This window comes from Rhizobium cauense (assembly GCF_019511525.1).
Classification (GTDB): domain Bacteria; phylum Pseudomonadota; class Alphaproteobacteria; order Rhizobiales; family Rhizobiaceae; genus Rhizobium; species Rhizobium cauense.
In genome coordinates this window covers 1-56,944 of sequence record NZ_JAEUAT010000022.1, presented here as the reverse complement: position 1 = coordinate 56,944, position 56,944 = coordinate 1, and the positions used below count along the sequence as shown (strand labels likewise).

At 59.8% G+C, this 56,944-nt stretch carries 49 protein-coding genes and 1 riboswitch; of the genes, 27 read left to right on the top strand and 22 right to left on the bottom strand.

The annotated features are described in order from the left end of the window. Positions 1-59 precede the first annotated feature (59 nt). The 4 genes from JNB88_RS28590 to JNB88_RS28575 all read left to right on the top strand — a co-directional run bounded on the left by JNB88_RS28590 (position 60) and on the right by JNB88_RS28575 (position 3,650). Positions 60-407 carry a hypothetical protein gene (locus JNB88_RS28590; RefSeq protein ID WP_037136395.1) on the top strand — a complete coding sequence of 116 codons (348 nt, stop codon included), beginning with the start codon at positions 60-62 and terminating at the stop codon, positions 405-407. Between the two features lie 21 nt (positions 408-428). After that, a riboswitch (cobalamin riboswitch) is annotated at positions 429-653 on the top strand. A gap of 179 nt (positions 654-832) precedes the next feature. After that, complete coding sequence (locus JNB88_RS28585) at positions 833-1,849, top strand: ABC transporter substrate-binding protein (protein ID WP_220358405.1); 1,017 nt, start codon at positions 833-835, stop codon at positions 1,847-1,849. Beyond that, the gene (locus JNB88_RS28580; protein WP_420832227.1) at positions 1,846-2,886 is read left to right on the top strand and encodes a FecCD family ABC transporter permease; all 1,041 of its coding nucleotides are present in this window, start codon (positions 1,846-1,848) and stop codon (positions 2,884-2,886) included. Before JNB88_RS28585 ends, JNB88_RS28580 begins: the two co-directional genes overlap by 4 nt. Then, positions 2,883-3,650, top strand: a complete 768-nt coding sequence (locus JNB88_RS28575; protein WP_220358404.1) for an ABC transporter ATP-binding protein — start codon at positions 2,883-2,885, stop codon at positions 3,648-3,650. Before JNB88_RS28580 ends, JNB88_RS28575 begins: the two co-directional genes overlap by 4 nt. Positions 3,651-3,674: 24 nt before the next feature. Here JNB88_RS28575 and JNB88_RS28570 read toward each other — a convergent pair whose 3' ends face one another. Both JNB88_RS28570 and JNB88_RS28565 read right to left on the bottom strand, forming a co-directional pair. Continuing rightward, positions 3,675-4,607 (bottom strand): LysR substrate-binding domain-containing protein, encoded by a 933-nt coding sequence (locus tag JNB88_RS28570; RefSeq protein ID WP_220358403.1) that lies wholly within the window; start codon positions 4,605-4,607, stop codon positions 3,675-3,677. Positions 4,608-4,753: 146 nt separating this feature from the next. Beyond that, the gene (locus tag JNB88_RS28565) at positions 4,754-5,656 is read right to left on the bottom strand and encodes a universal stress protein (protein WP_220358402.1); all 903 of its coding nucleotides are present in this window, start codon (positions 5,654-5,656) and stop codon (positions 4,754-4,756) included. A 276-nt stretch (positions 5,657-5,932) separates the two neighbouring features. Here JNB88_RS28565 and JNB88_RS28560 point away from each other — a divergent pair, with 276 nt between their 5' ends. Then, a complete protein-coding gene (locus JNB88_RS28560) occupies positions 5,933-6,961 on the top strand; it encodes a CorA family divalent cation transporter (RefSeq protein WP_220358401.1) in 1,029 nt (342 codons plus the stop codon). Positions 6,962-6,993: 32 nt separating this feature from the next. Here JNB88_RS28560 and JNB88_RS28555 read toward each other — a convergent pair whose 3' ends face one another. Beyond that, the gene (locus JNB88_RS28555) at positions 6,994-7,620 is read right to left on the bottom strand and encodes a hypothetical protein (protein WP_220358400.1); all 627 of its coding nucleotides are present in this window, start codon (positions 7,618-7,620) and stop codon (positions 6,994-6,996) included. A gap of 208 nt (positions 7,621-7,828) precedes the next feature. Between JNB88_RS28555 and JNB88_RS28550 the strand changes: the two genes are divergently transcribed. Then, positions 7,829-8,314, top strand: a complete 486-nt coding sequence (locus JNB88_RS28550; protein WP_220358399.1) for an RrF2 family transcriptional regulator — start codon at positions 7,829-7,831, stop codon at positions 8,312-8,314. Between the two features lie 162 nt (positions 8,315-8,476). On the opposite strand, the gene JNB88_RS28545 is transcribed toward JNB88_RS28550, so the two are convergent. Then, positions 8,477-9,508 carry a porin gene (locus JNB88_RS28545; protein WP_037136479.1) on the bottom strand — a complete coding sequence of 344 codons (1,032 nt, stop codon included), beginning with the start codon at positions 9,506-9,508 and terminating at the stop codon, positions 8,477-8,479. 357 nt (positions 9,509-9,865) lie between these two features. Beyond that, positions 9,866-10,960 carry a Rossmann-fold NAD(P)-binding domain-containing protein gene (locus JNB88_RS28540; RefSeq protein ID WP_220358398.1) on the bottom strand — a complete coding sequence of 365 codons (1,095 nt, stop codon included), beginning with the start codon at positions 10,958-10,960 and terminating at the stop codon, positions 9,866-9,868. A gap of 272 nt (positions 10,961-11,232) precedes the next feature. Here JNB88_RS28540 and JNB88_RS28535 point away from each other — a divergent pair, with 272 nt between their 5' ends. The 4 genes from JNB88_RS28535 to JNB88_RS28520 all read left to right on the top strand — a co-directional run bounded on the left by JNB88_RS28535 (position 11,233) and on the right by JNB88_RS28520 (position 14,597). After that, positions 11,233-13,284 carry an NAD(+) synthase gene (locus tag JNB88_RS28535; protein WP_220358397.1) on the top strand — a complete coding sequence of 684 codons (2,052 nt, stop codon included), beginning with the start codon at positions 11,233-11,235 and terminating at the stop codon, positions 13,282-13,284. A 36-nt stretch (positions 13,285-13,320) separates the two neighbouring features. Continuing rightward, positions 13,321-13,524 carry a hypothetical protein gene (locus JNB88_RS28530; RefSeq protein ID WP_220358396.1) on the top strand — a complete coding sequence of 68 codons (204 nt, stop codon included), beginning with the start codon at positions 13,321-13,323 and terminating at the stop codon, positions 13,522-13,524. 49 nt (positions 13,525-13,573) lie between these two features. Next, positions 13,574-13,831, top strand: a complete 258-nt coding sequence (locus JNB88_RS28525) for a hypothetical protein (RefSeq protein ID WP_220358395.1) — start codon at positions 13,574-13,576, stop codon at positions 13,829-13,831. Between the two features lie 301 nt (positions 13,832-14,132). Then, a complete protein-coding gene (locus tag JNB88_RS28520; RefSeq protein WP_220358394.1) occupies positions 14,133-14,597 on the top strand; it encodes an RrF2 family transcriptional regulator in 465 nt (154 codons plus the stop codon). Positions 14,598-14,600: 3 nt separating this feature from the next. Here the strand turns inward: JNB88_RS28520 and JNB88_RS28515 are convergent, their stop codons facing one another. Then, positions 14,601-15,701: an acyl-CoA dehydrogenase family protein gene (locus tag JNB88_RS28515; RefSeq protein ID WP_220358393.1), complete on the bottom strand. Its 1,101-nt coding sequence runs from the start codon at positions 15,699-15,701 to the stop codon at positions 14,601-14,603. Positions 15,702-15,860: 159 nt separating this feature from the next. On the opposite strand from JNB88_RS28515, the gene JNB88_RS28510 reads away from it, so the two are divergent. After that, positions 15,861-16,598 (top strand): metallophosphoesterase, encoded by a 738-nt coding sequence (locus JNB88_RS28510; RefSeq protein WP_037136412.1) that lies wholly within the window; start codon positions 15,861-15,863, stop codon positions 16,596-16,598. Here JNB88_RS28510 and JNB88_RS28505 read toward each other — a convergent pair whose 3' ends face one another. The 6 genes from JNB88_RS28505 to JNB88_RS28475 all read right to left on the bottom strand — a co-directional run bounded on the left by JNB88_RS28505 (position 16,599) and on the right by JNB88_RS28475 (position 25,074). Continuing rightward, positions 16,599-18,956 (bottom strand): polysaccharide biosynthesis tyrosine autokinase, encoded by a 2,358-nt coding sequence (locus JNB88_RS28505; RefSeq protein ID WP_220358392.1) that lies wholly within the window; start codon positions 18,954-18,956, stop codon positions 16,599-16,601. A gap of 4 nt (positions 18,957-18,960) precedes the next feature. Further along, a complete protein-coding gene (locus tag JNB88_RS28500; RefSeq protein WP_220358391.1) occupies positions 18,961-19,968 on the bottom strand; it encodes a glycosyltransferase family 2 protein in 1,008 nt (335 codons plus the stop codon). Next, the gene (locus tag JNB88_RS28495; protein ID WP_220358390.1) at positions 19,965-20,891 is read right to left on the bottom strand and encodes a glycosyltransferase family 2 protein; all 927 of its coding nucleotides are present in this window, start codon (positions 20,889-20,891) and stop codon (positions 19,965-19,967) included. The genes JNB88_RS28500 and JNB88_RS28495 overlap by 4 nt, the downstream gene beginning before the upstream one ends. After that, positions 20,888-21,886 carry a glycosyltransferase family 2 protein gene (locus tag JNB88_RS28490; RefSeq protein WP_220358442.1) on the bottom strand — a complete coding sequence of 333 codons (999 nt, stop codon included), beginning with the start codon at positions 21,884-21,886 and terminating at the stop codon, positions 20,888-20,890. Before JNB88_RS28490 ends, JNB88_RS28495 begins: the two co-directional genes overlap by 4 nt. A gap of 1,268 nt (positions 21,887-23,154) precedes the next feature. Beyond that, complete coding sequence (gene exoK, locus JNB88_RS28480) at positions 23,155-23,952, bottom strand: endo-1,3-1,4-beta-glycanase ExoK (protein ID WP_220358389.1); 798 nt, start codon at positions 23,950-23,952, stop codon at positions 23,155-23,157. A 3-nt stretch (positions 23,953-23,955) separates the two neighbouring features. Then, the gene (locus JNB88_RS28475) at positions 23,956-25,074 is read right to left on the bottom strand and encodes an acyltransferase family protein (protein ID WP_338111056.1); all 1,119 of its coding nucleotides are present in this window, start codon (positions 25,072-25,074) and stop codon (positions 23,956-23,958) included. Positions 25,075-25,624: 550 nt separating this feature from the next. Here JNB88_RS28475 and JNB88_RS28470 point away from each other — a divergent pair. Next, positions 25,625-26,584 carry a glycosyltransferase family 2 protein gene (locus JNB88_RS28470; protein ID WP_220358387.1) on the top strand — a complete coding sequence of 320 codons (960 nt, stop codon included), beginning with the start codon at positions 25,625-25,627 and terminating at the stop codon, positions 26,582-26,584. 11 nt (positions 26,585-26,595) lie between these two features. Here the strand turns inward: JNB88_RS28470 and JNB88_RS28465 are convergent, their stop codons facing one another. Together JNB88_RS28465 and JNB88_RS28460 are read right to left on the bottom strand one after the other, a co-directional pair. Continuing rightward, the gene (locus JNB88_RS28465; protein WP_037136421.1) at positions 26,596-27,597 is read right to left on the bottom strand and encodes a glycosyltransferase; all 1,002 of its coding nucleotides are present in this window, start codon (positions 27,595-27,597) and stop codon (positions 26,596-26,598) included. A gap of 134 nt (positions 27,598-27,731) precedes the next feature. Next, positions 27,732-27,998: an exopolysaccharide production repressor protein gene (locus JNB88_RS28460; protein WP_037136422.1), complete on the bottom strand. Its 267-nt coding sequence runs from the start codon at positions 27,996-27,998 to the stop codon at positions 27,732-27,734. 775 nt (positions 27,999-28,773) lie between these two features. Here JNB88_RS28460 and JNB88_RS28455 point away from each other — a divergent pair. From JNB88_RS28455 to JNB88_RS28440, 4 genes are all read left to right on the top strand, one after another. After that, positions 28,774-29,454, top strand: coding sequence for a sugar transferase (locus tag JNB88_RS28455; protein ID WP_037136423.1), 681 nt, complete (start codon positions 28,774-28,776; stop codon positions 29,452-29,454). 76 nt (positions 29,455-29,530) lie between these two features. Continuing rightward, a complete protein-coding gene (locus tag JNB88_RS28450; protein WP_220358386.1) occupies positions 29,531-30,802 on the top strand; it encodes a polysaccharide biosynthesis/export family protein in 1,272 nt (423 codons plus the stop codon). 10 nt (positions 30,803-30,812) lie between these two features. After that, the gene (locus tag JNB88_RS28445; RefSeq protein ID WP_220358385.1) at positions 30,813-32,078 is read left to right on the top strand and encodes an O-antigen ligase family protein; all 1,266 of its coding nucleotides are present in this window, start codon (positions 30,813-30,815) and stop codon (positions 32,076-32,078) included. Between the two features lie 50 nt (positions 32,079-32,128). Then, positions 32,129-33,136 (top strand): acyltransferase family protein, encoded by a 1,008-nt coding sequence (locus JNB88_RS28440; RefSeq protein WP_220358384.1) that lies wholly within the window; start codon positions 32,129-32,131, stop codon positions 33,134-33,136. On the opposite strand, the gene JNB88_RS28435 is transcribed toward JNB88_RS28440, so the two are convergent. Together JNB88_RS28435 and JNB88_RS28430 are read right to left on the bottom strand one after the other, a co-directional pair. Continuing rightward, positions 33,131-36,325, bottom strand: coding sequence for an efflux RND transporter permease subunit (locus JNB88_RS28435; protein ID WP_220358383.1), 3,195 nt, complete (start codon positions 36,323-36,325; stop codon positions 33,131-33,133). The genes JNB88_RS28440 and JNB88_RS28435 overlap by 6 nt on opposite strands. Continuing rightward, positions 36,322-37,497, bottom strand: a complete 1,176-nt coding sequence (locus tag JNB88_RS28430) for an efflux RND transporter periplasmic adaptor subunit (protein ID WP_220358382.1) — start codon at positions 37,495-37,497, stop codon at positions 36,322-36,324. The genes JNB88_RS28435 and JNB88_RS28430 overlap by 4 nt, the downstream gene beginning before the upstream one ends. A 415-nt stretch (positions 37,498-37,912) precedes the next feature. On the opposite strand from JNB88_RS28430, the gene JNB88_RS28425 reads away from it, so the two are divergent. From JNB88_RS28425 to JNB88_RS28415, 3 genes are read left to right on the top strand one after another with little or no spacing between them, the layout of a single operon-like run. Then, entirely contained in the window at positions 37,913-38,377 is a 465-nt protein-coding gene (locus JNB88_RS28425) for a MarR family winged helix-turn-helix transcriptional regulator (RefSeq protein ID WP_220358381.1), read from the top strand. Further along, the gene (locus JNB88_RS28420) at positions 38,370-39,596 is read left to right on the top strand and encodes an HlyD family secretion protein (protein ID WP_220358380.1); all 1,227 of its coding nucleotides are present in this window, start codon (positions 38,370-38,372) and stop codon (positions 39,594-39,596) included. The genes JNB88_RS28425 and JNB88_RS28420 overlap by 8 nt, the downstream gene beginning before the upstream one ends. Then, entirely contained in the window at positions 39,589-41,130 is a 1,542-nt protein-coding gene (locus tag JNB88_RS28415) for a DHA2 family efflux MFS transporter permease subunit (protein WP_220358379.1), read from the top strand. Before JNB88_RS28420 ends, JNB88_RS28415 begins: the two co-directional genes overlap by 8 nt. Before the next feature lie 3 nt (positions 41,131-41,133). Here JNB88_RS28415 and JNB88_RS28410 read toward each other — a convergent pair whose 3' ends face one another. From JNB88_RS28410 to JNB88_RS28400, 3 genes are read right to left on the bottom strand one after another with little or no spacing between them, the layout of a single operon-like run. Continuing rightward, positions 41,134-41,724, bottom strand: coding sequence for a DNA-3-methyladenine glycosylase (locus JNB88_RS28410; RefSeq protein ID WP_220358378.1), 591 nt, complete (start codon positions 41,722-41,724; stop codon positions 41,134-41,136). Between the two features lie 29 nt (positions 41,725-41,753). After that, positions 41,754-42,074 carry a hypothetical protein gene (locus JNB88_RS28405; RefSeq protein ID WP_037136437.1) on the bottom strand — a complete coding sequence of 107 codons (321 nt, stop codon included), beginning with the start codon at positions 42,072-42,074 and terminating at the stop codon, positions 41,754-41,756. A 47-nt stretch (positions 42,075-42,121) separates the two neighbouring features. Further along, complete coding sequence (locus JNB88_RS28400; RefSeq protein ID WP_220358377.1) at positions 42,122-43,012, bottom strand: LysR family transcriptional regulator; 891 nt, start codon at positions 43,010-43,012, stop codon at positions 42,122-42,124. 122 nt (positions 43,013-43,134) lie between these two features. Between JNB88_RS28400 and JNB88_RS28395 the strand changes: the two genes are divergently transcribed. Both JNB88_RS28395 and JNB88_RS28390 read left to right on the top strand, forming a co-directional pair. Then, positions 43,135-43,875: an SDR family oxidoreductase gene (locus JNB88_RS28395; RefSeq protein ID WP_220358376.1), complete on the top strand. Its 741-nt coding sequence runs from the start codon at positions 43,135-43,137 to the stop codon at positions 43,873-43,875. A gap of 65 nt (positions 43,876-43,940) precedes the next feature. Next, positions 43,941-44,840 (top strand): SDR family oxidoreductase, encoded by a 900-nt coding sequence (locus tag JNB88_RS28390; RefSeq protein ID WP_220358375.1) that lies wholly within the window; start codon positions 43,941-43,943, stop codon positions 44,838-44,840. Between the two features lie 240 nt (positions 44,841-45,080). Here JNB88_RS28390 and JNB88_RS28385 read toward each other — a convergent pair whose 3' ends face one another. Next, positions 45,081-45,992: a LysR family transcriptional regulator gene (locus JNB88_RS28385; RefSeq protein WP_220358374.1), complete on the bottom strand. Its 912-nt coding sequence runs from the start codon at positions 45,990-45,992 to the stop codon at positions 45,081-45,083. 167 nt (positions 45,993-46,159) lie between these two features. On the opposite strand from JNB88_RS28385, the gene JNB88_RS28380 reads away from it, so the two are divergent. The 6 genes from JNB88_RS28380 (at position 46,160) to JNB88_RS28355 (ending at position 55,517) form a co-directional block, all read left to right on the top strand. Beyond that, positions 46,160-46,981 carry an alpha/beta hydrolase fold domain-containing protein gene (locus tag JNB88_RS28380; RefSeq protein WP_220358373.1) on the top strand — a complete coding sequence of 274 codons (822 nt, stop codon included), beginning with the start codon at positions 46,160-46,162 and terminating at the stop codon, positions 46,979-46,981. 41 nt (positions 46,982-47,022) lie between these two features. Further along, positions 47,023-48,213, top strand: coding sequence for an efflux RND transporter periplasmic adaptor subunit (locus JNB88_RS28375; protein ID WP_220358372.1), 1,191 nt, complete (start codon positions 47,023-47,025; stop codon positions 48,211-48,213). Between the two features lie 123 nt (positions 48,214-48,336). Continuing rightward, a complete protein-coding gene (locus JNB88_RS28370; RefSeq protein WP_220358371.1) occupies positions 48,337-51,537 on the top strand; it encodes an efflux RND transporter permease subunit in 3,201 nt (1,066 codons plus the stop codon). A gap of 140 nt (positions 51,538-51,677) precedes the next feature. Beyond that, positions 51,678-52,661, top strand: coding sequence for a D-erythronate dehydrogenase (denD, locus tag JNB88_RS28365; RefSeq protein ID WP_220358370.1), 984 nt, complete (start codon positions 51,678-51,680; stop codon positions 52,659-52,661). After that, on the top strand, positions 52,661-53,554 hold the full coding sequence (locus tag JNB88_RS28360) for an NAD(P)-dependent oxidoreductase (RefSeq protein ID WP_220358369.1): 894 nt from the start codon (positions 52,661-52,663) through the stop codon (positions 53,552-53,554). Before denD ends, JNB88_RS28360 begins: the two co-directional genes overlap by 1 nt. Before the next feature lie 181 nt (positions 53,555-53,735). Then, entirely contained in the window at positions 53,736-55,517 is a 1,782-nt protein-coding gene (locus JNB88_RS28355; RefSeq protein WP_220358368.1) for a putative bifunctional diguanylate cyclase/phosphodiesterase, read from the top strand. A gap of 6 nt (positions 55,518-55,523) precedes the next feature. Here the strand turns inward: JNB88_RS28355 and JNB88_RS28350 are convergent, their stop codons facing one another. Further along, positions 55,524-56,540: an NAD-dependent epimerase gene (locus tag JNB88_RS28350; protein WP_220358367.1), complete on the bottom strand. Its 1,017-nt coding sequence runs from the start codon at positions 56,538-56,540 to the stop codon at positions 55,524-55,526. A 2-nt stretch (positions 56,541-56,542) separates the two neighbouring features. Continuing rightward, the coding region (locus tag JNB88_RS28345) for a UDP binding domain-containing protein (protein WP_276572947.1) at positions 56,543-56,944 on the bottom strand (402 nt) is incomplete at its 5' end.

Genomic DNA, 56,944 nt, shown 5'->3' with positions numbered 1-56,944 from the left:
GTCGGTGCGCCGATTTGCCGGCGCCTGATGTTTTGTGAACCGGGGCCAAGATAAAGATCATGAAAGCCGCCTTCCAGACGACCTTGGCGATTCTCGTGGCCGCTCTGCCGACGGTGGCGTCAGGCCAATCCGGCGGCTGGCAACCCAATGGCAGCGGAACAAGCACCTGGCATGTGGCGCCTTCCGAGGGAACATGCAACGTCAGCATGGCGCAGAACCGCGCCCGCCGCGCCGGCATCTACCGTACCGATCTCGTCTATCGCGACGAGAATGTGCTGACGCTGCGAGGGCTGACAGAGTGGGGCGAACGCCGCGAGATCACCTTCGCCAACATCCGAGGGTGCCCTGAAGTCGGGTTTCAGGACATGCAGCAGAGCCAGCCCGGACGAGCGCCCCCTAATCAATGACTTGACCTTGTAGCGCTGGTCAGCGTAGTTGGCTGCGACGGTTCCCCAAGGACGACTCTACGGGGATTAATAGGGAACACGGTAAGGACGACCCAAAAGGGACCAAGACCGTGGCTGCCCCCGCAACTGTAGGCGGATTGTCGCTCATCCCCGGGCCTCTTTGGCCATGCCACTGCGATTTCGCGGGAAGGCAGATGAAGGCATATATCCGCAAGCCAGGAGACCTGCCGTCAATCACGATCCAATCACCCGGGCGGGGATGCCCGGAAAGGAACAGCTATGATTGACCTGAACCTTCGCCAATACCCGGCACACATCCGTCTCGATTGGGTTTTCCGTCGCTAGCACCCGTTTACCGGTGCCTTCGTGCTGCACGACTGCGCCTGGCTGTACGGCTAGCCCCTTCCTCCAGATCGAGATCTTCTATGCGCCAGTTTCTCACCAGAACTATGCTTGCCTTCGGGCTTGTCTGCCTTGCGGCTCCGAGCTTTGCCGCCACCCAGTATCCGTTGACCATCAACAATTGCGGCCGCGAGGTCACCTTCAACAAGGCGCCGGCCAGGATCGCCTCGATCGGCCAGGGCATGACCGAAATTCTCTTCTCGCTCGGGCTTGCAGACAGGATCGCCGGAACGGCCGTCTGGGTCGGCCCGGTTCTGCCGCAATATGCCCAGGTCAACAGCCGGATCAAACGGCTTGCCGACAACGATCCGAGCTTTGAATCGGTCGTTGGCCAGGAGCCGGATCTCGTTGCCGCGGAGTTTGAATGGCATGTCGGTCCGCAAGGGTCTGTCGGCACGCGCGAGCAGTTTTCTGAGCTCGGCATTAATACGTACATCGCACCTGCGGACTGCGTCGCCAAAATCAATGCCGACGGCGGCGACGGCGTGCGCAAGGAGCTGTTCACGATGAGCCTGATCTATCAGGAAATTGCCGAACTGGCCGAAATCTTCGACATCAGGGATCGTGGCGATGCACTGATTGCAGAGCTGAAGAACCGGGAAGCGCAGGCGGTAGCTTCCATCACCGCCGCGTCCGCGAAGGACCTCCCGATTGTCTTCTGGTTCTCCAGCAAGGAAGTCAGTGGCGACGCCTTCATTGCCGGAAAGAACAGTGCGCCTGCCTACATCCTGAAAACGCTCGGCGCCAGGAATGTCGTCACGACGGAAGAGGAGTGGCCTCTGGTCGGATGGGAGACGATTGCGGAGGCCAATCCGGCCATAATCGTCATCGCAACAATGGATCGCCGGCGCTATGCGGCTGATGATCCCGCGGTGAAAGTCGACTTTCTGGAAAAGGATCCGGTGACGAGCGAGCTCGACGCAGTCAAGGGCAAGCACTTCGTCATGATGGATGCTCAGGCGATGAATCCGACGATCCGGACGATTGACGGAATCGAGATACTGGCAAAGGGCATCAAGTCCTTTGACCTCGCGCAGTGATAGGCGCCGTTCTCAAGCAGCAGGGATGGTGGGCGTATTTTGCGCTCGCCATCGCAGCATTCGCTCTGCTGGCTCTTGTGATCAGCCTTGCCGTTTCGATCGGGGAAATATCGATCCCGCTCGAAACGACCGCGAAGGCAGTATCGAACCGACTTTTCGGCACGGCTTTCGAGCTCAGCCGCATCCAGCAGGGCATTGTCTGGGACTACAGACTAAGCCGGGCGCTGGTGGCCGCCAGTGCCGGTGCGTCGCTGGCGCTGAGCGGGGCAATCCTGCAGGCGCTGCTGCGCAACCCGTTGGCCGAGCCCTACGTGCTTGGAATTTCAGCCGGGGCCTCGACCGGCGCGGTAGGAGTGATGATCCTCGGCCTTGGCTATGGTGCCCTAACGCTTTCCGGCGGCGCGTTCATCGGCGCCGCGATCGCATTTGTGCTGATCGCGCTTCTTGCCGCCGGTGCCGGTGGCACGAGCGAGCGTATCATTCTGTGCGGCGTTGCCGTGTCCCAGCTCTTCAATGCGCTTACCTCCTATATTGTCACGACGTCAGCCAACGCCGAACAGGCGAGGGGCGTCATGTTCTGGTTGCTCGGTTCCCTCAGCGGCGTTCGCTGGCCGGATGTGTATCTGGTGATACCGGTCACGCTCCTTGGCCTTGTCATCAGCGTGCTACATGTGCGGGCGCTGGACGCGTTTGTCTTCGGCACCGATGCGGCTGCATCGCTCGGCATCTCGGTGCGGCGGGTGCAGATCGTCCTGCTTGGGACAACGGCTCTGATGACCGCAACGGTCGTCAGTATCGTTGGCGCCATCGGTTTCGTCGGGCTAGTGATACCGCATGCTGCACGGTTTATGATCGGCCCAGGCCATATCCGCTTGCTTCCGGCCACGGCCGTCGGCGGCGCGATCTTCATGGTCGGGGCGGATATCATCTCGCGGATCATCATCCCACAGCAAATCCTGCCGATCGGGGTCGTCACCGCCTTGTTCGGCGCTCCCGCTTTTGCGGTCATTCTATATCGTGCACGGAGGACCGCATGAGCATCACGGTCGACGACGTAAGCTATGCCGCCGGGAACACGCTGATCGTCAACGGTGTCAGCCTGACGGTGGAGAAGGGGAAGGTCCTTGGCCTGCTCGGGCCCAACGGATCGGGTAAATCAAGTCTGCTGCGCCTGATCTGCCGGCTGCGGAAGGTTCGCGGTGGTATCGTGCGCCTGGGAGACACTGACATCTCGGCCATGGCACGCAGCGAACTTGCGCGCAGGGTCGCCTTCGTCGAGCAACAGGCGACGACCGAGACACAGCTCACGGTGTTGGACGTCGTGAGCCTCGGACGGACACCGCATCGCGGCGTGCTCTCCCAATGGGGCGCTGGCGACGACGCTACCGTTCATGAAGCGCTTGCCCGTGTCGGCATGGCAAGCAGAGCATCGCAGCTCTGGCAGACGCTTTCAGGCGGCGAGCGCCAGCGCGTGCACGTCGCAAGAGCCCTGGCCCAGAGCCCGAGCGAGCTGCTCCTCGACGAGCCGACGAACCACCTCGACATCCAGCACCAGCTGGAAATTCTTGGCCTGATCTCCAGGCTGGGAACGACCTGCATCATCGCGTTGCACGATCTCAATCTGGCAGCCATGTTCTGCGATCATCTGGCCGTGCTTCAGCGGGGAGAGATCGTCGCGACAGGAACGCCGCAGGAGGTGCTGACGGAGTCTTTGATCGGCAGCGTGTTCGGCGTCCGGGCGCATGTCGAAACGTCTCCCATACACGGACGATGCAACATCCAATACATCCTGGGCGGATAAGCGCCACTAGCCCCTTTTGGTAGCTCAGGTGAGCATGCCGGCTTCCGCCGCTATGCGCGCGAGTTCAGCCCGTAGGCGAGGGGTCGCGAAGTCTGCGAAGGCGCGAACCTTCGGTACTGACATACGACCATGCGGTGCGAGAAGGTGAACCGAGAGCGGCGGGTGCTCGGCATCCGTCAACACGATCTTCAGCCGCCCGTCGTGGACGTAAGAGGCTACATGGTAGGAATAGAGCCTCGTCAGCCCGCGCCCGGCAGCGGCAGAGGCCGCAGCAGCGCGAACGCTGTTGACGATATACCGCGGCGCGAACTGGACGGTGCGCGGAATCGAAGAGCCCTTTGCAGGCGTGAAGCTCCAGGAATCCAGGCCGAAGTTGCTGAATGCAACAATCTGATGCTTTGCAAGGTCCGCAGGTTCCAGGATACGGGGGTTGGCGTCCAGGTAATGTGGCGAGGCGACGACGACACGTCTGACATCCCCACCAAGGCGGGTAGAGATATGAGAGGAGTCAGACTGGTGGCCAATACGCACGGCAAGATCGACGCCTTCATCGACCAGGTTAACGAACCGATCCACCATGAGAAGCCGTACCGACACCGCCGGGTGGAGCTCGAGGAACTCATCCAATATCGGGCGTAGAACTTCTTCTCCCAGGATCGGCGGCGCGGAAATGGTCAGCGTCCCGCGCGGTGCGGCGCGCTCGCCGCTGGCAAGCATGTCCGCTTCCTCGAGATCGATCAGCACCCGCCGGCAGGCGGCGGCATAGCGTTGGCCGGCCTCGCTGAGCTTTAGCGTGCGGGTTGTCCGGTGGAACAGCACGACGCCAACGTGCTCTTCCAGAAAGCTCAAAGCCCGGCTGACCGCCGTCGGTGATCGCTTGAGGCTTCGGGCGGCCCCGGCGAGGCTACCCTCGTCGATTGCCGTCACAAAGACTCTCATTGCGTCGATGCGATCCATTCCGCCGCCTCGCGGGATAGTGGTTATCTACCGGCGAGTATTCACCCGAAATCGGAAGGAAGTAAATATCTAGCGGAGCCGAGACACACAGCTCCGCTTTGCGCGATCCCGTGCACGGATGACGCAATGAGGGTCTTGGTGCGCCGTCAATGGCACATCAGCAGCGGAACAGTGGCATGGGACAGCAGACGATACGTAACGCGACCGAGGAGCAATTCCAGTAAATAGCCATGCTTGAAAGCGCCGATCAGCAGGCAGGTGGCATTCACCGATATTCCGAAATCGAGAATGGTGTTGCCCACGGAGCGGCCTGTCGAAGAGGTCACAACGATCTCGGCATCAAGTCCGAGCTGGTGGCAGATTTCCCGGGCTGTCGTCTCGTAGTGCCGGTTTGGCTTGTCGTCGACGCAGAGCACAGTGATGCGCTTGGCGGCGGTTAGCCAGGGCCTTGCGGCGACCATTGCCCTTCGCGCGTGGTCATGTGGCTTCCATCCGATCAGGACGTGGTCCAGCAGATGTCCGCGATAGCCGTTCGCCGGCGGAACGAGCACCAGCTTGCCTTCATGAAAGAGGACGTTGTGGAAGGTGTCACGAGCATCGATGTTGCCTCTGTAGGGGGTGACGACCAGCGACGCGCTCTGGCAGATCGTGCCAAGACAACGACGAAGATCACCCTGGCAATCACCGAGCGTCAGGTTCTGGCGGTGAGGCGCGCCGCGCTTCCATTCGTCGAACAGTTGCTTGACACGTTCGAACCGCTCATCTGGTGAGCCTTCCTCCAGGTCTTTGAGCATCTGCAATTCGATTTCTTCGGCGGAGGTGAGCATCGCCAGGGGATCGGCACAGATGTGCACGGCGGCAATGCTGTCCTCTACGGCATCGGCGGCGTCGTTGGCCAGCTCCAGGCAGGATCGTGCCGAAACCGGATCGGGCAGCAACACGACGATATCGGCATCCTTGGTGAGATCACGAATATTTCGAGGGGCGCCTGTGCCAGGCGCTTTCCAGGCTCTTGGCCATGTTTGGTCGTTGGTGGTTGTCGTGATCAAGCTGGCCTCCTGTCGGGATTAGCCTGCACTATCCGGGTGAAATAATACTCCGTTCCAACGAATGTTGAAATCGTATCGGCAGACGTTAGCGACCTATTTTTGAGCCATCCGCAAGTGGGCTGCGGCTCTTGTGCGGTGCTGGCACTGGCCGCCCGACGGCCTGCGAATGCCAATTTCTGCGGTCTTGCGCCTTGATCCCGAACTGTTAGAATCCGTCCCGCCAAGCTTTTGTGCTGGCTGCATTTTTAGGTTTCCTCTGATTGTGTGGCGGGCGCGATGGAGACACCAGTTACCTCCAAGGTGAGCTACGGCGCAGAACCGGGGTTACGCTTCGCCCTGCTTCTGGACGGGCGCGGGGGCTGCACGCAATTGGACCTTGCCGGGGCGCTGCGGTGGAAACCGGAAGACGGCGTTATCTGGCTGCACTTCGAGCGCGACCACGCGGCGGCAGTGGAGTGGATCAATAGAGAAAGTGGTCTCGATGCCTTCGTAACCGAAGCTCTGCTCGAAGAGGAAACTAGGCCACGTGTCGAGCCCGTCGAAGATGGCCTGCTGATCATCCTTCGAGGCGTGTGCGCAACTGCCCCGGACGAGGAGCCGGAGGAGCGGACAGACATCGATCTTGTGCCGCTCCACATGTGGGTGGACGTCAACAGACTCATTTCTCTGCGCGACAGCGGACACTACATCACCGCGCTTCGCGACATTCGCCTCGCGCTTGAGAAGGGCAAGGGACCGCAGCGCACCGGCGACTTGCTGGCGCTCATCGGCGACAAGCTCGTGCGCGACCTCGAACCCGTCCTCGACTCCATGGATGAGGAGGTCGACGAGCTCGACGAGATGATCTTTCAGGGAGAGGCGAGCGAGGTGCGTGAGCGCCTCAAGCTGTTGCGCCGTCGTTCAGTCCAGCTTCGGCGCTATCTGGCGCCGCAACGCGATGCCCTGAACCGCATCGAACATGATGACGCGCCATGGCTTCTGGAGCGCGACAAGCTGCGCATGCGCGAGGTGATCGACAAGCTAATGCGCTTTATCGAATACCTCGATGCCATCCGCGACCGCACCGGCATCCTGCACGACGACCTTTCGACTGTGATCAGCGAGCGCATCGCCCGCAATTCCAACCGGCTGGCCGCGCTGGCAGCGCTGCTGCTGCCGCCGAGCGTGGTCGCCGGCTTGTTCGGGATGAACGTCGGAGGCATTCCCGGCGTCGACGACACCTGGGCATTCGTCATCATCGTCGTGTTCGTGACTGTCACGTCAGTCGCGACGCTCTGGTTGCTTCGGCGGATCGGCTGGCTTTAGCCAGTGATCCGCCGAAACGTGATCCTTGTCGATCAATTCGATGCGAAGCAGTAGAACAGGCCGTCACCACCGGTCCCGTTGAAGGCCTTGATCGTGCAGCCGCCGCGTGTCGCATGCGAGGAGTTCCACGACTTGGCTTCCGCAGTATCGTTCAGGCCCATTCGATCGCTGTGGCCAACGATCGCGGCACCTTCTTCGCCGCTCATCGTCCAGTTGCCACATGTTTCGGGCGCGGCAGTGCCATCGGCTTTCGAGCCGGTCAGGATGTCGTGGCGGTTCGGCTTATCGCCGCGACCGCTGATGATCTCGCCTTTTTCGCTGAGTGCGGTTTGCTTGGTCAGATTGTTCTTGTCGCTATGCAGCGAGGCGACGTCGTCGGCGACCTTTTCACCCTTGGCGTTGTACCATGGCCCGGCGCCGATGCGATCCTTTGCATTTTCAGCGTCGGTGGACAGATACGCCTTCCAGGTCTTGCCGGTGGAACCTGCGGCTGTCGCAAGCGTGTTGCAGTAGGCATCGGCGCCCGTAAGGCCGCCAAGGTCACCACCCTTGCCGGGATTTACACTGGTTACGAAGAAACTCATCGCGGTGTCCTGAGCATGAACCCCGACTGCTGAAAAGGCCAAAGCGGCGGCGATATAGGCAAACCTGCGTCTCATGGCGTCTCTCCCTGGTTGAAGTTTCTAGCGGTCGAAGCCTATTGCAGGTACGTCTCGGCGTAAAATCGAAATCGCGTGATGGAGCGTTCCTCTGCACGTCCCGGAGTCACGGTCAAGTCGGCGTGATCTCGGTTGGTCGTGCTTGACAACAGATTTGTGTCGCAAATATCTGTCACAATCGGCTTCCGACGTAAGGCCTCAGCTCAGCATGATAGACACGCGCTTTTCGACCGCCCTACAGATTGTGATCAGTGTCGCCGTCAACCAAGAGGCCGGTCTCCGCAGCACGAGCCAATCGCTTGCCCAAGGGTTGGATACCAGCTCCAGCTTTGTCCGCAAGCTGCTGCTGCCGCTCAACGAAAGCGGTATTCTCGCAACCGCGCAGGGAGGCAGGGGCGGGATCAGCCTGGCGCGGCCACGCGACCAGATATTGCTCAGCGAGATTTATGCAGCCGTGACGGGTGACAAGAGAATCTGGGCCACGCGGCACGACATTCCACACGAGGGGCTTGTCGGGGAAAATATTGGCGATCTCTCTGAATATCTTTGTGATCGGGCCGAGCAAGCTGTCGTTGATATGCTCGGCTCAGTGACGATCGAAGACAGTGTAGCGGAGCTGCGCCGTCTGGAGGCGCAGAAATCCGCTGGGCGGTCCGATGTCGATGCCGCGCGCTCTTGCGCCGCGGCCGAATAAGCTCATTGCAAAAATGAAAGGGGCGGCAGGGCAGGGAACCCGAGCCACCCCTCCTAACTGATCGGAGGTCAATCTGATCAGAAACTCTCAATAGAGGCGCCGCGTTGCCTCTTCCCGTGACATTAAACACGGAGAGAGGCGGAAACGCGGCGCCGCATTTGATTAGAACGCGCGCTGGAGGCGGAAGAAGCCGCTCGTTACGTCGTTGCCGGTGTCCGGATCGAGGTAGTTGACGGTCGCCTTGGCGTAGAAGTTGTCGACGATCTGATAGTCAACCGTCAGACCAACCTTCCAGGCGTCGTTGTCGTCGTTGAAGTCGCCAGCGACGATGCCGTAGTTGCCGTAGTACTGGAAGCCGGGGGTGATCTTCAGCTTGTCGGTAGCCTTGAACGCGTATTCGCCGGCGACAACCCACTCAGCAGCCTGGTAGTAGGAGTTCGGAGCGCTGGAGTAGATACCTGCGAGGCCGAGGGTGCCCGGGCCGATAGCAACCGTACCCATGGCGCGAACGGCGCCTTCCTCGTTGTCGACGTCGTAGCCGGCAGTGATCTGGTAGCCGAATGCGCCAGCCTTGCCACCGATGCCGATCGCTACGCCGAAGTTGTTCGGACGTTCGCCGGTGCTGTAGTAGCCATCTTCCAGCTCATCGACGCTGATACCGGCGTAGAAGTTGTCGGCCTCGTACTGATAGCGGATGGAGTTGTGCAGCGTAACCTTGCTGCCGATGTCGTCCGTTTCGCCCGAGAGACCATCGTCCCACCAGCTGTAGAACAGACCGGCGCGGAAGCCTGCGACGTCGATGTAAGCCGAGTCAAGCTTGGCCTGGAAGGCGGAGCCGTTGTCAGCGTTGGTCTGGAAAACGATGACACCCGTCAGCGGACCGTACTCGGTGTCGCTCTTGGCCGTGACCTGGAGCTGACCGCGGGTAACGGCATCCCAGTCGGACGTGCCGGACGTGGAAGCGCCGCCGGTTACAGCGTTCGGGGAAGCGTTGACCTGGAAACGGATGTAACCGCTGATCTTCAGGCAGGTTTCGGTGCCCGGGATGTAGAAGTAGCCGCTGCCGTAAGCGTCGCAAACGCGGACGTATTCAACTGGTTCCGGCTCAGCAGCGACGATGGCGTCTGCAGCCTGGGCGCTCGAGAAGGCAGCCAATGCTGCCGCCGAGCTCATGAGGATCATCTTAATGTTCATAGTCAGTCCAATCTTCTTTCGATTGGGCATAGGTCAACATGCCGGGAAACCGGCTCCACCCACCCAAAATTGTTTCGTACAAGCCCTTGCGGGATACGCGGTACCCCCGCGGCGGCCAAATTACATTTCCGATTAAATGTATCAATAATAGATACCGTCAAAATGAAGTTCTGCTGCAAAGCGGAATCTTTGTGTTGCACAATGGCAACTGTCGCCTTTCTTACAATTCTCCATGACGCTAGCGGCGCAATAAGTATCTGTTATAGAATGGTTTTATAACTGCATGTCTCACATGCTCTTGAATGCTGCATTGCAGCATTTCTGCGTCGGCCAACCTACAATCGCCCTGTCCAAGGGTTATGAAACTCGCCTTTCCATGTGCTTCTCGTCGAGGAGAGCCGCAGCTGCGGAAGCGTGACGATCAAGGCTTAGGACACCGTCCGCACTGATCAGTTCTTCCAGCAGATCTCGCAATCCGTCACTGAAGTGCCGGCTCGCCTCTGCAGCTTCGAGACTTGCGAGCGTCGTGGCACCGACGATGCGAACGCCGAAGATGTCGATGGTTTCGTCGGCCTGCGTCAGCACGCAATTCCCGCCGCTTTCCGCAGCCAGATCGACGATAACGGTTCCGGGGCTCAGTCGGGAAAGCATGCCCTCGTCCAGCAGAGTGGGAGCAGATCGGTCGGGAAGTACTACGTTGGTGATGATCAGTTGCATCGTCGATAAATGAACGGAAAGCTCCTGGCGAAGCCGGGCTAGGCCTTGCTCCGAGAAAGCAGCGGTGAGCGGCATCGAGACCTCGGTTGGACCGAAAGGCCGGGCGCCAAGTCGCTCGATCTTCTCTTGCCAATCCTTGCCAAAGCCAAAACCATGCGTCAGTGCGCCGAGACGGCGCGCTGTGGCCAAAGCCTGAAGGCCGGCTGCGTCGCCGCCCAATGCCGCCATTCTGACTGGGCGTACGAAGCTTCCGTCCGCCACAAGCATCGGGTGCGAAATGCCGAATTGCCTCGCAGCCTCCAGAACGGCAGCATGGCCAACGATTGCTGCCTGCCTTGCTAGAATATCCGAACCCTTGACGCCTTGCACTCCAGCCAGACGACCGAGGTCGAGATGAAGTGGCGCTTGCCGGCCCGGTGCGCCTGATGTTGGCACTGTGTTCGAGCCAAGGAAAAAGAGGGCCGACCTTGCCGGAAAGGCACGCGTGTCTGTCGGCTGCCGTACGCTGAGAAACATGTCCGAGGAGGCCACCATCGCGGCGAAATCGGAAGGCTCGGCGCCGGCGGCGACGTAAGCGTCGTCTGCGTGGCCCGCACCGAGGCCGCAGCCCCGCTCGAAATGTATCGACATACGTTTGGAAAGGCGATGTACATCCGTGGGCGTCAGAGCGACGCGACGTTCGCCGGGATGGGTTTCCCGAAGCAGCCCTGCACGGACGCGGATAGCGTTAAACATTCGTCGCTCTGAAAAGGAATAAATCGAAGTGGCGCGCGAGCGATATAGGCCGTCTCTTCCATAGTTTTATGACAGTCTGGTAATTTTATTTTGGGCAGCTTCGTGGGTTTTTCCTTTCCGCAACTGCTGATAAGCCATTCATATTGCAGGATACTGTTCGACGCTTGCATGAGTGATGTCGAATAAGATCGCGTGCAGTGCGAGTTCAGGTTTTGCCCAAAGCCGTTTGGATGTAATGGTCATTGCAAGACGCGTGTCTTCTGGAGGCATTGGTGAATTTCTACTCGATTTATGACCAAGGTTTTGTTCGCGTAGCGGCCTGTACGCCGAATTGTGAGATCGGTGATCCCGATTTCAACGCTGAGGCAACGTTGGAACTCGCACGAAAGGGCCATGCCGAAGGTGTGGGCCTGATGGTGTTTCCCGAACTCGGGATCTCGAGCTACTCGATCGATGATCTCCTGGGGCAGGACGCCCTTCTAAAGGCCGTCGACGGTGCGATCGCAGAAATCGTCCGGGCAAGTCGAGATCTCACGCCGGTGCTTCTCGTCGGCGCGCCGCTGCAGAACGGTGGCAGGCTCTACAACTGCGCCGTTGCGATCCACGCCGGTCGCGTCCTCGGTGTCGTTCCCAAGATGCACCTCCCGAACTATCGCGAGTTCTACGAGAAGCGCTGGTTTGCATCCGGACGCAGTGTCCGCGGCGAAAGCATCCGGGTCGCCGGCGAGACAGTGCCTTTCGGCACGGACCTGATCTTCGCAGCCGAGGATGTCGAAGATTTCGTCTTCCATATCGAGATCTGCGAAGACCTCTGGGCTCCGGCGCCGCCAAGCGATTTCGGTGCGCTGGCGGGGGCGTTGATCCTTGCGAACCTTTCGGCGAGCAACATAACGGTCGGCAAGGCGGATACGCGCAAGCTCCTTTGCTCCGCACAGTCGGCCCGGAGCCTTTCGGCTTACGTTTATTCGGCGGCGGGCCCCGGCGAATCAACGACGGACCTCGCTTGGGACGGCCAGGCCTGCATCTATGAGCTCGGCAGCATGCTTGCGGAAACCGATCGTTTCCCGACGGCGTCGCAGATGTGCGTGGCGGATATCGATGTCGAACGACTGCGGCTCGAGCGCTTGCGGACCGGCACTTTCAACGATGCGGCGACGCTCAATCTGACCGCCGGTCGCGAATTCAGGCGGGTGGAGTTTCAGTTCAAGAAGCCAAAGGGCGACATTGGTCTGAAGCGCGAGGTTGCGCGGTTCCCGTTCGTGCCGGCCGATGAAAGCCGCCTCGATCAGGATTGCTACGAAACGTTCAACATCCAGGTTCAGGGGCTGATGAAACGGCTACGCTCGACCGGTATCAAGCGACTTTGCATCGGCATTTCGGGTGGTCTCGACTCCACTCACGCGCTGCTCGTTGCTGCGCGCGCCTTCGATCAGCTGGGCTGGCCGCGTTCGGATATTCTGTGCTTCACCATGCCTGGATTTGCGACCGGCGACGCCACCAAATCGAACGCCTGGGCGCTGATGAGGAGTATGGGCGTCACGGCCGAGGAAGTGGACATCCGGCCTTTGGCGTTGCAGTTGCTGAACGATCTAAAGCATCCCTTTGCTGGCGGCGAGCCGGTCTACGATACGACCTTCGAAAACGTTCAGGCCGGCCTGCGCACTGATTTTCTCTTCCGCGCGGCAAACCAGCGGAACGCTTTGGTGCTCGGAACCGGAGACCTGTCGGAAATAGGCCTGGGCTGGTCGACCTACGGCGTAGGCGATCAGATGAGCCACTACAATGTCAACGCATCGGTGCCCAAGACGTTGATCCAGCATCTGATCCGCTGGGTAATCCGGTCGGGGGACTTCAGCGCTGAGGCAAACGCGACGTTGGAGAGCGTTCTAGGCACGCTGATTTCGCCGGAACTGGTCCCTGCCGATGAGAATGGTGTCATGCAAAGCACCGAGGACAAGATCGGTCCCTACGATCTTCATGACTTTGCACTCTACTACACGACGCGCTTCGGCCTTCGCCCTTCCAAAGTCGCTTTCCTTGCCTACAATGCCTGGAAGGATGCCGAGGCGGGCGTTTGGCCGCCGCATTTCCCTGCCGACAAGCGCCGCAGCTTTGATCTGCCCGTCATCAAGCACTGGATGGAGGTTTTCCTGTTCCGGTTCTTCACAATCAGTCAGTTCAAGCGGTCCGCATCACCGAATGGCCCGAAGGTGACGTCCGGCGGTTCGCTATCCCCGCGCGGCGACTGGAGGGCACCGTCCGACGGCAATGCGAGGATATGGCTTAAGGAACTGAAGGCGAATGTTCCCGATGTGAAGGGGTAGGCATTCGCGTGCCTTGAAACCGGGAAGGGATCTGAGATGAAACGTCGTCGATCTGAAAATCTCCCCCGTTACGAAGTCCACCAGGAGCCGCGTGGCGGATGGATGATCGTAGACACCCTGACGTCCCTGCCAGCTGCAACGGATGGCAGGGATCTCATCGGTCTCGCGAGGGAGGATGCCGAGGACATCGCACACGAACTGAACCTTGGCGAAGCACAGGGCCGCGATCCGCTGATCTGAACCTGGAACTTGCGGGACGAGACAGCGTTCCGTTGTCGGAGGTGCCACGATGACTCCAAGCGATGACAGATCGGACGATGACACGACCGATCGGCGTACCGCATACGAGGCGCAGGAGAGGGCCTTCTCCAGTGAAGGGCGAAGGCTATCTGTTTGGGCGTTGGTTGCCGCCGTTGCCTTCGTCGTTGCAATGGTCGCATTGGCGTTCGGGGTCTGGACGGGCGGCGGTACCAGTCCGGCGCCCAGAATTCCGCCGGGAGCGACCAGCCCAAACGCGGCACCGCCGCCGTCGCAGAACATAAACTGACAGTCCTCAGCAACAGGTATCGATCGCCAGGCATTGCGACGCCGGCGCGGCGCCGAAATCGGCTCTCATTTCCAGAAGGCCGGCGATTGCTCGAAGGACTCCAGATTTGCGAGCGTCGCCATACCGATTTTTAGCGAACGCTTGAAACGAGGTTAAAGTTATTTCGCCGCTGTATTAAGCGCCAAAAATGGAACACGGATATAAACTATATAAATAATAGCTATTTCTTGTGTGTTCATGGTTTTGGCGTTATTTGCTGCTTAATGGGGATGGAGTACGGGGGGCCGCAGGGCAGTAAAAAATGCTGACGAAAAAGGGAAAGTATGGGTTGAAGGCGCTGGTCGACTTGGCGCGGCTCAACCCAGGGGAAACGGCCTTCATCAACGATGTTGCTGCGCGCAACAACATTCCGAAGAAATTTCTGGATACGATCCTTCTAGAACTCCGAAATGTCGGCATCCTGCGGTCAAAAAAGGGCCCGGGTGGCGGCTATTCGCTATCGCGTCCTGCCTCGGAAATTCGCATCGGTCACGTCATCCGTACGCTTGACGGACCTCTGGCGCCTATTCGGTGTGCCAGCCGCACAGCCTTTGAGGCCTGTGACGACTGTTCCGATCCGGAGAACTGTCAGGTGCGGCGCTCCATGACCGAGGTCCGGGATGCGATCGCAGATATTCTCGACAACATGACGCTCGAGCAGTTTGTCGCATCCGGCAACAAGCTCGACGAGGCGGAAGAAGAAGTTGCTATCTCAATTGCCAAGTAAGCGTCAGTCTCCGAAATAGTGCGCTGCTGCCGCGCGGTAGAGGTCACCCGCGGCAGCATCCTGCGCTCGAATTCGGGCGTTTCTCCAGTGCCGATCGAGATTGCGGCCGATGCTTGTCGCTTCGTTGCCGGATAACTCGAAGAGCGCATTGGCGGTTTCGAGCGCTGTGGTGCTCGCGGAAATCTTGGCGGCTGATGCAGAGAAGAAGGCGGTTTCGATCGAGCTGATCGAGGGGCCGACCTGGGCGAAATCCAATTTGCCGCCGGCGCTTTCCACAAGTGCCGCCGCGGCTTGTACGGAAAGCGCAAGCTTGCCGATGCCGGCAGAGCGCGGCGCTTCTCGCAGATGCGCGAGTGCTGCTCGTGCAATCCCGAGGTCGGTCCCTGCATGGAGCAGGGCGGCCAAGGCCGATGTGGTCGAATGAAGCTGCCTGCGACTGCCAGCCGCGGTTTCACCGCTGTCGACGATGCCGTTGGCAACAACGGTTCCGGCGCCGTTGGTTCTTTGCCCGAAGCCATCCCAGTCATCGATGATCTGCAGACCTTCTATTTCGCGCGGAAGATAGAAGCGAACCGATCGGCCTTGCGTGTCGATTGCATTAGCGACAACCCAGTCGGCAAACAGGATGCCGACCGAACGCAGGCTGCGGCCGCTCAATCGATAGCTCGAGCCCGCTGGAGTTGCCGCACCGGCTTCGGCAAAGGTCGCCGCTGTGAAGTGGTCTCCGGCGAGAGCTCGAGCAAAGAGGAAGGTTTTTCGCTCGTCGTTCGGCTTGTTGCGAAGTTCCTCCAGCACAGCGAAATGGTGTTCGAGACATTCCGCGACCGACGAATCGCCTTCAGCGATGATCGCAACGATTTCGCCAAGAAGCGCGTTGGAGACGTCCAGTCCCTCGTTTTCGGGCGGGACTGTAACTGCTGACAGCCCCGATTGGAAAAGCGCGTCAAGTTCGGCGCGGGGAAAGATCCGGTTGATATCCCGCTCGCTCGCCTGCACCGCGAAGTCCGCAGCGAGGCGGCGCGCTGTCGCTATAGCCTCTTCCTCGCTTTCGATGCGGTGCGCGGCGGGCTTGGTCCGATCATGAAACCGCGATACGGTTCCCATCACTCCTCCCATCAGTTGAGCCTCTAGGATTGATGGATTGCGGGTGCAATGATAAGGCGCGTTTTTCTACGAATGCACGAGCGATTGGATTTTATTGTCGCTTGATTGCACTAATGCGAAGCGGCACATCGCTTCGGCGCCTGCAATGAAAGGTTCAACATGTCTTCGACGATCCGCGAGCGGCTGAAACTGGATCCTGGCGACATTCCGATCTACGCCATCGGCGACATTCATGGCAGGCTTGATCTGCTGCAGAAGGCGGAGCAGGCAATCATTGATGACGCCGCCGCAATTCCAGGACGCAAGCTCATCATCACGCTCGGCGACTACATCGACCGCGGCCCGTCCTCGGCGCAGGTCATCTCACACCTGATGGCGCCTCCGCCCGAGAATTTCGACCGCATCAGCCTGACGGGGAACCATGAGATCGTGATGCTCGACTATCTCGACGGTCTGGTCTCGTTTTCAGATTGGATGCGGATGGGCTCTGATGCGCTCCTGCGCTCCTACGGACTCGATCCCGAGCAACTGCCGCTGATTTTCTCGACGGCCGCCAAGCTCGATGGCTTCATCAGGCAATCGATTCCGAAGACACACGTGGATTTCCTGCGATCCCTGCCGATCTTCGTGGATACCCCGAACGTGCTGTTCGTACATGCCGGTATCGATCCGACGCTGCCGATCGATGCGCAAAGCGACGAGGATCTCGTTTTCATCCGTCATCGCTTCTTCGAGAGTCGTCAGCCGCTGCCGAAGCTAATCGTTCACGGCCATACGCCGAACGACGAGCCAGAGGTTCTGCCGCAGCGACTGAACCTTGATACCGCAGCCTTCCACAGCGGCAAGCTGACCGTTGCCAAACTGTGGAAGGGGCGTGTGCATCTTTTCCAGACGTGATCAGGCGCTGGCTTCTGCCGGCTCCCGCTTCTTCGATGTCTCCTCGGTGTAGTAGCTCACATACTTGTGGCGGTAGCGTTCGGTGCCGCCGAAGTTGGTGAACTTGCCGAGTTCGGTCATATCGGTCTTGTTGAGGATCACGCCAAGAATCTTGGACTTGATCTGCGGCTCGGAATTGAGGAGGTCGCGCACGACCGACGTCGGCGTCGAACCCCACTCGGTCACAAACAGGAAGCCATCCACCTGCGGAGCAAATGCCTTCGCGTCGATGACGGGGCCGAGTGGCGCTAGGTCGACGACGATATAGTCGAACATCTTGCGTGCGTTTTCCATGAGATTGAACATGCCCTGCGAAGCAAGCAGCTCGCTGGTATGCATGAGGTGATCGTTCGGCAGAACCGGGAGGATCGCCAGCTTCGTCGTCGGGTCGATCTTGACGGCGCTCGCCCATGGAACCTCACCGAGAACAGCTTCGACCAGACCCTGCTGCGGCGGCTTCCTCAGCATCCGTGTCAGACCCGGGTTGCGAAGGTCGGCGTCAATCAGCAGCGTACGCTTGCCGCTTGAGGCGAGGAGTGCCGCAAAGTTGGCGGCCGTCGTCGACTTGCCTTCACCCGGCATCGCCGAAACGACGCCGATCACGCGGTCCGACTTGCCCTGGAACATGACATCGCTTGCGAGCTTCGCGTTGCGCAGCGTCTCGGCGAAGACCGAACGCGGCGCCTCGAGTACAACACGCATGATGCGTTCGAACGTCTCGTCGGAATCAGCGGCAGTTTCGGCCGGCTCTGCCACGGTATTGGCACGAGGCCGAAAGAGCTTGTTTTCACGCGGCGCCTTGCCGACCAACGGCAGGTAGCCGAGGAACTTGAGGCCGAGAATCGTCCTGACATCGCCTTCGACGCGGAAGAAACGCTCCCGGAATTCCTGGAATGCCGTAAGCGCGCCGCCGGCCATCAGGCCGAGAACGATGGCAAGGCCGAGCGTCATGGTTTTCTTCGGGCTCGACGCCGAGACAGGCACACCTGCTTCGGAAATCACGCGGGCTTTGGCGATAGGAAAGGACTGCTGCTGCGAAGCTTCCTCATACTTGCCGAGGTAGGATTCGTAGAGATTCTTCAAGGCCGTCGCGCGCTGCTCGAGATCGCCGAGCTCGACGAGCGACTTGTCGGCTTCCGAGTTCTTGCCCGTCAGGTGTTCGATATTCTGGCGAAGCGAGGCCTCGCGCGAGCGGGCGACTTCGAACTCGTTTCGGTAGCTGGAGGTGAGCTGCTGCAGTTCCTGGTAGATCTGCCGGGTGAGGTCCTGCTTCTCAGCGCGCAACGCGACAGCTTGCGGATGGTCCTCGCCGAAGTTGGCAGTGACTTCCTGTTCGCGCTTGTTCACCGAGATATAGCGGGTGCGCAGATCCTGGATCACCGTATTGTCCGTCTGACCGGACGAGATTGCCGCGTTGTTGACGGCGCTGTCGGGGCCGAGATCGACAATCGACTTGAACTGGTTGTAGCGCGCCGAAGCGCTGGCGCTGTCGGCCTGGGCGACGATCAGCTGTTTGTTGAGGTCAGCAAGCTGCTGTTCCGACATCAGTTCGCCATTGGCCGATGTCAGGCCGTTCTCAGCCTTGAACTTCGCGACGTCGAGGGCCGCCTGCTGCGACCGGGCGCGCAGATCGGAGAGACGCTGCTGCAGCCAGACCGAGGCGCTCTCCGTCGCATCAAAATTCGCATTCAACTGGTCGTTCAGATAGGCGTTTGCGTAGGCCTTCGTGATCCGCGCGGCAAGAAGCTTGTCGGTCGAACGGAACGAAACCGCGAGAACGGAACTGCGGCCAACGCGCGAGACGGTCACGGCCTCTTGCAGCAGGGCTGCCGCCTTCTGGCGCCGGGCATTGCGGGCACTGTCTTCCGTCGCCGGCGGACCGCCGGGGGCCAATGCGCTGACAACCAGTCTTACCCCAGACTTGATCAGTGCAGCGGGCGATTTCGGAGGGTCGAGAATTGTATCGTTGTCCTGAAGCTTCTCGGCATCGACCACGCGGAGTGCAAGCTGGTTCGACTTCAGAATTTCGACAGCGCTGGCGATCTGCATGTCGACCTGCTGCGAGCTTGCGATCGGTGTCGCATCCTGCGCGTATTTCGCCATGTTGTCGTCAAGCAGGATCTGCGTCATCGAGGTGTACTGTGCCGTTGCGAAGAGCAGGTAGATGACGGCAAGCGTCACGGTTGCGGCAACGCAGAGCGCGATCGATCCGGCGCGGCGGATGAGAATGGCGATCAGGCGATCAATGTCGATAAAAGAGTCAGAATCTTCGGCCGCTTTGGGCAAAGTGCTGTGCAAGGTGAGGTTCCGTTGGTTCATGGCTCTATCCTTTGCGGGAGCGGGTCACGCCATCGATGGCTGCAAGGTCGGTCTGCGGGCGTACCAGCTGGCGAAGCGGCGCAAGCGCGCGATGGACCCGAATGGCGATCGGCATCCTGAGATGCGCTACCGCCGAAGGGTTGCTCCAGGCCGTCTTGATTACTCCGAAGAGCGACCGGTCTTTGATGTTCTGTACGAGGATGAGGAAAGCGCGACCCCGACGAAGGCTTCGTTCGCGAAAATCCTGTGCGGCGGCTGCCTCCGCATCCAGCGTGTGATTTCGAAGGAAGGTCTTATCGCCTTCGATCATGGCGTCGATGTGATGAAGGGCAAGAACGCGTGAAATCGATCCCTCGCGGATCTGATAGTCGTAGCCGGCGACCGGCTCGATCACGCAGCGCCCACCAAACGTCATCGCCGAGGCGAGGAACAGGTAGTCCTCGCCGACCTTGAGGGCCTCGTTGAAGCGAAGTGCGTGCTGTTTGATGAAGGCGCGCTGAAAGATAGGCTTGAGATAACCAAAGTTATGCGTTGTCTGAAACAGGGCATTGGATCGTATGAATACCGGAAGCGACAGCTCAGGTGTTTCTGCCAGCGACTGTTCGGTAAACATGGTTTCAGGCGGCGTGCCATCAGCGCGAATGACTCGGAGATTGTCGACGGCAATCTGAGCATCAGCCTTTTCCGCGCGTTCGATCATGCGCTGCAACCGCCCCGGTTCGACGGTGTCGTCGGAATCGAGGATGGCAAGCCAGCGGCCGGTCGCGGCTGAAAGAGCCGCATTCCGCGCTGCTGCAGGGCCGCCGTTACGTGCAAGCGCCAGCAGCCTTACGTTCTGGTCGGCGTAGCTTTCCGCAATGGTTCTAGTCTGGTCCGTCGAGCAGTCATCGGCAACGATCACCTCGACCGAAACGCCGCGTTGCGCCAGCGCGCTGTCGATCGCCTTGGCGAGAGTTTCGGCCGCGTTGTAGGCGGCAATGATGAAGCTGACGTCGGGCTGGGTTTGCGTCATGCAGCCTCCGCCGTGCCGTACTGACGGATCTCACGCACACCAAGCAGACCGCTGACGACACCGGTATGCATGATCCCGCGAAGGGCATAGCGATACCGGGGAATCGGAGAGAAGACGCAAGCAAGCGCCGCACCGTAACAGAAAACTGCCTTGGCGGCCGCGAGGGCGATCTGTTTCAGCCGCTGCGAGCCGGCGTTCCTTTCCTGGAGCAGCCGCCCATGTGTCTGGCCGAAGCGGAAGCGACGCTTGGCGAGCCAGAACAGGTCGGCGCGGTTCTCGGTCACCGGTTCGTAAACGTAGGCGTTGGGTGCAAAAGCGATCCCGCCGCCATCGGCATGCAGATGGCTGAAGAACTCAGTGTCTTCACCGCCGGTGCGTCCAAGCGCCAGATTGAAACGACGCCCGGCGACATGCGGCGAGGCGAGGCGAAGAAGGACGTTGCAGGTGTAGCCAGTGCGGATTTCGTCGTCGACCCAGACGGGCAGGGTTGAGTGGAAGTCACCCTCGCGCATCCAATTCGGCGCAGTGGAGGAATACACACTGCGGACGGGGCCGAGTACGGCATCCGCCCCTGTCTTTCTGGCGGCGGCAAGCAATTCCACCAGCCATTCCTCGCTGGCGTCCTCATCATCGTCGATGAAGGCCAGGAAGTCGCCGGTCGCGTTATCCAGGCATGCGTTGCGGGCTATCGAAATGTTGGACGCTGGGCAATGCACATAGGCGATCTCATGCGGGATGGTTGTGCGAAGCGCATCAACCCGTTCCTTCGCACTCGGAACCTTGTCATTGTCGGCCACAATAATCCGCAGCGTTGCTCCAGCAGGCACGGCGAGGACCGCAAGCGAAAGCAGCGCCTCGTCAAGCGAAGCGCGGCGATAGGTGCAAACGCCGATATCGATCTGCATGGGTTTCACATCGTTCATGAGGAAACCTTTCTGCCGCGGAAGCTCAGGAGCTCCATCCAGAAACCGGCTGACCAGGCGAAATGCATCACCATTGCCGAAACGGCAGCGAGCGGGCCGTAGGGGTTCTTATGGCCGATGGCCATCCAGAACCCGTACCCGACGCACGCGACAGCCCAGAGACTGAACGGGATGACGGCCGCCCAATTCAGAACGGCGAGAAACGCGCCGATGAAGACCGGTACAACGAGAAGCGGAAGCATCTGCCGAAGATTGGGCATGCTGCCGTGCTTCAAGATGTTCTTGGCCCGACCCCTGCCGTAACCAAGGTACTGGCGAAACAGCGTCGAGACTGTCGAACGTGGATAGTAGGTCATACGGGTCTTGTCCGTCATCCAGATGCCGAAGCCCGCCTGTTTCAGGCGGTAGTCGAGTTCCGCATCTTCGTTATGGCTGAAACTCTCGTCATAGCCGCCCACGGTATCGAAGGCTGCGATACGCATCAGTGCGTGGTGGCCGTGATTGGTCCAATGGCCTTTGGCGCCTTCGCGATGCTTGGAGCCGCCGTTGCCGAGCTTGGAGTTCTGGGCGGAGGCGGTTGCCTTCTGGAAGATGCCGAAGCCGACGGTTTCCATCGCGACGACGACGGAGTCGGCCTGCGTCAGCACTGCCTCCTGCACAAGGCGGCGGCAGTAGTCGGCCGGATAGTCGCCATGCGCGTCGATACGGATCAGGTACTCGTAGTCACGACCAAAGGTCTGTACGGCGAGATTGATCGCCGCGCTCTGAATTCGCCGCGGATTGTGCAGCAGCACGACCCTTGGATCGGCGGCGCTGATGCGGGCAACGATGTCGCGGGTTGCGTCCGTGCTGCCGCCGTCGGCGACGACAATACGGGCGTTCATGTGATCGAGTTCGAGGCTCAATTTGGCCAGCAAGGCCTCGATGTGCTTCTCTTCGTTCAGGCAGGGAATGATGATGAGACTGGAGACGCTGGCACCGACATCAGGCTTCATGGTTGTCCACCCTTCTGGAGATACGCTTGTGGGAACGATTGCGCCGGCGCCGCCCCTCTCTGCGGCGGCCGGAACAAGGCGGGAGAGGCTTGCGACGAGCGCTGCGCAATCGCTGCGGTCGGCAAGCCAGGTTTTGCGATCCTTGGCGGCGACGGCCTCGCTCAACGCGCGGTAACGATCGCCGGTCATGCTTTCGAACAACTGCTGGAGTTGGGCGACGGTCGCTTCGGAAAGCGCCAGCCCGATGTCGCGCGTATCGAGGAAGCGCGCGGTCTCCGTGCCCTCGAGTGCAATCGGGACAGCACCGTACAGGCAGCCCTCATAGAGCCGGTTCGGCAGGAGCCAACTCGAATTGAGGCCCTCCTCAAAGAAATCGATCGCCCAGGAGAAGTGGACATCGTCGTAGATCGCCCTCAGATCTTCCGGGTTGCGATAGGCGCCTTCGAAACGGAGGTAGGGCTCATCGCGCACGAAGGCATCGAAATCCTCGAACTCGGAATAGGCGGGCCGTCCGCGCAAGACGACTTCGACCTTGCCTTCCATTCGGCGTGAGAACTCGGCAAGCAGGCCAAGCGACTTGCGGCAGCGAAGCGCACCGAACCAGCCGATCTTCCACGGCTGGCCGGGTTGCTTCAAAGGACGGCCGAATGCCGGCTCGACCGCAGCGTCGTTATCGAGCGCGATGACCTTGTTTTCGATCAGAAGCGCCTCGGCTTTGACGCCGGAACGGGGACTGAAATAGTTCTCGATGAAGGCCGGAGAGCTTGTGAGGATCAGTTTTGTGTCCCGGCCAAAATGGGCCTCTGCGCGGCGGATGGCCTCGCCAACGATGTCATCGCGCAGGAGGAGGCGATGGATGTCCAGGCACTCGTAGACAATCGGAACACTGCCGCCAAAAAGCGAGTTGGCCTTGTGCGCGACAGCTAGCGCTTCCAGATTGCGCCCGATGATGAGGTCAGGCTTCTCGACGTTCTTCAACAGGGCCTTCAGACCGGTTGCCGCTTTTGCGACGGCGGCCATGCGCTGCGCAAATTTGGCGTCGGCGGTGCGGCCGAGTTCGATCGGAACCACCCCATGCACTTCGGCAAGCCGGTTCTCCCCGCGACGGAAACCAGCCAGCACAACGTCGGCGCCACCCTCGCGCAGCATCAGCACCCGCCGGCGCACAGCAGGGTCTGCCAGATCATGCACGAGGTAGAGCACTTTGAGCATCGCGGTTCCTTTTCCTGCGCCGGCTTTCGCCACGCCTGTTGTCAGCGGGGCGTCGATCAGTTGAGCGTGCATGCGATGGATTCAGGGAATTGGCACTTGTCGCCGAGCGCGGTGAACGCCACGCGATCGACGCTGAGAACAGCCGGCTTCGTGTAGTCGAAACGTCCCATCCAGTTGGAGAGCGTGTCCGAACCCCAAAGGCTGAAGAAGATCTTCTGGGCGCCTGACGGTATTTTTGACGGATCGGTAACGTCCTGAACAAGCTTGCCGTTGAGGTAGTAGCGCAGGCGATCCTTTTCCCAGATGAAGGCGTAGTCATTGAAGCCCTCATCGGCCTTGCTGCCGACCGGAACGAGTTTCTCGTTGCCGCCCTTGGCCTGCACGTACTGGTTCACCTGTACTTCGCTGGTGTTCTTGCCCAGCACTTCGAAGTCGATCTCATCGTGCTTCTGCTTGTCCGCAGGGCCGATGTAGGTGAAGAACGCTGAATTCAGACCCGAGCCGGTGCCGGCCTTGATACGGGCTTCGTAGGTGCCATAGCTATAGCGCTTGGTCGTCTGGATCTCGCCGCATACGTAGTTCCGATCCTTCGATTTTCCGTCTGCAAACGAAAGCTGCAGAACACCGTTCTCGACCTTCACATTGTTCTTCGACCAGGTGCAGTTCTGGTGGGCGCCGTTGTTCCATCCGTCCGAAACGTACCAGAAGCCGCGGTTGATCTTGTCGAAGTCATCGACAAAGGACTTTCCAGCTGTCTGTTGCGCGGCCGCTGCCGGCAGCGCTGAAGCGCTGGCCGCGGCGATTATCAGAAGGTTGAGGCAAAGTTTTCGCGCATGGGCGATTTGGGCCGTCATGTGTCACCTTTGCTGTGAGACGAGTTCGGGAGAGACGTCTTGGTGCGACGCCGGCTTTGCGGACCGTTTTGTTCTGCCGCCGGTCAGGACTGCGTAGAGACGCGGGAAGTTTGCCCGACACAGTCCGTTCGAGAAGACGAGGAACGGGAACAGCAGGGCGAGAGACGCGACGAAGAACAGTGGATAAAAGTCGACGCCCGACTTGCCCCAAAGGATCCAAAGAAAGACCAGCAGCGGGTAGTGGGCGCAAAAGATCCAGAAGCTGAGGCTTCCGGTTTTGGCAAGCCGTTGACCGAGCCGTGTCTTGATCAATGGTGCGGACAGCAGCCAGAAGCCGAGCGCGCCGACAATGGCGAGCGCATTGCGGAAGAGCTGTACCCAATCCGGTAACGAAGGGCCCGTGAAAAAGATAACGGTCGCCAGAAGTGCCGAGGCTGCGAGCAGCAGGAAGACGCCAAGCGGAGCAAAGCGGTCAAGTGCCTTGAGATCGTACTGCTGCAGGGCAACGAAGATGCCGAGACTGAAACTGAAGAGAATGGAGCGCTTGAGGACGATGTAGATCGAGAGTTCCGGAATGAGAGCGACGACCAGCAAAGCGGTCAGCGTCAAGATCGGGGCACGGCTGATCAGCCACGCGAGTAGCGGCGAAAGCAGAATGCAGACGAAGAGATCGCGGAGGAAGTAGAGCGGCACGTTTGCCGGAAAATCCTCCAGCGCCAACACCTGCGTCAGGAGATCGCGGCTGGACGCATGCAGGGCATCGGGCAAATAGCCGTCGCCGACGCCGACACTGGTGGCCAGTGTAATCGCCGCGACGAACGCGCAGTTCCACAGCAGAAATGGCAAGAATACCGTTTGCGCCTTGGAGCGCACGGTTTTCCCGTAGCTGAAATTTTCCCGCCCGTTGCGAAACAGCAGGTAGCCGGAGATCGCGCTGAGACAGGGAACGCCCACACGAAAAAGCGCTTCCGTCAGAAACACCCGAATCCAGTCAAATGCGCCATAGGTCCCGTTGAAGGGACTGCTGGCGGTGTCGACCGGTATATGAACGAACACAATGCCCGAAATGAGCACGATGCGCATCAGATTGATCCGCGACGATACATTCGCATCTACATTCACGTTGTCAGTCACCCCTTTTGGGTCGCACCTCCCCTCGCGACCGTTGTCAATCAGAGCAGACTCGAGCCCGCACGCCGAAGTTAGGGCGGATTCACGGAAGAAAATATGGCAGTGCAGCAAAAGTGATCGGCGGTCCCAGTTCGTAACAGTCGTCCTGACATGGCTCACTATGAGAAAAAAGCCTATGTGTCGGTCGGTCAAAACCGTTCTGAACGCCCGCGACAGCAGTGCATTTCATAAGATGATGATATTCATCGACTTCTGCGCCTTTTTCTCGTCCGGCCGACTAAAAGTTTTTGTTGACTGGTGAACGATTGTTACAACGCGAGGGTGCCAAGCTGCTCCAATCGTGGCCGAATTGCGGCATGCGACCGCGCAATCGTTTCGTTTTGACACAGGCGTGTTCGAACCGACCCAACCATTCGCTTTGACAAACTTCGGCCGAAATGAACGTCATCATTTTGCAGTGCAGCAGACTTGCTGCGCTTTGATTCACCCCTAGATGCGCCAGGGGCGGAAATCATCACATCGCGTATCTCAAGGAGAGAGTATGGCGGCTTTCACGATCATCATCCCCTTCTACCAGCGTCAGGACGGCATTCTCGGCCGCGCTCTGGCTTCGGTCTTCTCGCAAAGTTTCAAGGATGTTGATGTCATAGTCGTCGACGACCAATCTCCGTGCTCTCCGGATGCGGACCTGGCTCTCCTGTCGGAGGAGGATAGAGCTCGCGTCACGGTGATTACCCAGCCCAACGCCGGACCGGGTGGTGCCAGAAACACCGGCCTCGATCATGTGCCGGCTGCGACGCGGTACGTTGCCTTTCTCGACTCGGATGATGTCTGGACACCCGATCATCTGGCGAACGCGGCCAGGGCGATGGAGGAGTTCGGCGGCGACTGCTACTGGGCGTCCATCGAAGGGGGCGAGGAGTTTGGCTACCACTTCGGCATCGCCGCCCTCGAGAGAGAGGAGGGCGCGCGGCGTCTAGTGGGTAAGCCCCTAATTCTGGATGTACCGGATCTTGCGGGTATCATGCTGAAGAACTGGGCCTTCCTTCACATGTCGTGCATGGTCATCGGACGGCCGCTGTTCGAGAAGGTTCGCTTCGACGCCGCGCTGCGTTTGGCGGCCGAAGATGTTCTCTTCTTCTGCGATTGCATCATGGCGGCAAAGCAGGTGCTGCTTTGCGGCGAGGCTGGCGCGTTTCGCGGCGAAGGCATCAACATCTTCCACGGTGTGGACAACGCCTCACCGGAGTTTCTCAAGCAACAGTTCATCACCTGGATGGCGCTTGACCAGCTGGAAAGCCGCTTCTCTCGCAGGCCGCAGGAGATCGAGGCCATCAAGGCACACAAGAACACTGCGCGCAAGCAGGCCATCTGGAGCCAGATCGGCCTTCTGCGTCGCCGCAAGACGCCGGACTTCCGGCTGCTGGCGCGTTGGGCTGCGCGCGATCCCCGCCTGCTGACGAGCGCATTGCAGCTGACTGCCGCCAAATTTTCTAGATAGTTGAACCCCGGCTATTTGGCCGGGGCACTCAGCAGATATCTCAGGCCATTGCCTTGCGCGGTGACGGAAACGCCACCGGGATTCCGCAGGCGCTCTGTCTTGTCCCTCAGAATGCCTACGGCAATGGCCGGGAAGGCTGCGGGGCGCGTTGCCACATAGGCAAGGGCAGCAGGAAAGCCGGATTGCGCCTTGATGTCGAGGAATCGCCGCAGCTCATACTTGCCGCGGACATGCTTTTCGTGACGACGCACGGCTTCGGTGGCTTGCGGCGACAGCTTCGATGATTTCAGCAGAGACAGATCGGCCTCGTAGAGACGCCGAAGATCTTCGGTGCGATGGCTTCCACTCAGCGAATTTCCGCGCACGACCGCACCGTAGCCACAGCTGTGGATCACCTTGTAGCGCGCCCCGAGTGCCAATGCCCTGATGTAGAGATCATAGTCTTCTCCAAGGCGCATCTCCTCCCGATAGCGCAGGCCGTGCTTGTCCAGGAAGGCACGTCGCATGATCGGCTTGAGGAAGCCGATTTCGCCGCGGCGGACACCGCGCTTTGAAATGTTGCCGTCGACGAAGGTGGGTAGGTCCAGGAAGAGCGGACTTTCGGCAAATTGCTGCAACCGCTTTGGCGCCTGGCTTGCCGTATCGGCATCGACAAAGGCAATGTTGTCGGCGACGAACTCCCAATCATCCTCTGCTAGCATGCGGCTGAAGCGTCCCTCGAAGAAGAAGTCATCAGCATCAAGGATGGCGATCAGCGGGGCGGATGAGATTGCAATCGCGTGGTTTCGGGCGGCGGATGGCCCCTTGTTCTGTTCGAACTTTGCTATGGTCAGCCTGCCGCTGGCGTCATTCGCCCGACTCGCGGCTTCTGCCGTGTTGTCGCTGGAGCCGTCATCGACGACCACCACTTCGGCCACTTCAGGCTCGCGAAGTGCCGATCTAACAGCGGTTTCGATGGTGTCCGCTGCGTTCTTGGCAGCGATGATAACGCAAATACTTGCCGTTTTTGCCACGCGTAGCCTCCGTTGTTTGCGCTCAACAACTAGGACGTCAAAATGTGGCGGACAACGGGCGGCCGTTCAATTGATGTTACGGAGCGAGGGTTGCTCCATGCTAGAGAGGCGCGGACGCGGGCAAATTTCAGTGCTTAGCGGTTGAACGGCTCGGAGCCCTTGAAGGGTGTCACGGGTAGCTTTTCCGTTTCTTCGCGCTTCACGGAAGGACGAATCGCGCGGCTCCTGGATTCTTTCCAGACAAGGTAGAGCACGCCGCCAAAGTAGCCGGCCTGCAACAGGACAGCGCAAATCGCCGTCTTGATCGCGGTGCCGGCGAGAGAACCGCTCAGCCAATACGTCGCAACAGCAAACACGGCCAGTGCGCCGAGCATGCTGACGAGAACGCGAGGTGCATACATCTGTTGCCTCCTCCATCGGAGCTTCGTTCAATGAACAATCATTGAAGACGAAAGCGCCACCAGGATCCTTCCTAGAGAATGTTTTACAGGACTTCCTGTTTCAACAGAAGCTCACGTTGACGTTTTTTGCGTCTTCGAAAGGCGTACTACAGCCACGATCTTAAAGGTTTCTTCCGGTTATTGGTAAAAATGCCACGCGACATCGCCGCGGACTCTCTTTTGAGAAAGATCATTAAAAAAGAATAGGAAGATCGCTGGTTGTGCGCAATTTGGCAATGCACGCCATCATTAGTGCCACAATGTCGGTCGAAGAGGGTGGTTGGCGGCGGTTGTCCGTTCAACTTTTATTACAAAGTTTTAATTTCAAACGATTGATGGGTGCAGTGCAAAATTGATGGTGCAATGCAATAGGCGAGGTCTTTCTCCAAATAAAATCCGACGCTTTTGCAGCACCCGTCAATTCAAACGATCAATTGGCTGGGGGGGCCGGGAACCACCTAGACTTCAGTATCTTTGCCGCGCACAGCAATGCTGGAGAACTATATTAATACACGCCCAGATTAGCTGGAGGTCGCCATAGAATTGTATGACTATTTCAGTGGGGTCTTAAAAACAAAAAAGTTGAACGGCGGCTCGAAAAACATGGGCGAAAGCCTCGGTCTTAAAAATGTGGCTTAAAAAAACAAAATCACCTCATACACTTCGAACTCGTCGGCGCTAGCTAAGCGTCCTGAGCCTACCCGACCAAACGGCAAACATAAGTGGAGTTACCTCTATGAAGTCTGCGACGAGATCGGACAGTTCGCCATTTTATGGCGCAGTTCACGAGAGCGTGTTTCCGCCGACCGGCGGGATCGCAAAACGGGCATTCGATGTGTCCGCTGCCTGCCTCGGGCTCATCTTTCTGAGCCCGCTTTTTTTGATGGTGATGCTGCTGGTGAAGCTGTCGGACAAAGGGCCGATCTTCTACGGGCATCGCCGTATCGGCCACAATGGCCAAGAGTTCCGTTGCCTGAAGTTTCGGACAATGGTCACCAATGGTGACAAGGTTCTGCAGGAGCACCTGCGCAACAATCCGAAGGCGATGGAAGAGTGGCGTGCAACGCGCAAGCTGCAGGACGACCCCCGGGTCACTGCCGTTGGTGCCGTTCTGCGCAAGTTGAGCCTTGATGAGCTGCCCCAGCTCTTCAACATCATCCGTGGCGAAATGAGCGTCGTCGGTCCGCGTCCCGTCGTTCGAGACGAACTCGAAATGTACGAGAATTCGGCCGTGTACTACCTGCAATCGCGCCCTGGCCTCACAGGCCTCTGGCAGATCAGCGGACGTAATGACGTTTCCTACGCAACCCGCGTCGCCTTCGACACCCACTACGTCGAAAACTGGTCGCTGGTTCGGGATGTCGTGATCATCGCACGCACAATCCCGGCGGTATGCGCTCAACGCGGCAGCTACTAAGCCGCATCTCAAAAAACCGAACAGTACTGCGCGGCAACGCCTTGCGGCTTGTCGTGCTGAAATACGGGGAAGGTTCATGGAAAAACGCTTTCTTGACGGCAAGGCCGGGCGACTTCGCACGCTGAGATCCGGAATTGTTGTCGCAGCCGGATTTGGTGCCTTTCTGGCTTCTTCATCGCTTGCCAGTGCCGAGGACTATCGGCTTGGCATCATGGACAAGCTGAAGATCCGCGTGGCCGAATGGCAGACCGCGGATGGCAGCATACGCGATTGGTCAGTCGTTAGTGGGGACTACACGGTCGGGCCATCAGGAAGCATTTCCTTGCCTTTCGTCGGCGATATGCCTGCCTCCGGAAAAACGACAGACGCGATCGCCCAGGAGATCGGACTGGCACTGCAGAAGCAATTTGCTCTGAAGGACCGTCCATCTGCGTCGGTCGAGCTGTCGGAGTTCCGACCGGTCTATCTATCCGGCGACGTCGAAAAGCCGGGCGAATTTCCGTTTGCTCCAAATCTCACGGTCGTTAAGGCCGTGAGCCTTGCCGGCGGTCTGCGCCGCGCCGATGCGGGTCAGCGATTTGCTCGTGACTTCATCAATGCCAAGGGTGACGCTGTCGTCTACATGGCCGATCGTGCCCGTCTGCTGGTGAAGCAGGCCCGATTGCGGGCCGAGACCGCCAACCAGGACACGTTCGAGATGCCAAAGGAGCTGGAGGGTAAGCCGGAGGCCAAGGCCTTGCTCGACAGCGAAACGGCGCTCATGAACACACGCAAGAAACGGCTGACGCTGCAGCTTCAGGCGCTTGCCGACCTCAAGCAACTGCTGGAAAACGAGGTCGAGACGCTGGCCAAGAAGAGCGAAACGCAAACACGGCAGCTGCAGCTTGCAACGGAAGATCGCGACAAGATCGAGGATCTTGCGGAAAGAGGGCTTGCGCTCAGCGCCCGCAAGATGACCGCCGAGCAGCGGGCTGCCGATACCGAGGCAACACTCCTCGACATCGATACCAATTCACTCAAGGCCAAGCAGGACATCAGCAAGGCCAATCAGGACGAGATCACGCTTCGGAACGACTGGGATGCGCAGCTTGCCCAGGAACTCCAGAACACCGAGGCGCAGCTCGATGAGCTCAATCTCAAGCTGGAAACCAGCAACTCGCTGATGGCGGAGGCGTTGACGCAATCGACCGATGCAGCCCGTTTTGACACGTCAACAGGCGCAGCGAGTATCGCCTATTCGATTATTCGTGACGTCGATGGCAAGGCGAAAGAGATTCCGGTTCAGGAAAACACGGCACTGCAGCCCGGCGACCTTATCAAGGTCACGGCCGGACTGGCTATGAGATAACGAGGCCGCAATGCGGATCGCAAAATCGGCGCTCATCCAGCCAGGCGGGAATGCGGCCTATGCCATCCCCGCCGTGGCGCTGTCACTTTTTTGCTTCGCCTACTCGTACAAGTTCGGGCAGGTGGCGATCCTGCTTTACTATGTGCTCTGGCTGCCGTTGATCGCCGTGGACTACAAGAAGGTGCTCGGCAGTCATGGCCGGTACCTTTGGATCTATGCCTTTGCGGCACTTACCTTCCTGTCGGTCTTCTGGTCGGCCGTTCCCAGCGTCTCGCTACGCGCCAGTATTCAATATCTGACGCAGGTGATCTGTGCTCTGATTGCGGTCCGTGTGCTCGATGTCAGGACCTTGACGGTCGGCATGATAGCGGGCGTCGGGATCGTGCTCGTCTATTCGTTGCTGTTTGGCTACTACGAATACGATCCGCTGGATGGTACCTTCAGTTTCGTCGGCGCCTTTGCCTCGAAGAACCAGCTCGGCTTTTATGCATCCCTTGGGTTGATCGCTTGCTTTGCGGCAGTCTTCATCTTCGGTGAACGGCGTCTCTGGATGGCAGCGTCTGGTGTCGTCGGCTTGATATCAGCCTACTGCCTTATCGCCTGCCAGTCTGCGACTTCCGTACTCACCACCGCCGTCGTGATCGCCTTGATGATGGGGCTGCGTGTCGTTCTCGCGCTTACCCCCGACCACCGCAAGTTGCTGGTCGTTGGCGGCGGCGTTGCTGCCATCATTCTCGCTGTTGCCGGTGTCTACCTGGGGGCCGTTGATGCCGTTCTCGGCATTTTCGGCAAGGATTCTACTCTGACCGGGCGCACTTATCTCTGGCAGCAGGGTATCGAGGCAGCAACGCAGAACCCGGCCTTTGGCATCGGTTACCAGGCCTACTGGGTACAGGGCTTCTCCGAGCCGGAACGCCTGTGGAAAGAGTTCTTCATCGGGTCGCGCAGCGGCTTCCACTTCCACAACACCTATATCGAAACGGCCGTCGAGGTCGGACTTGCAGGCGTGATCGTTCTTGCGGTCATGTTGATAAGGATTCTGTGGGGGCACCTACGACGCGTCATCGAGGATTTCAGGAACGACGAATCCTACTTGCTGTTCTCGATCGCGGTGCTCCTGACGATCCGTTCCTTCGTCGAGATCGACATTCTCACCCCGTACAACGTCGGGACGTTTCTTTTCTACTTTGCCGCCGGGAAGCTGGCGATGGCGCGCCGTCGACCGATTGCCGGCGCGTGGCCGCAGCAAAGGTCGCCAGGCCCCGTCACTCAATAGCATTATTTCAATTTTCGACCGGTCTGAGACCGATCTTCCGAGGAATCCGGATGAAGACACTTTACGGCATCCAATATCTGCGCGCCTTTGCGGCACTTGCTGTCGTGGTCTTCCACGCGGCGGAAAAGAGCGGTGAGCATTTCGCTATCGGGGCCGCTGGCGTCGACGTGTTCTTTGTCATCAGCGGCTTCATCATGTGGGTCATCAGTGATCGGCGGCTGATGACGCCGCAGGGTTTCCTGCTTGATCGCATCCGCCGCATCGCGCCGTCCTATTGGCTGGTGACGGGCGTGATGATTGCCGGCGCGCTGGTTGGGTTGTTCCCGAACCTGAAGCTGAGCGGCGCCCATGTCCTTGCGTCGCTGTTCTTCATTCCCGCTCAGTCGCCGAGCACCGGGGATATCTGGCCTGTCCTCGTCCAAGGTTGGACGCTGAATTTCGAGATGTTCTTCTACGTGTTGTTCGCCGGGGCCTTGTTCCTGCCGCGCCGGTGGCGACTCGTGTATCTGACGGTCGTTTTCGGTGGGTTTTTCCTGATCGGCCTTCTCTTCGAGCCGGCATCGCCGCTGCTCAAAACCTATACCCGGCCAATCATTCTGGAGTTCCTCGGAGGCGTGTTCCTGGCGGAATTGTGGATCAGACGCTGGATAGCTGGCACCAGCCTGGGTCTTGCTTGCGTCGGGGCATCGCTCTCCGGTTTTGCCACGATCTTTCTGATCGGAGCGAACTTCGATGAAATGATCTGCGGGCCACTCGCGATGGCTTTGGTCTACGGTATGGTCTCTCTTGAGACGGATGGCAGCCTCGGCCGCGTGCCGCTTCTCACCTATCTCGGCGATGCATCCTATTCGATTTATCTCTGGCACACGCTGGCGATCTCCGTCATCGTCAAGGCCGCCGGTGTAGTCGGGCTGTCGGCAACGCCGACGATCGCTATCGCCGTTGCCGGAGGCACGATCCTTGGAGCGGCAGCCTACGAGATTGTCGAGAAGCCGCTCCGGAAGATCCTTTCATCAGATCTCCTCAAACAGAACGCGGTCGAGCGGCGTCCTTCATGACGAGGTCTCGGCGGCAGCCTCCTCGGAGGGCGGCGCGGTCTCGGCCTGCGCCGCTGGTTTCTTCCGGCGCGCGCGCAGCACGACGTAGAAAACGGGCGTCAGGAACAGGCCGAAGATCGTTACGCCGAGCATCCCTGAGAAAACGGCCGTTCCGAGCGATTGACGCATTTCGGCGCCGGGGCCGGTGGCGATCATCAGGGGCACGACGCCGAAGATGAACGCGAAGGCGGTCATGAGGATAGGCCGCAGGCGAAGGTGGCTCGCCTCGATGGCGGCCTCGACCGCCGATTTTCCCTCGTCTTGAGCTTGTCGCGCGAACTCCACGATCAAGATCGCGTTCTTGGCCGCAAGGCCGATCAGCACGATCAGCCCGATCTGCGTGAGGATGTTGTTGTCCATTCCTCGCAGGTGAACGCCGAGCAACGCCGCGAGGATCGCAAGGGGAACGATCAGGATGATGGCAAGGGGCAGGACCCAGCTTTCATACTGCGCAGACAATGCCAGGAACACGAAGACAACAGACAAGGCGAAGATGTAGATTGCCGTATTGCCGGTGTTCCGTTCCTGGAAGGCGATCTCCGTCCACTCGAACGTCGTCCCCGCTGGCAATATCTGCTTCGCAAGCCCCTCCATCTTATCCAGGGCGGTGCCCGTCGAAACACCGGGAGCAGCATTGCCCTGCACCGGCACGGACACATACATATTGTAATGCTGGACGAGCGAGGGGCCGCTGGTATCGCGGATGTCGACCAGTGTGCCAAGCGGGACAAGTGCACCCGTCGCGGACCTCACCTTGAGCGCGAGGATGTCGTCGCGCTCGACACGATACTGCTGATCGGCCTGTGCCCGGACCTGGTACACGCGCCCAAAGGCATTGAAGTCGTTGACGTAGGACGTGCCGAGGTTGATCGATAGCGTTTCGAATATATTGGGAATCGGTACGTTGAGGACACGCGCCTTGTCGCGGTCGATTTCGAGGAAGTATTGCGGGCTGTTGGCCGAGAAGGTTGTAAAGACGCCCGTCAGCCCGGGTGTCTGGTTGGCCATACCCATCAACTGGTAGGCGGCGCCGAGGACGCGACGCATATCCGCGCTCTCGCGGTCCATAAGCTGCATCTTGAAGCCGCCGGCATTGCCGATCCCCGAGATCGGGGGTGGCGGAATGGCGATGATGAAGGCTTCCTGGATCGCCTGCAAACTTCCGTAGAGCTGCCCAATGATTTTGGTCGCAGTCTGACCGTGCTCCAATCGGTTCTCGAAGGTGTCGAAGGCGGCGAAGACCACCCCGGCGTTCGACGCATTCGTAAACGTCGCGCCGCTGAAACCGGAGAAAGCCACTGCATTCTTGACGCCGGGTGTGCTGCGGATGATTTCCGAGGCTCGCTCGATCACCGCATTGGTGCGGGAAATGGCTGCACCATCGGGCAGTTGCACCACGACGATAGCATAGCCCTGATCCATGACCGGGACGAAGCCACCCGGCACGATCCTGCTCATGTAGTAGGTCGCACCGAGCAATCCGCCGAAGATGAGCAGGGCGAGGAGGCGTGCGACGGTCGTTTGAACGCTGTGCCGCACAATCCAGGAATAGCCGGCACTGAGCTTGTCGAAGCCCTTGTTGAAACCGTTGGCAAGGGCGCTACCGAAACGTGCGATGGGGTTTTTGCGTTTCTCGTGTTCTTCGTGCGGCTTCAGAACCAATGCAGCGAGGGCCGGTGAGAGAGTCAATGAGTTCAATGCCGAGATCGCCGTAGCGACGGAGATCGTTACCGCGAACTGGCGGTAGAACTGGCCTGAAATGCCGGGGATGAAGGCTGTCGGCACGAAGACGGCGATGAGCACCAGCGAAATGGCGATGACGGCGGTTCCGACTTCGTCCATCGTCACATGCGCGGCTTCGCGCGGCGTCATGCCCTTGGCGAGATTTCGCTCGACATTCTCGACGACGACGATGGCGTCGTCGACGACGATGCCGATGGCCAGCACGAGGCCGAACAATGTCAGCATGTTGAGCGAGAAGCCGAAGGCGAGCAAGAAGGCGAAGGTCCCGATGAGCGAGACCGGGATCGCGACGATGGGAATGATCGCGGTTCGCCACGACTGCAGAAAGACGAGTACGACGATTGCAACGAGGAGGGCTGCCTCAGCGATTGTCTTGTAAACTTCGTAGATGGATTCCGAAATGAACTCCGTCGGATTGTAGACGATGTCGTAGGTAAGACCCTGCGGGAAATCCTGCGATACCGTTTCCATCGTCTTCTTGATCGACGCTGCGGCCGCGAGCGCATTGGTGCCGGGGCGAGCAAAGATGCCGAGCGCGACAGCGGGTTTGCCGTTGAGATAACTGTTCGTCACATAGTCCTTGGCGCCGAGCTCGATCCTCGCGATATCCTGCAACTGGACGAGGCGGCCGTCGGCTGTCGCCTTGACGATGACGTAGCGGAACTGGCGGGCGTCGGAAAAGCGTCCCTGGGTCGTGACCGTGTACTGGAAGGCATTGGTGCCGGCCGCCGGCGGTCCGCCGATCGAGCCGCCGGAAACCTGCACGTTCTGCTCGCGCAACGCCTCGACGACGTCGCTGGATGTCATGCTGTAGGCTGATAGCTTCTGTGGATCGAGCCAGATACGCAGTGAGTATTCGCGCTCGCCGAAAAGGATGACGTCACCCACGCCGTCGAGACGGACAAGGGTGTCGCGAATGCGCGTGCGCGCGTAGTTGGATACGTAGAGCTGGTCATAACGCGAATTCGGCGACAGTAGATGCACGACCATCATCAGGTCGGGAGAACTCTTTGCCGTGGTGATGCCGATGCGTCGCACCTCTTCGGGGAGGCGCGGCTCTGCAATGGCGACGCGGTTCTGGACGAGGACCTGCGCCTTGTCGAGATCGGTGCCGAGCTTGAAGGTCACCGTCAGCGCCATCGATCCGTCGGCGGTCGAATAGGAGGACATATAAAGCATGTCCTCGACGCCGTTGACCTCCTGCTCGATCGGTGTTGCCACCGTGCTGGAGATCGTCTCGGCGTCGGCGCCTGGGTAGGAGGTGCGGATAACGATGGTCGGCGGCGCAATTTCCGGGTACTGCGCGACGGGCAACTGGAAATAGGCGATGCCGCCGACGATGAGCAGCACGATAGAGAGCACGGACGCGAAGATCGGCCGATCGACGAAGAAGTGCGCAAATCTCATCGGCCAAGCTCCAGCCCCGCGGCCTCGGGCGCGATCTCTTCGCGGCTTTGAGGCAACTCGACCATCTCAGGCGTGACCTTGCTGCCCGGGCGGGCCCGCATCAGGCCGTTGATGACGATCGTTTCGTTGCCGTCCATGCCTTCACGGATGACGCGGTAGCCATACAGGCGCGGGCCTGGGCGGACAGGCTTTGCGGTGACTGTTCCGTCTTCGCCGACCACATAGACGACACGCTGGCTCTGGTCCGAGCCGATTGCCTCGTCAGGCACGAGGATCGCCTTGTAGACATTCGACGCTTCAACGGACACGCGACCGAAGAGACCCGGCTGGAGCACGTAGTTCGGATTGTCGAAGCGAGCGCGTATGCGCTTGGTGCCGGTTTCGCTGTCGATGCGGTTTTCGGCGAAATCGAGCTTGCCCTTGAAGGGTTTTTCGTTGGAATCCGTAATCCTTACCTGGACTTCAACGCCGCCACCGCCCTCCTGTAGATCCACCCCGCGCTCGCGGGCCGTCTGCGCAAAGTTGAGTAATCGGCGTTCGTCCACATCAAAATAGAAATCGATCGGATCGACCGAAACGATCGTCGTCAGCACAGACTGGTCTGCCTGTACGAGATTGCCGACGGAGATGAGCCTGCGGTCGATGCGCCCGCTGATCGGGGCGGTGATCTTGGTGTATTCCAGATCGAGTGCCGCGCGATCGGCGGTCGCCTGCGCACCGCGAACGTTTGCCTGCGCCGAAACCCATTCGCGCCGGCGGTCGTCAAGGATCGATATGGACTGGCTGCCGCTTGTCGCCAGGCTCTCGGCCCGCTTGAACTGTGCCTCGGCATAGACGAGCGTGGATTTGGCCACCTCGAGTGCAGCGTTCGCCTCGTTCAAGGCAGTGACGAATGGTCTTTGGTCGATCACGAAAAGCAGGTCGCCCTGTTTGACCAGTGCGCCGTCGGTGAAGTGCACCTCCTGCAGGTAGCCCCCGATACGCGAGCGCACGGATACCTGATCGACCGGCTCGAAACGGCCGATGAATTCATCGTTGTCGATAACATCGCGGACAACAGGCTTGGCGACCGAAACCGGAGGAGGAGAGGCTGCCTCCTGGGCCGTTGCGGACGTGAATGGCAGGAAAGCGATGGAGCCGATGGTCAGCAGACGTCGAAGGGAGGAAGGCATGGCGGCGGTTTCCTTGTCCGGACGGCCGCAAGCGCTGCCGTCGCTTATGCTGATGTGATGCGATTCATGTCTTTGATGTTTCTGAACAAGGGCGCTGATCCTCGTTCACCTAAGCTATTGCAAATTTACCATCACGGCAGTGGGCCGTGCACCGTATTTGCTATCGCGGAAAAGTGACCGACCTAACATCACCGTGTTCCCGATAACCCTCCGGATTTCTACTTTAAACGGCTGTCGATCGAAATTGCAAATGCCAACCGGTTGCAAATTAGAGGCCTCACAAAATCCCTGCGCGTATCGTGGTGCGGCATTTTGGTCGCAGGTGCGGAATCTGAACTGGGCTCTATTGTTATCTGTGCACGCTCAATATATCTAAGCGCATTATAAGCGTACTTATTAATACGGCGCTGGTCCCATGAACGGCAATTCAACCCTCGGCTTCCTGTTGCATGACGTTGCACGGCTGCTTCGCAAGCGGTTCGAGCAGCGTGCGCGCTGCCACGGGCTGACGCGCTCGCAGTGGCAGACCCTCGCTTATCTGCACAACAATGAAGGTATTCATCAGGGCGGGCTTGCCGAGATTCTGGAGATAGAGCCGATCACGCTTGTCCGCATACTCGACAAGCTCGCTGATCGTGGGCTCATCGAGCGCCGCCAGCATCCGACCGATCGCCGCATCTGGCTTCTCTATGTCCGCGATGAAGCCCATCCGCTGCTCGCCGAGATGCGCGTGCTCGGTGAACTGACACGCAGCGAAGCGTTCGACGGCGTTCCTTCAGAGCAGCGCGAAGAGCTGTTCGAGATCCTATCCGCAATGAAGACGAACCTGGTGCAGGCCTGCCGAACCCCGGTAGCCGAAAATGAGACAAAACATGGCTGACAAGTCCTCCCTGCGCGTCGTTGCAGACGCAAACGCCAAGAACCCTGTTGAAGAAAACGAAGCTTCCCCTCGCGAGGGAACGGTAGCTGAGGCGCCTTCATCCAATTCAGCGCCCGCTACCGCGGTGGCTGCGCCTGGCGGTATACAAGCCCGCCGCCGGCGCAGCCTCACGCGGCCCGTTCTGTTTGCGTTGCTGCCCGTCGCCCTCGTCGTCGGTGGGTACTACTACGTCAACGGCGGCCAGATCATGTCGACCGACAATGCCTATATCCAGGCTGACATGGTAGGGCTGACGACCGACGTTTCCGGCATCGTCGGCCAGATCAATGTGCGCGAAAACGAGGCGGTAAAGAAGGGGCAGGTACTCTTCAGCCTGCAGCAGGATGCCTTCAGGATCGCGCTTGAAGGCGCGGAGGCGCAGCTTGGGGCAGTGCGCAACCAGATCCTGAATATGCAGGCCAGCTATCAGCAGTCTCTTGCAGAGATCACGCAGGCGGAAGCCGACATTCCCTACTATCAGACCGAGTTCGATCGACAGCAAAATCTCTTGAACAGCTCGGCTGCGACGCGCACCGCCTTTGATCAGGCCAAGCACAATCTCGACGCCGGCCACCAGAAGGTCGCGGTTGCCAAGGCCGAGGCGGCTGCAACATTGGCGCAGCTGGGCGGCAATGCCGACCAGCCGGTGGACCAGAACCCGCTTTATCTTGAAGCCAAGGCAAAGGTGGATGATGCGCAGCGTGAACTCGACCACAGTGTCGTCAAGGCGCCGTTCGACGGTATCGTAACGAACGTCAACTCGTTGCAGCCAGGCTCCTACCTGCAGGCCTCCACGCAGGCTTTCTCACTGGTTTCCAACAACAATCTCTGGATCGCGGCGAGCCCGAAAGAAACCGAGCTGACCTATGTAAAGCCCGGCCAACCGGTGTCCATCTACGTCGATACCTATCCGGGCGTCGAGTGGAAGGGCACGGTCGAGAGCATCAGCCCTGCCTCGGGCTCCAGCTTCTCGCTGCTTCCGGCGCAGAACACGACGGGCAACTGGGTCAAGGTCGTGCAGCGCATCCCGATGCGCGTCAGCATCGATGATGCGGCGGGCAAGCCACCGCTTCGCGTCGGCATGAGCACCGTCGTCGACGTCGATACAGGTCGCGCCCGTGGCCTTCCGGATTTCGTTTCCAAGCTTTTGGGCCGCTCAGGCGGCAAGGACCATGAGTAACGCTGCATCATCGCCGGCCACCCCGGTTGCCAACCGCGGCGCGATCACGGCCTGCGTCATCCTGGCAGTCATCATGCAGGCGCTGGACACGACGATCGCCAACGTCGCGCTGCCCTATATCCAGGGCAGCGTCTCGGCGAGCGCCGACCAGATCAACTGGGTTCTGACCTCCTACATCGTGGCGGCGGCTATCATGACGCCGCCGTCGGGTTTCCTCGCCGCCAAGTTCGGGCGCAAGCGTGTGCTTCTGGCGGCCATCGCGGGCTTCGTGTTTGCTTCCGTTCTTTGCGGTCTTGCACAATCGCTGAACCAGATCGTCGCCTTCCGCCTGTTGCAGGGCCTGTTCGGTGCATCTCTGGTTCCCCTCTCTCAGGGCATCCTTCTCGACATTTATAGTGTCGAGGAGCGCGGCTCGGCCATGGCCTTATTCGGCGTCTCGGTCATGGTCGGGCCGGTCCTGGGACCTGTCATCGGAGGCTGGCTGACCGACAACATCAGCTGGCGCTGGGTGTTCTACATCAACGTCCCGATCGGCGCGTTGGCGTTTGCTGGGATCGTGATCTACGTCACCGAGACGAAACTGGATGCCTTGGCAAAGCTCGACTGGTTCGGGTTCGGGATGATGAGTCTCGGCATCGCGTCGTTGCAGCTCTTCCTCGATCGCGGCGAACAGCTCAACTGGTTCGCATCGGGTGAGATCATGATCGAGGCGATCGTCTGCGCCGCTGCCTTTTACCTGCTGATCGTGCATACGCTGACAGCGGAAAAGTCATTCGTGAACCCGCGGCTGTTCCTCGATCGGAACTTCTCGGTGAGCATGCTCTTCATCTTCGTGATCGGCATCACCTATCTCGCTTCCCTGGCCCTGATGACGCCCTACCTGCAGACGCTGATGGGCTACCCTGTCATCACTGCTGGTATCGTCATGGGGCCGCGCGGGCTTGGTACGATGCTCTGCATGTTCATCGTCGGCAAGCTGATCGGCAAGGTCGATACGCGTCTGCTTCTGGTGCTGGGTCTCGGCCTGACAGCCTGGGCGATGTACGACATGACCGGCTGGACGCCTGAAGTTTCGCAGTGGACAATCGTGTCCGTCGGCTTCATTCAAGGCGCCGGCCTTGGCTTCCTGTTCGTGCCGCTGACGACGATCGCCTTCTCGACGCTGCCCGCGCACATGCGCGGCGACGGCACCGGCCTCTACAACCTGTCACGCAACATCGGCTCGAGCGTCGGCATCTCGATCGTTTCAGCGCTGCTGGTGGAGAATGCGCAGGTCAATCACGAGAATATCGCCGCCTATGTGACGCCGTTCAACCGAGCGTTCGAAGCGACGGCCGCGCAGGGCATGAGCCCGTTGACCGGGGCCGGCCGTGCAGCGCTCAACGAGGTGATCACCCTGCAATCGACCATCATCGCCTATATCGACGATTTCAAGCTGCTGATGCTGATGTCGCTTGCGGTCATTCCGCTGGCGCTGCTGCTGCGCAAGCCTAAGGTTGCTCCGGCGATGGATCACAGCGCCGTCATGGAGTGACGCTCAGCGAAACGGCTTGCTGAGATAACGAGACCCTGAAATGCCGAAACGCCAAGGTGCTTCGGCATTTTTTGTTATGCCGATCCGTTTGCCGGCAATGATTTCGACGGGTGAGGATGGCGCGATCGAGAAGGGGGGACGGTCGAGCAACCTGTCATTCAAAGTGAAATCGATGCCGAGGGCCTGGCAGAGCTTGCCTGGCCCGCTGCAGAGCTGCGTCAGTGCATGGTTGTTGCGGCGCCCGGTCATGGCCGCGATGCCTGCTTCCGGCTCGAGTGCTCGGATCAGCACAGCGGAGCCGGGCGTGCAGACGAAGTTCAGGCACCAATGCATGCCGTAGATGCGGTAAACATAGACATTGCCTGGCTGGCCGAACATCGCGCCATTGCGTTGCGTGGGGCCTCGGAAGCTGTGCGAGGCTTCGTCATCTGGGTAGTAGGCTTCCGTCTCGGTTATGCGGCCGCCGACATCGCCGACGCGCAGATGGCAGCCAAGCAAATCCCGGGCAACGGCAATCGCATCACGCTCGAAAAATTGAGTGAGATCAGGGCCAACGAGGGGAGCGGCGCCGATCGCACCGATGGCATGTGTCATCTGTTTGAGGTTTCCGCTTCTGTCAGAAACTAGTGGCCGGCCTTCGGGTCATGCGCAGGGATGGAGGAACCTGTGACCGATACGGGGTCGCTTGCCGGAAAGGTGTCCTCAAGACCCTCTTCGAGTTCTTCTTCGAGAAGCGCGGCATCCTTGCCGCGCGCACTGTCGGCCTGTGAACTCTGCAACGTGGTTGCGAGCAGGGCCCTTGCGCGGGTAATCGCATTGTCGCTCGTCAGCCCGGGAGAGGCTGCGGCAAAGAGAGTGACCGATATACTGTTGCCGGACTGATCCGTGAAAATGACGACGAAACAGCCTTCCTTCGGGTGCACGATGACGTCTGTGATGGCCATGGAAAGTCTCCCGGTTCTGCCAGTTGCTCCAAGTGAAACGCTTTTCGTCAGGATTGTCGAGCGAAGACCTTCACCAGCCAATCGATGAAAACGCGAACACGGGGCGAAAGTTGCCGGTTTCGCGGATAGAGCAGGGAGACCGGCGTTTCCGTCAGCGGGAAATCAGGGAGAACGTGAACGAGCGTGCCGTCGGCCAAATCCCGTTCCGCATGGTATCGCGGCACCTGTATCAGGCCGAGGCCGAGCCGGGCGGCCGACATGAAGCTTTCCGCGCCGTTGACGCTTACTGTTGCGGGCAGGGTGAGGTTGCGGATGTTGCCGCCGACCAGAAATTCCAGTGGTAGAATCCCGCCGGTCGCAGTCGAACGGAAGCCGACCATGCGGTGGCCATCCAGCCGGTCTGGATGCTCGGGGAGGCCGTGTTTCTCGATATAGGAGGGAGCTGCAAGGGTAACTTCCTCCAACATGGCGACGCGCCGTGCTAACATGTCGCTATCCTGGGGCGTGCCGACACGCAGCACGCAATCGATCCCTTCGCGAACGAGATCGACCAACCGGTCGCCCTCGCTCATGTAGAATTCGATGTCCGGATACGTCTCGAGGAAATGCGGAAGGCTCGGCAGAACGAAGTGCCGGGCGAGCGTGCCATGCACATCGACGCGTAGCATGCCCTTCGGCTTGGCGCCGGCGAACGCGCCCTCGGCATCCTCGATATCCGCGAGGATGGAAAGACAGCGCTGGTAATAGGCTTCGCCGTCGAGCGTGGGGCTGACATGGCGCGTGGTCCTTTGAAGGAGGCGCACGCCGAGGCGCGCCTCCAGCTGTTTGATGGCATCGGTCACCGTGGAGCGCGGCAGACCCGTGTCTTCGGCGGCGAGTGTAAAGCTGCGGCGCTCCACGACGCGGGAGAACACCCGCATGGCATCGAACCTGTCCATCGTATCTGTTCGTATTATTCGGATAGTGATGCCGAATAATGGCTGATTATCCGCAAGATGAAAAGCAGCATCTTCTCCCCATCGGAAACGCGCTGAGGCACAACGAAAGAAGGAGAAAGTCAATGAGCAGCAAAGAAAACAAGGTCGCACTGGTCACAGGCGCGTCGAGAGGTATCGGCGCCGCAATTGCCGAACGGCTGGCCAGGGACGGTTTCACGGTCGTCATCAACTACTCCGGAAACGCGGCGCTCGCCGAGGAGCTCGTGCAGAAGATCGAGCGCGCTGGCGGCAAGGCGCTGACCGCACAAGCCGATGTCAGCAACCCCGAGGCAGTCCGTCGGATGTTCGATGCAGCGGAGGCCGCATTCGGCGGCATCGATGTTCTGGTCAACAATGCCGGCATCATGCAGCTCTCGTCGATTGCCGAGGCTGATGACGCCAATTTCGATCGTCAGGTCAGCGTGAACCTGAAGGGCACGTTCAACACCCTGCGGGAAGCGGCAAAGCGCCTGCGCAGCGGCGGTCGCGTAATCAACTTCTCGACAAGCGTGGTGGGTTTGAAGCTTGAGAACTACGGCGTCTACGCCGCGACCAAGGCTGCCGTCGAAACACTGACGGCGATCATGTCGAAGGAAATGCGGGGGCGTAACATCACGGTCAACGCCGTGGCTCCCGGACCCACGGCAACCGACCTCTTCCTCGATGGCAAATCGGACGAATTGATCGCCCGCATGGCCAAAATGAATCCGCTGGAGCGTTTGGGGACGCCGGCCGACATCGCCGCTTCGGTCTCCTTCCTTGCCGGCCCGGACGGCGCCTGGATCAATGGCCAGGTTCTGCGCGCCAACGGCGGCATAGTCTGAGCTTTGCGGCGATCTCGAACCGCAGCAACCAACAATCACCTTTGAACTCACGAAGGAACAGGACAATGGATAAGCAAGTCATCGTCATTACCGGAGCATCCAGTGGCTTCGGCGCACTCACTGCCCGTACGCTCGCAAGAGAAGGGCATGTCGTCTACGCCGGCATCCGCGACACAGTGGGGCGCAACGCGAAAGCCGTCGCGGAGATTGCGGCTTTCTCTCGGGAGAACGATGTCGATTTGCGTTCAGTCGAACTCGACGTTGTTTCAGATGCATCGGTCGAAGCCGGGATTGCCAAGGTCATCGCGGAGGCAGGTCGGCTTGACGTTATCATCCACAACGCTGGCCATATGTCGTTTGGCCCTGCTGAGGCATTCACGCCGGAGCAATATGCGGAGCTGTTCGACATCAACGTCCTGTCGACCCAGCGGGTGAACCGGGCCGTACTTCCCCACATGCGCAAGCGGGGCAGCGGGCTTGTCGTCTGGGTGTCCTCTTCCAGCACGCGTGGCGGCACGCCTCCCTATCTCGCTCCTTATTTCGCAGCCAAGGCCGCGATGGACTCGGTTGCCGTCTCCTACGCGTCGGAACTTGCCCGCTGGGGCATCGAAACCGCCATCATTGTGCCGGGCGCTTTCACAAAGGGAACCAATCACTTCGCGCACTCCGGTTCGCCTGCGGATGTTGCACGTGCCATTGAATACAACGACGGGCCGTACAAGGGTGTACCGGAACAGGCGCTGCAGGGGCTGGCCGCCCTCGAACCAGCGGATGCCGATGCAGGCTCTGTCGCAACGGCGATCGCTGCGGTCATCGCCATGCCGTTCGGTACACGTCCGTTCCGTACTCATGTCGATCCGTCAGAGGATGGTGCTGAGATCGTCAATGGCGTTGCCGACCGAGTTCGCGCCGAAATGTTCCGGCGGATCGGTCTCGAGGATCTCCTCAAGCCGGCTGTTCACTAAACCGTGATACTTGCCATTGTTTCGTTTTTGCGAACCCGCTGTGCACGAATCAGCACTTAACAAATGGCAAGAAGCAGGCTTATATGGTTTATGTAAAGGCGACTGGACGACCTCCAACTCCGGGCGCCAACCTCAGATACCGGCCGAGCCATTTCCCTGGTGACGCGGCAGGGTCTGAAAGGAATTCGATGACACGCAATTGCGGCCCGTCGAAGGAACTCCTTCCGGGCCGCAACTGCGTCAAGGATCATTCAGCTTCGCATCCGAGAGCAGCTTTACCAGCCAGTCGACGAAGACGCGGACCTTGTTGCTGAGGTGCCTGTTCGGCGGATAGACGATGTAGAGCGGCAAGGGTTCGCGGCTCCATTCCGGCAGGATTTCCACGAGCTCGCCCTTTGCCAAGGCGTCGCGGATCATGAAGCGCGGCAACTGGGCGATGCCCAGCCCATTCAATGCTGCATTGACGAAGGTTCGGCTGTCGTTGACCGAGAGCAGATAACGCGGATTGATCTCCAGATTTTCATTGTCCTTGCGGAACTCGAAGGGGTACGTCCGGTTGGTCTGTGCGCGGAAGTAACTCACTGAATAATGGTCGTTTTCAAGCTCTTCCGGGCGCGTTGGAATGCCGAATTTCTCGATATAGAGTGGCGCCGCGCAGGTGAGCATTTCGACTTCCGAAACACGTCTTGCGATCAGCGATTGGTCGGCGGGCGTGCCGCCCCGAAGCGCACAATCGACGTTTTCTGCGAGGTAATCCACGTTCCTGTCCCCGACACCGAGATCGACGCGGATTTCTGGATATTTCTGGTAGAAATCACAAAGCGCCGGCACGACGATCCAGTCGGCAAAGGCACCCGCCATTTCGACGCGCAGGCGTCCCGTCGGCAGGCCTTGCGAGTTCGTAAGACTGCCGTCCAGTTCCTCGAGTTCGGACACGATCTGTGCCGCTCGTTCGTAATAGAGCGCGCCGTCGGTCGTCACCATGACGCGGCGTGTGGTGCGGTTGAGGAGCTTGGTGTGCAGATGCGCTTCAAGCCCCTGAATGAGATTGGTCACCGTCGCCTTGGGCATGGCGAGCGTGTCGGCGGCCCGTGTGAAATTGCCCGTCTCCACGACGCGGATGAAAGCGCGCATTGCCGAGAGCTGGTCCATCGGAAATCACCTAAGCAGGTTGCACTGCGGTATTGTTCGAAATTCGGAACAGTGTAATCGCTCTATGGCTTCTTATTCCGACAATGGAATAACAATATCTTTTCTTCACAAATTGCAAGCCATCTCGGCTCGCAATACGATATGTGGGTCAAACGCGGGCCGGAACTATGGCGGTGCAGGTGAAAGACATAGTGTTGGAGAAGGTGGCCACCGGCCCCGTTTCCGCGCGCGTCTATCAGGGTGCCGAGTTCGGCAAGGGTTCGCCCATCGTACTGTTTTTCCACGGCGGCGCATTTCTTCAGTCGGGCGTCAAGGACAGCGTGGTTGCCGAAAGCCTGGCGAAGGCTGGCGCGATTGTCGCCGTGCCTGATTACAATGCCCCGCTTGGCAATATCTTTCCGAAGCCGCTGGAAGTCGGTTACTCCGTTTTTTCCTATCTTGCGAACAAGCGCGCCTCGGGTATTGGCGATCGCAATTCTCTGCTGATCGTGGCCGGCGAAGAGGCGGGCGGCAATATTGCTGCTGGCGTCGCTTTCAAGGCACGCGACCATTACGCAGATGCGCTCGATGGCCAGATTCTGATTTCGCCGCTGCTTGATCCTTTCATGGGCACGTCGTCGATCCGCAAGGCGGATGGCATCGGCATGCGTCAGCGATGGGCCGAGGGCTGGAGTCACTATCTCAGCGGAGGCGGCTGCCATCCTTATGCGGCGCCGTGTCTGTGCTCCCGTATTTCGGGGGTCGCACCAGCGCTTGTTCTGACGGCGGAGGATGATCCCCTTCGTGACGAGACACTCGGTTATGCCGATCGCCTGAAGCAGGCCGGTGTTGCAGTTCGCCGGAATGTCCTCCCCGCCGGGGCAGGCTGGCCAACCCTTTATGGCGGGAAATGCGAACAAGCGCCGAATTGGGAACAGACGATCACGGACCAATTCGAGAGCTTTGTCCGGGATATTGGCAGCCGACCTATTGCATTGAAGACGAACTGATTGAATCCGGCCACTGAGACAGGGCCGCAAGGAGAGTAACAATGACGTCCAGTAAGAAGCGCTGGGCCCTCGTGGGCGCCGGTTTAGGACTTGCTGCGTCCGTTTCGGCCGCAGCCATCTTTTTCGAACTGCCGATGAGCACGACCGCCACGGCTGCTTCCACGCCTGCGCAGGCTCCCGCTGTGCCGGTGACGGTTGCTGTCGTTGCCAGCCGTGACGTAACGACATGGCAGGAGTTTTCCGGTCGGCTCGAGGCAGTTGACCGGGTGCAGATCCGTTCACGTGTGGCCGGCGCCGTCCAATCCGTGCACTTCCGCGAAGGTGCATTGGTGAAGGCGGGCGACTTGCTCTTCACGATCGATCCCGAGCCCTATCAGGCGGCGGTTTCTCAGGCCGAAGGACAAGTTGCGTCGGCCGAGGCGAAGGTCAATCTTGCTCAGATCGAGCTGGAACGCGGCCGCAGGCTTTCCGATAACAAGACGATTTCGCAAAGCGACCTTGACCAGCGCCAGAATGCGTTCACCGAAGCGCAGGCTGGTCTCCGCACCGCCCAGGCGGCTCTTCGCTCCGCCCAGCTCGAACTTGGCTACACCGAGGTTCGCGCGCCGGTTGCCGGTCGCGTCGGCAAGATCGAGATTACTGTCGGTAATCTTGTTGCCGAGGGCAGTGCATCGCCCGCCCTGACAACGCTCGTGTCAGTCGATCCGATCTACGCAAGCTTCAACGTCAGTGAAGAGATGGTGACCAAGGCCCTGGCCGAGCTTCCGGCCACCGACGGCGCCGTACCCGCTGTCGAAGAAATCCCGGTTGAAGTCGGCACGCTTGCGGACGAGGGCACCCCCATCAAAGGCAAGCTGCAACTGATCGACAACCAGGTCGATGCGGCAAGCGGCACGATCGGTGTTCGCGCCATCTTTGACAATCCCGGCGGCAAGCTCATCCCCGGCCAGTTCGTTCGTGTCCGTATGGGCGAGCCGAAGGCCGAGAACAAGATCCTGATCAGCGACCGTGCAATCGGCACCGACCAGGACAAGAAGTTCGTGTTCGTCGTCGATGCCGAAAACAAGGTCAGCTACCGACCGGTCCAGCTTGGTGCGGCAGCGGAAGGTCAGCGAATTGTCGAAAGCGGCCTGACCGTCGGCGAGAAGATCGTCGTCAATGGCCTGCAACGTATCCGTCCCGGCGCAGTGGTTGCACCGCAGGCGGAAGAGAAAGTCGCGACGGCTCAGTAAGTCGAAGCATCCGGAGCGTCTCGGCGCTCCGCGTTAATTCCGAAATGACGTGATCCACCGGCGGCTTCCCAACCGCCGGAGAGGGTCGTTGCATCCAGATTTCATCCCGGAGAGGGCTTTGAAATGAATTTCTCCAGATTTTTTGTCGACCGTCCGGTGTTTGCCGGAGTCCTGTCGGTCCTCATCGTGGTCGCCGGTCTGCTGGGCCTGCGTGCGCTGCCGATTTCCGAATATCCCGAGGTCGTTCCGCCATCGATCGTCGTGCGCGCCACCTATCCGGGCGCAAACCCCGAGGTCATTGCGCAGACGGTCGCCACGCCGCTCGAAGAGCAGATCAACGGTGTCGAGGGCATGCTCTACATGTCCAGCCAGGCGACCTCGGACGGCGTCATGACGCTGACCGTCACCTTCAAGCTAGGCACGGACCCTGACAAGGCGCAGCAGCTGGTTCAGAACCGCGTGTCGCAGGCCGAACCGCGTCTGCCGGAAGAGGTGAAGACCATCGGCATCACGACGGTCAAGAGCTCTCCCGACCTGATGATGGTCGTGAACCTGATCTCGCCTGACAACCGCTATGACATCACCTATCTGCGCAACTACGGCGTCCTCAACATCAAGGACCGGTTGGCGCGCATCGATGGTGTCGGCCAGGTACAGGTCTTCGGTTCGGGCGACTATTCCATGCGCGTCTGGATCGACCCGCAGAAGGCGGCCGAGCATGGCCTTGCCGCAAGCGATGTCACCAATGCGATCCGCGGCCAGAACGTGCAGGCCGCAGCCGGCACCATCGGCGCTTCGCCCAGCCTGTCGGGCGTCGACCTGCAGCTGAACGTCAATGCGCAGGGTCGTCTGCAGACGCCTGAGCAGTTCGGCAACATTATCGTCAAAACAGGATCGAACGGCGAAATCACGCGTCTGCGCGATGTCGCCCGTATCGAGCTCGGCGCTGCCGATTATTCGCTGCGCTCGATCCTCGACGGCAAGCCGGCGGTCGCTATCCCGGTCTTCCAGTCTCCTGGTTCCAACGCCATCACCATCTCGGACGAAGTCCAGAAGACGATGGAAGAGCTGAAGACCGCCATGCCTGACGGCGTCAGCTACGAGATCGTCTACGACACGACGAAGTTCGTTCGCTCGTCGATCGAGAAGGTCGTCGATACGCTGCTCGAAGCCATCGCGCTCGTCGTCATCGTCGTTATCCTGTTCCTGCAGACATGGCGTGCCTCGATCATCCCGCTGATTGCCGTTCCGGTCTCGATTATCGGCACATTTGCGGTGATGTATGTCTTTGGCTTCTCGATCAACGCGCTCAGCCTGTTCGGCCTCGTGCTGGCGATCGGTATCGTCGTCGACGACGCGATCGTCGTCGTCGAAAACGTCGAACGAAACATCGAGAATGGCCTCAGCCCGCGGGCTGCGACCTACAAGGCAATGAAGGAAGTGTCCGGCCCGATCATCGCGATCGCGCTGGTGCTCGTCGCGGTTTTCGTGCCGCTCGCCTTCATCACCGGTCTGTCAGGACAGTTCTATCGCCAGTTCGCGCTGACGATCGCGATCTCGACCGTCATTTCGGCCTTCAACTCGCTGACGTTGTCTCCGGCTCTTGCTGCTATGCTGCTGCAGGATCATCACGCCAAACGTGACTGGCTGACGCGTGCCATGGATGCCGCCTTCGGCTGGTTCTTCCGTGGCTTCAACAGGGCGTTCGGTGCTGCCTCCAGGGGCTATGGCAAGGGCGTCGGTGGCCTCGTGTCGCGCAAGAGCATCGTCATGCTGGTGTATCTGGTACTGGCAGGCGCTACCTACGGCCTCTTCAATGCGGTGCCGGGCGGCTTCGTGCCGGCGCAGGACAAGCAGTATCTGATCGGCTTTGCCCAGCTGCCGGACGCCGCCAGCCTTGACCGTACGGAAGACGTCATCAAGCGGATGAGCGACATTGCCATGGCCGAGCCTGGCGTTGCCCATGCGATCGCCTTCCCGGGCCTGTCGATCAACGGCTTCACCAACTCCTCGAACGCCGGTATCGTCTTCGTGACGCTGAAGGATTTCGAGGAACGCAAGTCGCCGGCGCTTTCGGGCGGTGCGATCGCTATGTCCCTGAACCAGAAGTTCGGGGCGATTCAGGATGCCTTCATCGCGATGTTCCCGCCGCCGCCGGTCAACGGTCTCGGCACGACGGGTGGTTTCAAGATGCAGCTCGAAGACCGCGCCGGTCTTGGCTATCAGGTGCTCGACGAGGCCAACAAGGCGATGATCGCCAAGGCCTACCAGACGCCTGAACTGACGGGCATCTTCTCCGCCTACCAGATCAACGTTCCGCAGCTCTATGCCGATCTCGACCGTGAGAAGGCGGAACAGCTTGGCGTCCCGGTAACCGATGTGTTCGAGACGCTGCAGATCTATCTCGGTTCGCTCTATGTCAACGACTTCAACGCCTTCGGCCGCACCTACAGCGTGCGCGTCCAGGCCGATGCCAAGTTCCGGGCGCAGCCCGAGGATATCGGCAAGCTGAAGGTTCGTTCGGCATCGGGCCAGATGATCCCGCTGTCTGCGCTCCTGAAGGTGAACGCGACAACCGGGCCGGAGCGGACCAACCGTTATAACGGTTTCCTCTCCGCCGATATCAACGGCGGTCCTGCTCCGGGCTTCTCCTCCGGCCAGGCTCAGGCAGCGATCGAGAAGATCGCCGATGAGACCTTGCCAAAGGGCATCAGCTTCGAATGGACGGATCTGACCTATCAGCAGATCCTGGCCGGCAACTCGGGCGTGATCGTCTTCCCGCTGGCGCTGCTGCTCGTGTTCCTCGTGCTCGCAGCCCAGTATGAGAGCCTCGCGCTGCCGATCGCGATCATCATGATCGTGCCGATGGGCGTGCTGGCGGCGCTAACAGGCGTCTGGCTGACCGGTGGAGATAACAACATCTTCACGCAGATCGGTCTGGTCGTCCTTGTCGGCCTCTCGGCGAAGAACGCGATCCTGATCGTGGAATTCGCGCGCGAGCTGGAGTTCGAAGGTAGAACGCCCGTCCAGGCTGCCATCGAAGCCAGCCGCCTGCGTCTGCGCCCGATCCTGATGACGTCGATGGCCTTCATCATGGGTGTCGTGCCGCTGGTTCTCTCGACGGGTGCCGGTGCCGAGATGCGCGCAGCCATGGGTGTGGCGGTGTTCTCCGGCATGATCGGCGTCACCTTCTTCGGCATCTTCATGACGCCCGTCTTCTACGTGCTGGTTCGCAAACTTTCGGGCAACCGTCCGCTGGTTCAGCACAAGGAACACGAGCACGACGCGGAGGAAGCCGAGATCATCCGACTCGCCGCCGAATAACCCCCACTCAGCGGCGAGACGTGGAAAGGCGGAGCATTGCTCCGCCTTTCCTGTTTTCATGAGCCGATCATGCGGCTATGTCTCGAAGAACATGCAGGGCGAGGGGAGTCGCACACTGCAAGGACTGGTGGAGGCGGCCAATGCATATTGCGATTATCGGCGCAGCGGGAATGATCGGGCGCAAGTTGACTGCGCGCCTTGTCGCCGACGGCCAGCTGGGGAGCCAGCCCATCAATCGGCTCTCTCTTGTTGACGTCGTAACGCCCGCGGCCCCGGAAGGATTTGGCGGACGTGTCGAAACGAGTGCGGTGGACGTGTCCGCTCCCGGGCAAGCCGCGCGAATTGTCGCCTCGCGGCCGGATGTGGTGTTTCATCTCGCCGCGATCGTGTCCGGTGAGGCGGAACTGGATTTCGAAAAAGGCTACGGCATCAATCTCGAAGGCACGCGTGCGCTTCTTGAGGCGATCCGTGCCGCACATCTTCAGGATGGCTATAGGCCCTGCGTCGTTTTCACCTCGTCCATCGCGGTCTTCGGAGCGCCATTCCCCGAGGTGATCCCTGACGATTTCAATCTGACTCCGCTGACCAGCTACGGCACCCAGAAGGCGATGAGCGAGTTGCTGTTGGCGGATTACACGCGCCGCGGCTTCATTGACGGCATTGGGATCCGATTGCCGACGATCTGCGTCCGTCCCGGCAAGCCGAACAAGGCCGCCTCCGGTTTCTTCTCGGGCATCGTGCGCGAGCCATTGGCGGGACAACAGGCAATCCTTCCTGTCCCGGATACCGTCCGTCATTGGCATGCGTCCCCTCGGTCGGCCGTCGGCTTCCTGATCCATGCCGCCAGCATCGACCTACAGCCACTCGGCGCACGGCGCAGTCTGACGATGCCCGGCGTGAGCGCCACTGTCGGAGAGCAGATTGAGGCGCTGCGCAAGATCGCGGGGGAGCAGGCCGTAAGCCTGATCCGACGCGAACCGGACGAGCTGGTTATGAAGATCGTGTCCGGCTGGCCGCGGGCCTTCGAGGCCGAGCGTGCAAGGAAGCTGGGTTTCGCCGCCGATGCTTCGTTCGACGACATTATTCGCGTGCACATCGAGGATGAAATGGGAGGACGGTTGTAATGGTAGGCAAACCGCGAAGCATTGCGTTTCTGGGCACGGGGCTGATGGGCGCGCCAATGGCGCGCAGGCTGCTGAACTCGGGCTTCGCCGTCACGGTCTGGAATCGCAATCGCGAGAAGGCGCAGGATCTTGCTCAGGATGGCGCGACTGTCGCCGATACGCCTGCCGCTGCGGTCGCCGGGGCATCAGTCGTGTTCACGATGCTGACCGATGGAAACGCGGTGGAGGACGTGCTGTTCAGGCAAGGCGTGGCAGAGGCACTCGCTGCTGGCGCGGTAGTGATTGATTCCAGCTCGATTTCGCCGGATGCGGCGCGGGAACATGCCACGAAGCTCGCGGAACGCGGCATTGCCCATCTCGATGCGCCTGTCTCAGGCGGCGTGGTTGGAGCGACGGCCGGCACACTTGCGATCATGGCGGGTGGGGATGCCGCGGTGATTGACGAGCTGGCAGACGTCTTTGCACCGCTTGGCCGCGTCACGCATGTCGGGCCGAGCGGTTGCGGCCAGCTCGCAAAGCTTGGAAATCAACAGATTGTTGCGATCACGATCGGTGCCGTTGCCGAAGCGATGTTGCTTGTCGAGGCGGGAGGCGGATCGCAAGACGCGTTTCGCCGTGCGATCCGCGGCGGCTTTGCGGAAAGCCGCATTCTGGACGTGCATGGGCAGCGGATGGTCGACCGCGATTTCGGCACCGCCGGCCCTTCGAAATTGCAGCTTAAAGATCTGAACAACATCGTTGCAACGGCACGAAGTCTCGCCTTGACTTTGCCCCTCACGGAGGCAGTCCGCGCTGAGTTTGCAGAGTTTGTCGATCAAGGTGGTGGCGAGACTGACCACAGTGGTCTGCTGTTGCAACTCGAGGAAAAGAACGGCCGTTCCTCGAAAGGCTGAATTGCCTAGTGCACAGAGGTTCTGCCAAGATTGCGGGTGCATTCGGCCTGCAATTGTTGATAGATTTTTAGTGTGTTCTAATTAATCTCTCGCCAAAAGGTTGGTTCTGCAAGCATAATGGCTTTCTACTGAAGGCCCGACTCCATACTGTTACTTTAAGCGGCATGAGGCTTGGACGGCGTTGGCATCGAGCAGTCCCACACGGTCCGAACGAGAGTTCCAGGACATTCTGCGGCGCCTTGAGCTTGCCCTCGACGCGTCACAGATCGGCGTGTGGGAGCACAATCTCGATCGGAACGAGATCTCCTGGGATGTCCAGATGCATCGGCTCTACCAGACCGGCAGAGGAAGCGGGCCCGTCGCGACAGCCATCTGGACGAACGCCATTCACCCAGACGATCGGGAGCGCGCCGAGAAGGAGTTTGACGATGCTGCCGCGAAGCGGGGGCAATACAACTCGGAATTTCGGATTGTTTGGCCGAACGGAGAGATACGGCACATCCGATCACGCGCTCATTTCTATGTGAACGAGGAAGGCGCTCCCTCCTTCATCGGTGCCGAGTGGGATGTTACCACGGATGTACTTCTCGCGAACGAGGCGGCCAGGCAGCGTGCGGTCGCGGAGGCGCGCGCCTTGGCTTTGGAAGAGAGCAGCGCGCGCATCGAATACGCAGCAGAACACGATTATCTGACCGGCCTTCCCAACCGCCGACTTTTCGACAAGCGGCTCGCCGAGCTGGCAGAGGATGCATCCGTCTCCACTCTCGCTGTCCTGCATCTCGATCTGGACGAATTCAAGCAGATCAACGACAGTCACGGTCATGCGGCTGGTGACACCGTGCTGCGCGCCGCGGCCTTGCGGATCGAGGCAGCCATTCCGAACGCGGCTATGGCAGCGCGCATCGGCGGCGACGAGTTTGTCATCCTGCTTGTCAATTTCGGTGGGCTGACGGAACTGAACCGCCTGGCGCGTGACGTGCGGAGGCGATTGAAGAAGAAGATCCGCTTCGGTCACGAAATGCTGCAATCAGGCGTTTCGATCGGCATTTCCTGGTCGGCGGATCGTTCCGGTTCCAACTTGCTCGCCGAGTCCGATATCGCGCTCTACCAGGCAAAAACAGCAGGACGCGACCGCATCGAATTTTTCTCGCAGCAACTCAAGGACGACCTGATGGGCAAGCGACGCCTTGCCGAAGAGCTGAAGCTCGCGCTGGAGCAAGGCGATATCATTCCATTTTACCAGCTGCAGCTTGATGCCCACACGCGTGATATCGTCGGAATCGAGGCGCTGGCGCGCTGGCATCATAGCGAGCGCGGCACTCTGTCGCCTGGAATATTCCTGAAGATTGCGGACGAGTTCGGCCTGTCCTCCGAGATCGACGCTTCGATCCTGCGGCGAGTGCTCGCGGACCGGGTGACCTGGGAGCAGCACGGCACGACGTTGCCAAGAGTCTCGGTCAACATCTCGGGACAGCGTCTCTATGATCCGCAATTGATCGATGATCTGCGGACGCTTGAAATCCCCGAGGGCGCCCTGGTTTTCGAATTGGTGGAGACGATTTTTCTGGATGACTACGACGACGAGCTGCTGCAGACGGTCGAGGGCATCAAGCAGATGGGTATCGAGATCGAAATCGATGACTTCGGCTCGGGCCATGCGTCGCTCATTGGTCTCGTGCGGCTACGCCCGGCACGACTGAAGATCGATCGTCAACTGGTGAGCGAGGTGGACACGTCATCCGAACAGCGTCGCGTCGTCAAGTCGATCGTCGAGATTGCCAGGGCTCTCGGTGTCGACGTGATCGCGGAAGGCGTCGAGACGGAAAACCACGCCGTCACGCTGGCCAAGCTTGGCTGCCATACACTGCAAGGATTCGCCTTGGGGCAACCGGTGCCGGCTGCGGAGATTGACGGGATTTTCGCGTCGATGAAGGCGACGCAGACCGCCAAACTTGGTCGCTAGCTGCGCTTACGGCTCAAGTTCTAGGCGCGCTTCAAGGTACCAGTCGACGAACGCTTTCACGCCGACATCAAGGCTCGTGTCCGGCTTGTAGCCTGTCAGCGCCATCAGCAGGTCGGGACTGGCATAGGTTCGCGGTACGTCGCCCTTCTGCATTGGCAGCATCATCCGCTTTGCCGGCTGGCCGAGAGCCTTTTCGACGGTCTCCACGAATGTCATCAGGTTTTCGGGCTGGCCGCCGCCGATGTTGACAACGCGGAACGGCGCCTGATGCGAAAGCGTTTCGACCGCTTCGTCGTCCACGCGATTGGCTTCCGATGGAACAACGCGAGAAAGGCGGATGATCGCCTCCACCAGATCATCGATATAGGTGAAGTCGCGGCTCATCTTGCCTTCGCCGTAAATCTCGATCGGCTGACCTTCCAGCATGCTCTTCACGAATTTGAAGAGCGCCATGTCGGGGCGGCCCCACGGACCGTAGACGGTGAAGAACCGGAAAGCTGTCGTCGGGACCTTGTAGAGATGCGCATAGCTGTGCGCCATCAACTCCATCGATTTCTTGGTGGCAGCATAGAAGGTAAGCGGCTCATCGGTCCGATCGGCCTCCCGGAACGGAACGGACGGGTTGGCGCCATAGATCGAAGAGGTGGATGCCAACATCAGATGGCCGACGCCGGCGTCCTTGGCAATCTCCAGGATGTTCCAGGAGCCTTCCAGGTTGGAGGTCAGGTATGCGCGCGGGTTCTCAAGGCTGTAGCGAACGCCGGCCTGCGCCGCGAGGTGAACCATGACGTCGGGCTTTGCACTTGCGACAGCCTCTTCCAGCGCCTTGCGGTCTTCCAGCATGGCCGTTACCGCGCGGAAGGACGGAAACTGTGCCAGCGCCGCGTTGCGCATGTGCTTGAGCTTGATGTTGTAGTAATGCGTCATTCCATCAAAGCCGATGACTTCATGACCTTCCTGCAGCAGGCGGCGCGCAAGATGAAAGCCGATAAAGCCAGCGGTGCCGGTGATGAAGTAACGCATCTCTATTTCTTCTCGTTCTTCTTTCCGACCGCGAAGTGGTTGAACCCGTATTTGGTCACCTCAGCGACAGGGTAGATGTTCCTGAGGTCGACGACAGTTGGGGTCTTCACCAGCGATTTCAGGCGCTTGAAATCAAGCGCACGGAACTCGTCCCATTCAGTGACGATGACGATCGCGTCGGCGCTTTCGGCGATCTCATAGGGGTCGGTGCCGTAGGCGATCGGGCCAAGGACTTCCTTGGCCATTTCCATGCCTTCGGGATCATAGGCGTGAACAATGGCGCCACCGTCCAGCAGGGCCTGGATGATGGTAATCGACGGCGCATCACGCATGTCGTCGGTGTTCGGCTTGAAGGTCAGGCCGAGGACCGCGATCTTCTTGCCGCGAACATTGCCATCGCAGGC

What these genes read in the sequence shown, in the direction of transcription:
- JNB88_RS28450 (WP_220358386.1), top strand. Translation starts at nt 29,531, where the DNA reads ATGGAAAAACGCTTTCTTGACGGCAAGGCCGGGCGACTTCGCACGCTG.
- JNB88_RS28515 (WP_220358393.1), bottom strand. Translation starts at nt 15,701, where the DNA reads ATGGGAACCGTATCGCGGTTTCATGATCGGACCAAGCCCGCCGCGCAC.
- JNB88_RS28500 (WP_220358391.1), bottom strand. Translation starts at nt 19,968, where the DNA reads ATGACGCAAACCCAGCCCGACGTCAGCTTCATCATTGCCGCCTACAAC.
- JNB88_RS28550 (WP_220358399.1), top strand. Translation starts at nt 7,829, where the DNA reads ATGATAGACACGCGCTTTTCGACCGCCCTACAGATTGTGATCAGTGTC.
- JNB88_RS28420 (WP_220358380.1), top strand. Translation starts at nt 38,370, where the DNA reads ATGGCTGACAAGTCCTCCCTGCGCGTCGTTGCAGACGCAAACGCCAAG.
- JNB88_RS28430 (WP_220358382.1), bottom strand. Translation starts at nt 37,497, where the DNA reads ATGCCTTCCTCCCTTCGACGTCTGCTGACCATCGGCTCCATCGCTTTC.
- JNB88_RS28560 (WP_220358401.1), top strand. Translation starts at nt 5,933, where the DNA reads ATGGAGACACCAGTTACCTCCAAGGTGAGCTACGGCGCAGAACCGGGG.
- JNB88_RS28370 (WP_220358371.1), top strand. Translation starts at nt 48,337, where the DNA reads ATGAATTTCTCCAGATTTTTTGTCGACCGTCCGGTGTTTGCCGGAGTC.
- JNB88_RS28470 (WP_220358387.1), top strand. Translation starts at nt 25,625, where the DNA reads ATGGCGGCTTTCACGATCATCATCCCCTTCTACCAGCGTCAGGACGGC.
- JNB88_RS28555 (WP_220358400.1), bottom strand. Translation starts at nt 7,620, where the DNA reads ATGAGACGCAGGTTTGCCTATATCGCCGCCGCTTTGGCCTTTTCAGCA.
- JNB88_RS28510 (WP_037136412.1), top strand. Translation starts at nt 15,861, where the DNA reads ATGTCTTCGACGATCCGCGAGCGGCTGAAACTGGATCCTGGCGACATT.
- JNB88_RS28490 (WP_220358442.1), bottom strand. Translation starts at nt 21,886, where the DNA reads ATGAAGCCTGATGTCGGTGCCAGCGTCTCCAGTCTCATCATCATTCCC.
- JNB88_RS28410 (WP_220358378.1), bottom strand. Translation starts at nt 41,724, where the DNA reads ATGACACATGCCATCGGTGCGATCGGCGCCGCTCCCCTCGTTGGCCCT.
- JNB88_RS28505 (WP_220358392.1), bottom strand. Translation starts at nt 18,956, where the DNA reads ATGAACCAACGGAACCTCACCTTGCACAGCACTTTGCCCAAAGCGGCC.
- JNB88_RS28435 (WP_220358383.1), bottom strand. Translation starts at nt 36,325, where the DNA reads ATGAGATTTGCGCACTTCTTCGTCGATCGGCCGATCTTCGCGTCCGTG.
- JNB88_RS28350 (WP_220358367.1), bottom strand. Translation starts at nt 56,540, where the DNA reads ATGCGTTACTTCATCACCGGCACCGCTGGCTTTATCGGCTTTCATCTT.
- JNB88_RS28455 (WP_037136423.1), top strand. Translation starts at nt 28,774, where the DNA reads ATGAAGTCTGCGACGAGATCGGACAGTTCGCCATTTTATGGCGCAGTT.
- JNB88_RS28380 (WP_220358373.1), top strand. Translation starts at nt 46,160, where the DNA reads ATGGCGGTGCAGGTGAAAGACATAGTGTTGGAGAAGGTGGCCACCGGC.
- JNB88_RS28390 (WP_220358375.1), top strand. Translation starts at nt 43,941, where the DNA reads ATGGATAAGCAAGTCATCGTCATTACCGGAGCATCCAGTGGCTTCGGC.
- JNB88_RS28375 (WP_220358372.1), top strand. Translation starts at nt 47,023, where the DNA reads ATGACGTCCAGTAAGAAGCGCTGGGCCCTCGTGGGCGCCGGTTTAGGA.
- JNB88_RS28520 (WP_220358394.1), top strand. Translation starts at nt 14,133, where the DNA reads ATGCTGACGAAAAAGGGAAAGTATGGGTTGAAGGCGCTGGTCGACTTG.
- exoK (WP_220358389.1), bottom strand. Translation starts at nt 23,952, where the DNA reads ATGACGGCCCAAATCGCCCATGCGCGAAAACTTTGCCTCAACCTTCTG.
- JNB88_RS28460 (WP_037136422.1), bottom strand. Translation starts at nt 27,998, where the DNA reads ATGTATGCACCTCGCGTTCTCGTCAGCATGCTCGGCGCACTGGCCGTG.
- JNB88_RS28445 (WP_220358385.1), top strand. Translation starts at nt 30,813, where the DNA reads ATGCGGATCGCAAAATCGGCGCTCATCCAGCCAGGCGGGAATGCGGCC.
- JNB88_RS28495 (WP_220358390.1), bottom strand. Translation starts at nt 20,891, where the DNA reads ATGAACGATGTGAAACCCATGCAGATCGATATCGGCGTTTGCACCTAT.
- JNB88_RS28590 (WP_037136395.1), top strand. Translation starts at nt 60, where the DNA reads ATGAAAGCCGCCTTCCAGACGACCTTGGCGATTCTCGTGGCCGCTCTG.
- JNB88_RS28570 (WP_220358403.1), bottom strand. Translation starts at nt 4,607, where the DNA reads ATGGATCGCATCGACGCAATGAGAGTCTTTGTGACGGCAATCGACGAG.
- JNB88_RS28585 (WP_220358405.1), top strand. Translation starts at nt 833, where the DNA reads ATGCGCCAGTTTCTCACCAGAACTATGCTTGCCTTCGGGCTTGTCTGC.
- JNB88_RS28400 (WP_220358377.1), bottom strand. Translation starts at nt 43,012, where the DNA reads ATGGACAGGTTCGATGCCATGCGGGTGTTCTCCCGCGTCGTGGAGCGC.
- JNB88_RS28540 (WP_220358398.1), bottom strand. Translation starts at nt 10,960, where the DNA reads ATGTTTAACGCTATCCGCGTCCGTGCAGGGCTGCTTCGGGAAACCCAT.
- JNB88_RS28545 (WP_037136479.1), bottom strand. Translation starts at nt 9,508, where the DNA reads ATGAACATTAAGATGATCCTCATGAGCTCGGCGGCAGCATTGGCTGCC.
- JNB88_RS28425 (WP_220358381.1), top strand. Translation starts at nt 37,913, where the DNA reads ATGAACGGCAATTCAACCCTCGGCTTCCTGTTGCATGACGTTGCACGG.
- denD (WP_220358370.1), top strand. Translation starts at nt 51,678, where the DNA reads ATGCATATTGCGATTATCGGCGCAGCGGGAATGATCGGGCGCAAGTTG.
- JNB88_RS28525 (WP_220358395.1), top strand. Translation starts at nt 13,574, where the DNA reads ATGACTCCAAGCGATGACAGATCGGACGATGACACGACCGATCGGCGT.
- JNB88_RS28575 (WP_220358404.1), top strand. Translation starts at nt 2,883, where the DNA reads ATGAGCATCACGGTCGACGACGTAAGCTATGCCGCCGGGAACACGCTG.
- JNB88_RS28360 (WP_220358369.1), top strand. Translation starts at nt 52,661, where the DNA reads ATGGTAGGCAAACCGCGAAGCATTGCGTTTCTGGGCACGGGGCTGATG.
- JNB88_RS28415 (WP_220358379.1), top strand. Translation starts at nt 39,589, where the DNA reads ATGAGTAACGCTGCATCATCGCCGGCCACCCCGGTTGCCAACCGCGGC.
- JNB88_RS28440 (WP_220358384.1), top strand. Translation starts at nt 32,129, where the DNA reads ATGAAGACACTTTACGGCATCCAATATCTGCGCGCCTTTGCGGCACTT.
- JNB88_RS28530 (WP_220358396.1), top strand. Translation starts at nt 13,321, where the DNA reads ATGAAACGTCGTCGATCTGAAAATCTCCCCCGTTACGAAGTCCACCAG.
- JNB88_RS28385 (WP_220358374.1), bottom strand. Translation starts at nt 45,992, where the DNA reads ATGGACCAGCTCTCGGCAATGCGCGCTTTCATCCGCGTCGTGGAGACG.
- JNB88_RS28405 (WP_037136437.1), bottom strand. Translation starts at nt 42,074, where the DNA reads ATGGCCATCACAGACGTCATCGTGCACCCGAAGGAAGGCTGTTTCGTC.
- JNB88_RS28395 (WP_220358376.1), top strand. Translation starts at nt 43,135, where the DNA reads ATGAGCAGCAAAGAAAACAAGGTCGCACTGGTCACAGGCGCGTCGAGA.